The 57,671-nt window shown below is 40.2% G+C and carries 60 protein-coding genes and 1 tRNA gene (2 of these 61 cut by a window edge); 33 read left to right on the top strand and 28 right to left on the bottom strand.

Going from position 1 to position 57,671, the window contains the following annotated elements; translation table 11 throughout:
- Positions 1–326: the 5' end (the start) of a tRNA nucleotidyltransferase/poly(A) polymerase family protein gene (locus tag C6N34_RS01805; protein WP_115538837.1), read on the bottom strand. It extends 946 nt beyond the left edge of the window; the window shows 326 of its 1,272 coding nt (coding positions 1–326); the start codon lies at positions 324–326; the stop codon falls past the left edge of the window.
- Positions 327–431: 105 nt separating this feature from the next.
- On the opposite strand from C6N34_RS01805, the gene C6N34_RS01800 reads away from it, so the two are divergent.
- Both C6N34_RS01800 and tsaB read left to right on the top strand, forming a co-directional pair.
- Positions 432–680 (top strand): Ycf34 family protein, encoded by a 249-nt coding sequence (locus C6N34_RS01800; protein ID WP_057178685.1) that lies wholly within the window; start codon positions 432–434, stop codon positions 678–680.
- Positions 681–729: 49 nt separating this feature from the next.
- Complete coding sequence (tsaB, locus tag C6N34_RS01795) at positions 730–1,383, top strand: tRNA (adenosine(37)-N6)-threonylcarbamoyltransferase complex dimerization subunit type 1 TsaB (protein ID WP_006276753.1); 654 nt, start codon at positions 730–732, stop codon at positions 1,381–1,383.
- Here the strand turns inward: tsaB and purM are convergent.
- On the bottom strand, positions 1,380–2,411 hold the full coding sequence (purM, locus tag C6N34_RS01790) for a phosphoribosylformylglycinamidine cyclo-ligase (RefSeq protein WP_057178683.1): 1,032 nt from the start codon (positions 2,409–2,411) through the stop codon (positions 1,380–1,382). The two genes, tsaB and purM, sit on opposite strands and share 4 nt — an antisense overlap.
- A 62-nt stretch (positions 2,412–2,473) precedes the next feature.
- Positions 2,474–2,680, bottom strand: a complete 207-nt coding sequence (locus C6N34_RS01785) for a hypothetical protein (RefSeq protein WP_057178682.1) — start codon at positions 2,678–2,680, stop codon at positions 2,474–2,476.
- A gap of 100 nt (positions 2,681–2,780) precedes the next feature.
- Here C6N34_RS01785 and pruA point away from each other — a divergent pair, with 100 nt between their 5' ends.
- On the top strand, positions 2,781–5,756 hold the full coding sequence (gene pruA, locus C6N34_RS01780) for an L-glutamate gamma-semialdehyde dehydrogenase (protein WP_006276750.1): 2,976 nt from the start codon (positions 2,781–2,783) through the stop codon (positions 5,754–5,756).
- A gap of 15 nt (positions 5,757–5,771) precedes the next feature.
- On the opposite strand, the gene C6N34_RS01775 is transcribed toward pruA, so the two are convergent.
- Positions 5,772–6,875, bottom strand: coding sequence for a metallophosphoesterase family protein (locus C6N34_RS01775; protein WP_057178680.1), 1,104 nt, complete (start codon positions 6,873–6,875; stop codon positions 5,772–5,774).
- A 94-nt stretch (positions 6,876–6,969) separates the two neighbouring features.
- Here C6N34_RS01775 and trmB point away from each other — a divergent pair, with 94 nt between their 5' ends.
- Positions 6,970–7,590, top strand: coding sequence for a tRNA (guanosine(46)-N7)-methyltransferase TrmB (trmB, locus tag C6N34_RS01770; RefSeq protein WP_115538838.1), 621 nt, complete (start codon positions 6,970–6,972; stop codon positions 7,588–7,590).
- Here the strand turns inward: trmB and C6N34_RS01765 are convergent.
- Entirely contained in the window at positions 7,580–7,930 is a 351-nt protein-coding gene (locus C6N34_RS01765; RefSeq protein ID WP_329606422.1) for a hypothetical protein, read from the bottom strand. The two genes, trmB and C6N34_RS01765, sit on opposite strands and share 11 nt — an antisense overlap.
- 4 nt (positions 7,931–7,934) lie before the next feature.
- Here C6N34_RS01765 and C6N34_RS01760 point away from each other — a divergent pair, with 4 nt between their 5' ends.
- The 4 genes from C6N34_RS01760 to C6N34_RS01745 all read left to right on the top strand — a co-directional run bounded on the left by C6N34_RS01760 (position 7,935) and on the right by C6N34_RS01745 (position 11,085).
- A complete protein-coding gene (locus tag C6N34_RS01760) occupies positions 7,935–8,096 on the top strand; it encodes a hypothetical protein (protein WP_167317739.1) in 162 nt (53 codons plus the stop codon).
- A gap of 253 nt (positions 8,097–8,349) precedes the next feature.
- Positions 8,350–9,144 carry an MlaE family lipid ABC transporter permease subunit gene (locus tag C6N34_RS01755; RefSeq protein ID WP_006276746.1) on the top strand — a complete coding sequence of 265 codons (795 nt, stop codon included), beginning with the start codon at positions 8,350–8,352 and terminating at the stop codon, positions 9,142–9,144.
- Positions 9,145–9,171: 27 nt separating this feature from the next.
- Positions 9,172–9,567 carry a DUF3119 family protein gene (locus C6N34_RS01750; RefSeq protein WP_006276745.1) on the top strand — a complete coding sequence of 132 codons (396 nt, stop codon included), beginning with the start codon at positions 9,172–9,174 and terminating at the stop codon, positions 9,565–9,567.
- A 168-nt stretch (positions 9,568–9,735) separates the two neighbouring features.
- A complete protein-coding gene (locus C6N34_RS01745; protein ID WP_057178677.1) occupies positions 9,736–11,085 on the top strand; it encodes a lipid-A-disaccharide synthase-related protein in 1,350 nt (449 codons plus the stop codon).
- On the opposite strand, the gene C6N34_RS01740 is transcribed toward C6N34_RS01745, so the two are convergent.
- A complete protein-coding gene (locus C6N34_RS01740; RefSeq protein WP_115538840.1) occupies positions 11,068–11,784 on the bottom strand; it encodes a response regulator in 717 nt (238 codons plus the stop codon). The genes C6N34_RS01745 and C6N34_RS01740 overlap by 18 nt on opposite strands.
- A 300-nt stretch (positions 11,785–12,084) precedes the next feature.
- Between C6N34_RS01740 and C6N34_RS01735 the strand changes: the two genes are divergently transcribed.
- The 3 genes from C6N34_RS01735 (at position 12,085) to C6N34_RS01725 (ending at position 17,145) form a co-directional block, all read left to right on the top strand.
- Positions 12,085–13,371, top strand: coding sequence for an ATP-binding response regulator (locus tag C6N34_RS01735; protein WP_057178676.1), 1,287 nt, complete (start codon positions 12,085–12,087; stop codon positions 13,369–13,371).
- Positions 13,372–13,507: 136 nt separating this feature from the next.
- Complete coding sequence (locus C6N34_RS01730) at positions 13,508–14,614, top strand: hybrid sensor histidine kinase/response regulator (RefSeq protein ID WP_115538841.1); 1,107 nt, start codon at positions 13,508–13,510, stop codon at positions 14,612–14,614.
- Positions 14,615–15,804: 1,190 nt separating this feature from the next.
- A complete protein-coding gene (locus C6N34_RS01725) occupies positions 15,805–17,145 on the top strand; it encodes an amino acid permease (RefSeq protein WP_181407043.1) in 1,341 nt (446 codons plus the stop codon).
- Here C6N34_RS01725 and C6N34_RS01720 read toward each other — a convergent pair.
- Genes C6N34_RS01720 through C6N34_RS01705 form a run of 4 tightly spaced genes read right to left on the bottom strand, consistent with a single transcriptional unit; the run spans position 17,117 to position 20,857 of the window.
- The gene (locus C6N34_RS01720) at positions 17,117–17,896 is read right to left on the bottom strand and encodes a cobalt-precorrin-6A reductase (protein WP_006275729.1); all 780 of its coding nucleotides are present in this window, start codon (positions 17,894–17,896) and stop codon (positions 17,117–17,119) included. The genes C6N34_RS01725 and C6N34_RS01720 overlap by 29 nt on opposite strands.
- Before the next feature lie 19 nt (positions 17,897–17,915).
- A complete protein-coding gene (locus C6N34_RS01715; RefSeq protein WP_071241923.1) occupies positions 17,916–18,407 on the bottom strand; it encodes a hypothetical protein in 492 nt (163 codons plus the stop codon).
- 22 nt (positions 18,408–18,429) lie between these two features.
- Positions 18,430–20,478: a pentapeptide repeat-containing protein gene (locus C6N34_RS01710; RefSeq protein WP_115538842.1), complete on the bottom strand. Its 2,049-nt coding sequence runs from the start codon at positions 20,476–20,478 to the stop codon at positions 18,430–18,432.
- A 43-nt stretch (positions 20,479–20,521) separates the two neighbouring features.
- Complete coding sequence (locus tag C6N34_RS01705) at positions 20,522–20,857, bottom strand: hypothetical protein (protein WP_057177707.1); 336 nt, start codon at positions 20,855–20,857, stop codon at positions 20,522–20,524.
- 234 nt (positions 20,858–21,091) lie between these two features.
- On the opposite strand from C6N34_RS01705, the gene C6N34_RS01700 reads away from it, so the two are divergent.
- The 4 genes from C6N34_RS01700 (at position 21,092) to C6N34_RS01685 (ending at position 27,889) form a co-directional block, all read left to right on the top strand.
- Positions 21,092–21,532 (top strand): hypothetical protein, encoded by a 441-nt coding sequence (locus C6N34_RS01700; RefSeq protein ID WP_040007895.1) that lies wholly within the window; start codon positions 21,092–21,094, stop codon positions 21,530–21,532.
- A gap of 97 nt (positions 21,533–21,629) precedes the next feature.
- Positions 21,630–24,191, top strand: coding sequence for a dynamin family protein (locus C6N34_RS01695; protein WP_115538843.1), 2,562 nt, complete (start codon positions 21,630–21,632; stop codon positions 24,189–24,191).
- A 46-nt stretch (positions 24,192–24,237) separates the two neighbouring features.
- The gene (locus C6N34_RS01690; protein ID WP_115538844.1) at positions 24,238–27,231 is read left to right on the top strand and encodes an acetate and sugar kinases/Hsc70/actin family protein; all 2,994 of its coding nucleotides are present in this window, start codon (positions 24,238–24,240) and stop codon (positions 27,229–27,231) included.
- A 61-nt stretch (positions 27,232–27,292) separates the two neighbouring features.
- Complete coding sequence (locus C6N34_RS01685; protein ID WP_100068117.1) at positions 27,293–27,889, top strand: hypothetical protein; 597 nt, start codon at positions 27,293–27,295, stop codon at positions 27,887–27,889.
- A 28-nt stretch (positions 27,890–27,917) separates the two neighbouring features.
- On the opposite strand, the gene C6N34_RS01680 is transcribed toward C6N34_RS01685, so the two are convergent.
- Both C6N34_RS01680 and C6N34_RS01675 read right to left on the bottom strand, forming a co-directional pair.
- Positions 27,918–28,907 carry a PRC-barrel domain-containing protein gene (locus C6N34_RS01680; protein WP_057177711.1) on the bottom strand — a complete coding sequence of 330 codons (990 nt, stop codon included), beginning with the start codon at positions 28,905–28,907 and terminating at the stop codon, positions 27,918–27,920.
- Between the two features lie 141 nt (positions 28,908–29,048).
- A complete protein-coding gene (locus C6N34_RS01675; RefSeq protein ID WP_115538845.1) occupies positions 29,049–30,542 on the bottom strand; it encodes a CIA30 family protein in 1,494 nt (497 codons plus the stop codon).
- Positions 30,543–30,685: 143 nt separating this feature from the next.
- On the opposite strand from C6N34_RS01675, the gene C6N34_RS01670 reads away from it, so the two are divergent.
- On the top strand, positions 30,686–31,177 hold the full coding sequence (locus C6N34_RS01670) for a HugZ family pyridoxamine 5'-phosphate oxidase (RefSeq protein ID WP_115538846.1): 492 nt from the start codon (positions 30,686–30,688) through the stop codon (positions 31,175–31,177).
- A gap of 19 nt (positions 31,178–31,196) precedes the next feature.
- The gene (locus C6N34_RS01665; protein WP_115538847.1) at positions 31,197–32,099 is read left to right on the top strand and encodes an alpha/beta fold hydrolase; all 903 of its coding nucleotides are present in this window, start codon (positions 31,197–31,199) and stop codon (positions 32,097–32,099) included.
- Between the two features lie 45 nt (positions 32,100–32,144).
- Here the strand turns inward: C6N34_RS01665 and C6N34_RS01660 are convergent, their stop codons facing one another.
- A complete protein-coding gene (locus C6N34_RS01660) occupies positions 32,145–32,789 on the bottom strand; it encodes a DUF3386 domain-containing protein (protein ID WP_115538848.1) in 645 nt (214 codons plus the stop codon).
- Positions 32,790–32,885: 96 nt separating this feature from the next.
- On the opposite strand from C6N34_RS01660, the gene C6N34_RS01655 reads away from it, so the two are divergent.
- Positions 32,886–33,536, top strand: coding sequence for a helix-turn-helix transcriptional regulator (locus C6N34_RS01655; protein ID WP_006275715.1), 651 nt, complete (start codon positions 32,886–32,888; stop codon positions 33,534–33,536).
- On the opposite strand, the gene C6N34_RS01650 is transcribed toward C6N34_RS01655, so the two are convergent.
- From C6N34_RS01650 to C6N34_RS01635, 4 genes are all read right to left on the bottom strand, one after another.
- Complete coding sequence (locus tag C6N34_RS01650) at positions 33,528–34,730, bottom strand: LL-diaminopimelate aminotransferase (RefSeq protein ID WP_181407042.1); 1,203 nt, start codon at positions 34,728–34,730, stop codon at positions 33,528–33,530. The two genes, C6N34_RS01655 and C6N34_RS01650, sit on opposite strands and share 9 nt — an antisense overlap.
- A 35-nt stretch (positions 34,731–34,765) precedes the next feature.
- Positions 34,766–35,098 carry a thioredoxin family protein gene (locus C6N34_RS01645; RefSeq protein WP_115538849.1) on the bottom strand — a complete coding sequence of 111 codons (333 nt, stop codon included), beginning with the start codon at positions 35,096–35,098 and terminating at the stop codon, positions 34,766–34,768.
- Between the two features lie 103 nt (positions 35,099–35,201).
- A complete protein-coding gene (locus C6N34_RS01640) occupies positions 35,202–35,990 on the bottom strand; it encodes a PspA/IM30 family protein (RefSeq protein ID WP_057177716.1) in 789 nt (262 codons plus the stop codon).
- A 132-nt stretch (positions 35,991–36,122) separates the two neighbouring features.
- Positions 36,123–37,319 (bottom strand): hypothetical protein, encoded by a 1,197-nt coding sequence (locus tag C6N34_RS01635; RefSeq protein WP_115538850.1) that lies wholly within the window; start codon positions 37,317–37,319, stop codon positions 36,123–36,125.
- Between the two features lie 125 nt (positions 37,320–37,444).
- Here C6N34_RS01635 and C6N34_RS01630 point away from each other — a divergent pair, with 125 nt between their 5' ends.
- The 4 genes from C6N34_RS01630 (at position 37,445) to C6N34_RS01615 (ending at position 41,044) form a co-directional block, all read left to right on the top strand.
- Positions 37,445–38,014 (top strand): DUF721 domain-containing protein, encoded by a 570-nt coding sequence (locus C6N34_RS01630; RefSeq protein ID WP_057177718.1) that lies wholly within the window; start codon positions 37,445–37,447, stop codon positions 38,012–38,014.
- A 174-nt stretch (positions 38,015–38,188) separates the two neighbouring features.
- On the top strand, positions 38,189–38,863 hold the full coding sequence (locus C6N34_RS01625; RefSeq protein WP_115538906.1) for a biliverdin-producing heme oxygenase: 675 nt from the start codon (positions 38,189–38,191) through the stop codon (positions 38,861–38,863).
- A 156-nt stretch (positions 38,864–39,019) separates the two neighbouring features.
- A complete protein-coding gene (gene hemN, locus C6N34_RS01620) occupies positions 39,020–40,402 on the top strand; it encodes an oxygen-independent coproporphyrinogen III oxidase (RefSeq protein WP_115538851.1) in 1,383 nt (460 codons plus the stop codon).
- A 12-nt stretch (positions 40,403–40,414) separates the two neighbouring features.
- Positions 40,415–41,044, top strand: a complete 630-nt coding sequence (locus tag C6N34_RS01615; RefSeq protein WP_057177720.1) for a phosphoribosylanthranilate isomerase — start codon at positions 40,415–40,417, stop codon at positions 41,042–41,044.
- Between the two features lie 10 nt (positions 41,045–41,054).
- Here C6N34_RS01615 and C6N34_RS01610 read toward each other — a convergent pair.
- Positions 41,055–41,135, bottom strand: a tRNA-Leu gene (locus C6N34_RS01610).
- Positions 41,136–41,346: 211 nt separating this feature from the next.
- Between C6N34_RS01610 and accC the strand changes: the two genes are divergently transcribed.
- Positions 41,347–42,693 (top strand): acetyl-CoA carboxylase biotin carboxylase subunit, encoded by a 1,347-nt coding sequence (gene accC, locus C6N34_RS01605; protein ID WP_115538852.1) that lies wholly within the window; start codon positions 41,347–41,349, stop codon positions 42,691–42,693.
- Positions 42,694–42,709: 16 nt separating this feature from the next.
- On the opposite strand, the gene C6N34_RS01600 is transcribed toward accC, so the two are convergent.
- Positions 42,710–43,006: a YggT family protein gene (locus tag C6N34_RS01600; RefSeq protein WP_057177819.1), complete on the bottom strand. Its 297-nt coding sequence runs from the start codon at positions 43,004–43,006 to the stop codon at positions 42,710–42,712.
- Between the two features lie 101 nt (positions 43,007–43,107).
- On the opposite strand from C6N34_RS01600, the gene psbX reads away from it, so the two are divergent.
- From psbX to C6N34_RS01580, 4 genes are all read left to right on the top strand, one after another.
- Positions 43,108–43,227, top strand: a complete 120-nt coding sequence (gene psbX, locus C6N34_RS01595) for a photosystem II reaction center X protein (RefSeq protein WP_006275703.1) — start codon at positions 43,108–43,110, stop codon at positions 43,225–43,227.
- A gap of 69 nt (positions 43,228–43,296) precedes the next feature.
- Positions 43,297–44,187, top strand: a complete 891-nt coding sequence (locus tag C6N34_RS01590; protein WP_057177721.1) for a Ycf66 family protein — start codon at positions 43,297–43,299, stop codon at positions 44,185–44,187.
- 64 nt (positions 44,188–44,251) lie between these two features.
- Positions 44,252–44,764, top strand: a complete 513-nt coding sequence (locus C6N34_RS01585; RefSeq protein ID WP_057177722.1) for a TolB family protein — start codon at positions 44,252–44,254, stop codon at positions 44,762–44,764.
- A 13-nt stretch (positions 44,765–44,777) separates the two neighbouring features.
- Entirely contained in the window at positions 44,778–45,320 is a 543-nt protein-coding gene (locus tag C6N34_RS01580) for a TolB family protein (RefSeq protein ID WP_057177820.1), read from the top strand.
- On the opposite strand, the gene C6N34_RS01575 is transcribed toward C6N34_RS01580, so the two are convergent.
- Positions 45,317–46,330: a succinate dehydrogenase/fumarate reductase iron-sulfur subunit gene (locus tag C6N34_RS01575; protein ID WP_181407064.1), complete on the bottom strand. Its 1,014-nt coding sequence runs from the start codon at positions 46,328–46,330 to the stop codon at positions 45,317–45,319. The genes C6N34_RS01580 and C6N34_RS01575 overlap by 4 nt on opposite strands.
- A gap of 817 nt (positions 46,331–47,147) precedes the next feature.
- Here C6N34_RS01575 and C6N34_RS01570 point away from each other — a divergent pair.
- On the top strand, positions 47,148–47,609 hold the full coding sequence (locus C6N34_RS01570) for an AbrB family transcriptional regulator (protein ID WP_057177724.1): 462 nt from the start codon (positions 47,148–47,150) through the stop codon (positions 47,607–47,609).
- 58 nt (positions 47,610–47,667) lie between these two features.
- Here C6N34_RS01570 and frr read toward each other — a convergent pair whose 3' ends face one another.
- Positions 47,668–48,216 carry a ribosome recycling factor gene (frr, locus tag C6N34_RS01565; RefSeq protein WP_006275696.1) on the bottom strand — a complete coding sequence of 183 codons (549 nt, stop codon included), beginning with the start codon at positions 48,214–48,216 and terminating at the stop codon, positions 47,668–47,670.
- A complete protein-coding gene (gene pyrH, locus C6N34_RS01560; protein WP_006275695.1) occupies positions 48,203–48,931 on the bottom strand; it encodes a UMP kinase in 729 nt (242 codons plus the stop codon). The genes frr and pyrH overlap by 14 nt, the downstream gene beginning before the upstream one ends.
- A gap of 190 nt (positions 48,932–49,121) precedes the next feature.
- On the opposite strand from pyrH, the gene C6N34_RS01555 reads away from it, so the two are divergent.
- Positions 49,122–50,003 carry an alpha/beta fold hydrolase gene (locus C6N34_RS01555; RefSeq protein WP_115538853.1) on the top strand — a complete coding sequence of 294 codons (882 nt, stop codon included), beginning with the start codon at positions 49,122–49,124 and terminating at the stop codon, positions 50,001–50,003.
- 6 nt (positions 50,004–50,009) lie between these two features.
- On the opposite strand, the gene C6N34_RS01550 is transcribed toward C6N34_RS01555, so the two are convergent.
- Positions 50,010–50,210: a hypothetical protein gene (locus tag C6N34_RS01550; RefSeq protein WP_141303925.1), complete on the bottom strand. Its 201-nt coding sequence runs from the start codon at positions 50,208–50,210 to the stop codon at positions 50,010–50,012.
- A 122-nt stretch (positions 50,211–50,332) separates the two neighbouring features.
- On the opposite strand from C6N34_RS01550, the gene C6N34_RS01545 reads away from it, so the two are divergent.
- The 4 genes from C6N34_RS01545 to C6N34_RS01530 are packed head-to-tail and all read left to right on the top strand — an operon-like array spanning position 50,333 to position 53,849.
- Positions 50,333–51,244 (top strand): alpha/beta fold hydrolase, encoded by a 912-nt coding sequence (locus tag C6N34_RS01545; protein WP_235528944.1) that lies wholly within the window; start codon positions 50,333–50,335, stop codon positions 51,242–51,244.
- 39 nt (positions 51,245–51,283) lie between these two features.
- The gene (locus C6N34_RS01540; RefSeq protein WP_057177726.1) at positions 51,284–52,924 is read left to right on the top strand and encodes a B12-binding domain-containing radical SAM protein; all 1,641 of its coding nucleotides are present in this window, start codon (positions 51,284–51,286) and stop codon (positions 52,922–52,924) included.
- Between the two features lie 25 nt (positions 52,925–52,949).
- Positions 52,950–53,396 (top strand): SRPBCC family protein, encoded by a 447-nt coding sequence (locus tag C6N34_RS01535; RefSeq protein ID WP_006275691.1) that lies wholly within the window; start codon positions 52,950–52,952, stop codon positions 53,394–53,396.
- A gap of 6 nt (positions 53,397–53,402) precedes the next feature.
- Positions 53,403–53,849 carry a DUF29 domain-containing protein gene (locus C6N34_RS01530; protein WP_115538854.1) on the top strand — a complete coding sequence of 149 codons (447 nt, stop codon included), beginning with the start codon at positions 53,403–53,405 and terminating at the stop codon, positions 53,847–53,849.
- Positions 53,850–53,872: 23 nt separating this feature from the next.
- On the opposite strand, the gene C6N34_RS01525 is transcribed toward C6N34_RS01530, so the two are convergent.
- The 5 genes from C6N34_RS01525 to C6N34_RS01505 all read right to left on the bottom strand — a co-directional run.
- Positions 53,873–54,475, bottom strand: coding sequence for a hypothetical protein (locus C6N34_RS01525; RefSeq protein WP_057177728.1), 603 nt, complete (start codon positions 54,473–54,475; stop codon positions 53,873–53,875).
- 12 nt (positions 54,476–54,487) lie between these two features.
- Positions 54,488–55,246 (bottom strand): class I SAM-dependent methyltransferase, encoded by a 759-nt coding sequence (locus C6N34_RS01520; RefSeq protein ID WP_115538855.1) that lies wholly within the window; start codon positions 55,244–55,246, stop codon positions 54,488–54,490.
- A 37-nt stretch (positions 55,247–55,283) separates the two neighbouring features.
- A complete protein-coding gene (locus tag C6N34_RS01515) occupies positions 55,284–55,931 on the bottom strand; it encodes a hypothetical protein (RefSeq protein ID WP_057177730.1) in 648 nt (215 codons plus the stop codon).
- A 48-nt stretch (positions 55,932–55,979) separates the two neighbouring features.
- The gene (gene hrcA / locus C6N34_RS01510; RefSeq protein ID WP_006275686.1) at positions 55,980–57,062 is read right to left on the bottom strand and encodes a heat-inducible transcriptional repressor HrcA; all 1,083 of its coding nucleotides are present in this window, start codon (positions 57,060–57,062) and stop codon (positions 55,980–55,982) included.
- Between the two features lie 288 nt (positions 57,063–57,350).
- On the bottom strand, positions 57,351–57,671 hold the 3' portion of the coding sequence (locus C6N34_RS01505) for a rhodanese-like domain-containing protein (RefSeq protein ID WP_115538856.1). Its footprint extends 27 nt past the window's final position; only the last 321 of its 348 coding nucleotides appear in the window; its start codon lies beyond the right edge, outside the window; the stop codon is at positions 57,351–57,353.

The raw sequence follows: 57,671 nt of genomic DNA, 5'->3' as shown, positions 1-57,671 counted from the left end.
ATGGTAAAGTCTCTCCGATGTAAATCAGTCAGTAAACTGTCTCCATCCTGTTGGGCAAAATCTACTGTCCCCTGGGGAAACACCACCCGGGCTATATTTCTCTTCCCATCCAACAACACAAAACCAGCTCCATAATGTTGGGCGATCGCCCGAGCAACTTTTACCGCATTGTCTGGTATGATAAAGTCTAAATCCAAGTAGTCTTGACTTCTACCCAAAATGCCATCCCGCACTGCACCACCTACCATATAAGCTGGTTGAGGTAGCATCCCCAAGCTAAACGGCCAATTTTTGGGATCTAAGCGAGCAGTAATTGAATCATTCATTATTTATCCAAAAAAGTATGAGCGGCAAATTAGTCTATATTGCCATTCCACCTGCTAAAACTATATGATATAGCTACATATCTAACCTTAGGGTAGGAGTTGGTCATGTGTATTTGCGTTAACTGTCACTACGTAGACCGTTGTGTTACCTACAATGCGGTAGAAACTCAACACCAACAACCACACTTAAATGAAAATCCCGATTTTAATGCCCAGGAACCTGCCATAAATGTTAACATTCGTACTAAAGGAGAAATTATTGAAATGGAATGGGATGTGGTAGGTTGTCTAAGTTTTAAACCAGAAATGGGTAAATGGGCATCATTACGTCCGGGTGAATTAGTACCCACTTAATGTTGGTGCATGTTATTCTAATTTTCCACTTTACTGCTAATAGAAGCTCTTGAACAATCACCAAAAATACGCTTTAGGAATACACACTACTACACCGGAATTAGGTTTAGTAATGAGTAACTTTGTGGATGACACGCGCTCTCAGGTATGGAATTTGGGACGTGATGTATCCAGTCATATTCACCAATGTCTAGTGGATTTTATCCTACCCCAAAGCTGGCCAGATCTACGGTTAATTGCAGTAGCTAAAGGACCTGGAGGGTTTACCGGTACTCGCATTGGTATGGTTTTAGCACGTACCCTAGGTCAGCAATTGAACATTCCGGTTTTAGCTATATCCACCTTAGCAGCGGTGGCATGGCACGAAAAGAATCAAAATCCTCATTTACCAGCCACTATAGCTGTAGAAATGCCAGCACAGCAGGGGAAAGTATTTGGAGCGATTTATCAGATTGATGTTGAAAAATCCGAGATAAAAGCTCTATTAGCAGACCAGGTGTTTACTCTAGAAGCATGGAAAGAAACCTTAAATGATTATCCCAATAATTATCCAATTGAACATGAACTAATTAGAGCCACATCAAATTTAGCAGTGACAGTAACCAGTATATTACACCTGGCTTATTTAGATTGGCAACAAGGTAAGAATGGTCATTGGTCTGATTCCCTACCCTACTACGGTCAACATCCTGTGGATAGCTAAGAATCAAAAAGAGCAATTAATTCACCGGATCCCCCCACAACCTCACCAATAGTAAAAGCGGGAATATGCTGAGATTGGAAATGAGTAATTGCTTGTTGTGCTTGTGTGGGAGGTAAAATCAACACAAAACCCAAACCCATGTTAAAAGTATTGTACATAGCTTGTGCACCCACAGATCCAAAATCAGCCAACCATTTAAATACGGGGGGGATTGGCCAACTACCTGGATGAATTTTCACAGATTGATTAGCTCCTAAGCACCTGGGCAAATTTTCTGGTAAACCCCCACCGGTAATGTGGGCCATACCGTGAATTTCCAGACCTTGGTGCAGAGCTGATAAAACAGACTTAACATAAATGCGAGTAGGGGTGAGAAAAGTAGAACCTAAAGTTTTTCCATGGAAAAAATCTGGAGTGTGGTTCCAAGTAAAACCACCATCACTAACAATCTTTCGGATTAAACTCACACCATTACTATGAATACCAGAACTAGCTAGACCTATGGCCAGATCGCCAACTTGCACCTGGGAACCATCTAACATTTTGCTTTTTTCCACAATTCCCACACAGAAACCAGCTAGGTCATATTCACCCACCTGGTAGAAACCTGGCATTTCAGCTGTTTCTCCCCCCAATAGAGCAGCACCAGCTAATTTACAACCTTCAGCTATTCCTGACACCACCTGAGTTAACTGCTCTCCTTCTAGTTTACCAGTAGCGACATAATCTAGAAAAAATAGTGGTTCTGCTCCCGAGGTGAGTACATCATTAACACACATAGCCACCAAATCAATACCCACAGTGTGGTGACAATTGAGGATTTGGGCAATTTTTAGCTTTGTGCCCACACCATCCGTACCAGACACCAATACAGGTTCGTGATAACCTGTGGGTAGTTGGAAACATCCACTAAAACCGCCCAAACCACCCAAAACTTCTGGTCTAAAGGTACTGTGAACTAAATTGCGAATTTGTCCTACAAAAGCTCTACCCGCTTCTACATCCACACCTGCATCCCGATAATCCATGACTGTAATGTTAACCTTCCGTTTTTTTTCTATCCATCATTACCACAAAATCACTAAAATCTCTAGAAAACCTCATCCTCCATTCCTTTCCACCATTCTCCTAAATTCATCATGTCTTGGTGAATGTCTGCTAGTTCTTCTATATAAACTTCCGTAGATATGTCATGCCGTCGCTCCTGTAATTTTTTTAACCTGAGTTGCACTAATAACCACGGTTTGGCAATACTATCGGTTAGTTCTAAATATGTAGCTAGTTGTTGACTGTTCATTGGCGGATTTTTAGATTACAGTATTATATTTAGAATATTAGAATAATTGGCGATCGCGTCTTTTAAATTATAGGTAGTAATTCCAGTAGTATTTTATTTTATGGCATTAAAAACACAAAACAGCAATTACGAAGTTAAAACCCAAGAAATTGCCCAGCAGATTCTCGCTAACACCCAGGAAGGTCGTTCCTTTTTTGCTGCTTTACGGGATCAAATGCGATGGGATGACAAACTGTTGGGGTGGACTATGGGTAATCCTGGGTTGCGGGTGCAATTGTTTCGTTTTATAGACACTTTACCTGCGCTCCATAGCAAAGTGGAAATTGCCTCCCATTTACAGGAGTATTTGGGTGATGATTCAGTGGAATTACCACCAGCATTGAAAAGTTTGTTAAATTTTGCTTATCCGGATTCTATGCCAGGTCAGGTAGCTGCTACCACCGTAGAGACAGCCGTGCAAACTCTGGCACATAAATATATTTCTGGAGAGAATATCCAACAGGTAATTAAAACCGTGGAAAAACTCAGAAAAGAAAAAATGGCTTTCACTATTGATTTACTTGGGGAAGCAGTCATTACAGAAATAGAGGCACAGTCTTATTTAGAAAAATATTTAGAATTGATGCAGCAGTTAGTGGAAGCATCAAAAAAATGGCAACATGTACCTATTATTGACGAAGCTGATGGAGAAATAATTCCCAAAGTACAGGTTTCAGTGAAATTAACTGCTTTTTATTCCCAATTTGATCCTTTAAATGCTGAAGGGAGTGAAGCAAAGGTAAGCGAGCGGATTCGGACTTTGCTACGTCGATCGCGGGAATTGGGAGCAGCAGTACATTTTGATATGGAGCAGTATGGCTATAAAGATATAACTTTGAAAATTCTGAAAAAGCTATTATTAGAAGAGGAATTTCGTCAACGTACGGATATTGGCATAACTATTCAAGCCTATTTACGTGATAGTAAGGAAGATGTCCAAGGGGTAATTGACTGGTTGAAACAACGAGGTTATCCCCTAACCATTAGATTGGTAAAAGGCGCCTATTGGGATCAGGAAACTATTAAGGCTGCCCAAAAACATTGGGATCAACCAGTTTACAATGATAAAGTAGCTACGGATGCTAACTTTGAAGCCATAACTCAGCTTCTTTTAGAGAATCACCAATACGTTTATTCTGCTCTGGGTAGCCACAATGTTAGATCCCAAGCTCGTGCCATAGCCATTGCAGAAAGTCTCAACGTTCCACGACGCTGCTTTGAAATGCAAGTTTTGTATGGCATGGGGGACAAAATTGCTAAAGCGTTAGTAGATAAAGGTTACCGAGTGCGAGTCTATTGTCCCTACGGTGATTTATTACCAGGGATGGCCTATCTAATTCGCAGACTATTGGAGAATACGGCTAATAGTTCTTTTTTAAGGCAAAATCTGGAAAATCGTCCGGTTGCTGAATTGTTAGCTCCTCCCATAGTGGAAGAAACTCCCATTCCAGAAAACCCAACACAAGATGATTTTATAGGTGCTGCGGATATAGATTATGCTGAGGAGCAAAAACGAGAAGATTCCCGATTGGCTTTTGAGCAGGTGCATCAACAATTGGGGAAAACCTATTTACCCCTAATTAATGGAGAATACGTTAATACATCAACTATTATCGATTCCTTAAATCCTTCTGATTTTAGTCAGGTAGTGGGCAAAATTGGCTTGATTAGTGTGGAACAAGCTGAGGAAGCAATGCAAGCTGCTCAAGCTGCTTTTCCCCATTGGCAAAAAACACCTGGGCCACAACGAGCTGATATTTTGCGTCGCGCAGCAAACTTAATGGAAATCAGACGAGCTGAATTGGCAGCCTGGATTGTATTAGAAGTGGGCAAACCTGTTAAAGAAGCTGATGCAGAAGTTTCCGAAGCTATAGATTTTTGTCGTTATTACGCTCAGGAAATGGAACGTCTGGATGGGGGAGTGGTATATGATGTAGCTGGAGAAACCAACCGTTATATTTACCAACCCAAGGGAATTGCTGTGGTCATCTCCCCCTGGAACTTTCCGCTGGCGATCGCCTGTGGTATGACTGTTGCTGCTCTGGTTGCAGGAAATTGTACTCTGCTCAAACCAGCAGAAACCTCTTCTGTGATTACCGCCAAGTTTACACAAATCCTTCTAGAAGCGGGAATCCCCAAAGGTGTTTTTCAATATGTGCCCGGAAAAGGATCTCAAGTGGGCGCCTACCTGGTTAATCATCCCCAAACCCATGTAATTGCTTTTACGGGATCTCAGGAAGTGGGATGTAGAATTTATGCTGAAGCTGCTATTGTTAAACCAGGACAAAAACATCTTAAAAAGGTAATTGCCGAAATGGGAGGTAAGAATGCCATTATTGTAGATGAAAGTGCGGATCTAGACCAAGCAGTGGTAGGAGTGGTTCATTCCGCTTTTGGTTATAGTGGTCAAAAGTGTTCCGCCTGTTCTAGGGTAATTGTATTACAACCTATCTATGAAACGTTTTTAAATAGATTAATTGAAGCAACCAAGTCCTTAAATATTGGTGCAGCAGAGCTACCTAGTACCCAGGTTGGTCCAGTGATTGATAGTCAAGCTAAAAACCGGATTTTAGAATATATAGAGATGGGCAAAAAAGAAGCCAAATTGGTTTTGCAGTTGGAGTCCCCATCTCAAGGGTATTTTGTCGGACCTGTGATTTTTGCTGACGTTCCTCCCCAGGGAGCGATCGCCCAGCAGGAGATATTTGGTCCGGTTTTATCAGTAATTCCTGCGCCAGATTTTGATCAAGCGGTAAAAATTGCCAATTCAACCAACTATGCTTTAACTGGGGGTATTTATTCCCGCACACCTTCCCATATTGAACAAGCAAAGAGGGAACTGGAAGTGGGAAATTTGTATATTAACAGGAATATTACCGGTGCGATTGTAGCTCGTCAACCATTTGGTGGGTTTAAACTTTCTGGTGTGGGTTCCAAAGCAGGTGGTCCTGATTATTTATTACAGTTTTTAGAACCAAGAACCATAACTGAGAACATTCAACGTCAGGGTTTTGCTCCCATAGAAGGAGCAGATTAACGGGTAAAAGGTAATTTACCGATCATTAAGCAAAAGACGACTGTTATTATCAATATAGGTGGGAGCACCACTATGACTAATGGCTCCATATTTTGCAATGTAAGACCGAACTTCTAGGGGAAAGGTGGGATATTCCAAGATTCCATCCCCATCCGCTATGGTGGCCCAAAATTCTCGCAGGTCAGGAGCTAGCTTTTGGGCCTGATTTAAGGGTAAATTCAAGGGGGGTAAGGTGAGTAGTTTGATCACAAAGGGAAAGGAGCGATCGCCCATCCATTGTCTGGATGATTGTTGTAAATCGGGAAATTGGGGTACTGATTGAACTCGATGGGAGAATATTTGTAACCATTCTCTCCCTAGATGGTCTCGTTCATATTCTAATACTCTATAGGGATGGGGATAACTGACAAGGGAACCGGTGGTAATATCATAAACTCCGTTGGACTGGGCTACATCTTGTACATGTAAGTGTCCTGTAAACACTAGTTTAACCCCATGTCTAACCAACAGGTCTACTAGCTCTCGAGCGTTCTCTAACATGTAACGATTAGCCATGGGATGGGTTGCCTGGTTGGGTAAATGCTCAACAACATTATGATGAATCATAACCAAGACTAATTCATCCTTTATCTTGGACAATTCTGACTCTAACCATTGAAATTGTTCCGGGTCTAAAAGTCCTATCTGTTTACCATGGTGGTCAAAGGTGTTAGAGTTTAACCCAATTAGTCTCACACCTGGCAATATTTGACGGTTATAATAGAAATGGTCTGGGTGATCATAGCCAAATTTATGGTAATAATAGGGAAACTCCATAAAACCAATAGACTGGTAATTGGCTAACAATACGGGGACATCATGATTACCAGGGACAACATAGCTAGGAAATGGTAGCTGTGATAGTCTGTTGCTCAACCAGGCGTGATTTTCTGGTTCACCGTGTTGGGTGAGGTCTCCCGGGAGTAAAAGAAAATCCAGATCCAGTTGGGTGAGATGTTCTAGGACAATTTCTAAAGCGGGGATACTTACTTCCACTAGGTGGAACCGATCAGGATGATCCCATATGGTGTGGGGTAGAGCAATGTGCAAATCGCTAACTATGGCAAAGCGAAACTTCATATCTGTTAATTTAAAAAAATGTTAAAACCACTTATCTGTTTAATCTAAAATGTACACTAAATTAGACCTTTTATAGTCTTTGGAGGTGGAAATTTTGCCTTTGATTCGGGTGCGTCAGCACGTTAACCCTCTAGCTAGAAAGTTCCAAACTCCTATTGATCCACCAATATGGGAACAGGTTTTTTCTCAAACAAACCAACCTCTACACTTGGATATTGGAGCTGGACGAGGTAGGTTTTTATTACAAATGGCTCAAAGAGAATTAAACTGGAATTTTTTGGGTTTAGAAATTAGAGAACCTCTGGTGACGGAAGCTAACAGATTAGCTGGTCAATTAGATTGGCAAAATTTACATTATTTATTTTGTAATGTGAATAATTCCCTAGAGCCAATTTTGTCCAGTTTGCCAACGGGAGTTCTACAACGGGTAACTATCCAATTCCCCGATCCTTGGTTTAAATCCCGTCATGCTAAACGTCGTGTGGTACAACCCCAATTGGTGTCACATTTGGCTAATTACTTGGTTGTGGGTGGAGAAGTGTTTATACAGTCTGATCAACATTTTCTAGCTACTCAAATGTGCGATCGCCTGCAAGAACACCCAGCATTTAACGGGGTATGGTTATCGGAAAACCCCCTAGTCCCCACAGAACGGGAAATAGCTACCCAGAATAAGGGTGAACCCATTTACCGCGCTTTGTTTGTTAAGATATAGCTCCTGGTGCTCTGGTTAAAGGTTTTAAATATACTTCCTCATTCTCTAAGGATTCACAAAACACTGTAATTGTTGAAGTTTGAATCAATCCCTCACTGTTTAAACTAAAAACCTGATGACGATAGTAGGCATAAACGTCAAATAACCCGCCAACAAAACCAAAGGTCAGACCAATGATTAACAATCCATGGAGGGGACTACCAGTGCCAAAGGTAGCTAAAAAATGCAGTATGTCATTGGGTATGTCCTGAGTCACTCCATGTAAGATAGGGATGAGTCCAAACAAACATAGACAGGACAATAAAAAACCAACAAATAATATTGGAGCTATAAAACTCAATACTATGGCCAGTAAAACTGAGCGGAGAAAGTTAGTAAAAACCATCATTTCAGGCCATCTCCAAGATTTAAGACGACGACAGACCAAAACCTGCACGTCAATTTCTACAATAGGGGCGATCGCGATGAAAAATACGGATTTGTCAAAAATCTTAAATCTTAATTAAAATACAGATGAAAATTACCATCTAGTGCAGGGTCAGTTTTAGGGAACCCCAAGTGGTAAAACCCTTGATATACATGGGTTTGGTTAATTAATTACATTTAGATATGTTGTATCGGGTTAAAAATTAAGATATGTTAAGATGTAATTAGTGAGAAAATCCTTAACCAAAGTTAATATAGTGATCAAAATGGTCAAGAGAAAAAAGCGAGAAGTTTCGCTATTCTTAGAAGAGTCACCGAGTTAGATAGAAGACATTGAGCCAGACTATATCTAAATCCAGTTTAGGACTATGGGGTCAAAGACTGGTGGAGGCGATTTTTTTAGGGGGACAAGTGACACTGCACTTGCTCAGGGGAAAAATTCATCGTCGTAACACACTAGAGCAACTAGCGGTAGTGGGACCAGATTCCCTATTTATAGCCTTACTAACGGCGATTTTCGTCGGTGCAGTGTTTACAATTCAGGTAGCGCGAGAGTTTATTAACTTTGGTGCTGGGAATTTGGTAGGGGGGGTATTAGCAGTAGCTTTAACCCGAGAATTATCACCTGTACTCACAGCAGTTATTTTAGCGGGTAGAGTAGGTTCTGCATTTGCGGCAGAAATTGGTACTATGCGGGTTACAGAACAAATAGATGCTTTGTTAATGTTAAAGACTGACCCTATTGATTTTTTAGTCATCCCTCGTCTTTTAGCATGTTTATTAATGTTACCAATTTTGACCCTGCTATCTCTGGTTACTGGAATGTGGGGAGGATTGATAATTGCTACCAATCTTTACAATCTTTCGGATACGGTGTTTTTAGACTCAGCGCGTAACTTTTTAGATCTGCGAGATATAACTAGTGCCATGATTAAGGCAGCGTGTTTTGGGATTTTAATCGCCATAATTGGTTGCAGCTGGGGTTTAACCACGACAGGGGGAGCTAAGGGTGTGGGACAATCAACCACCACAGCAGTGGTTACTGCTCTGTTAGTGATTTTCATTAGCAATTTCTTTTTATCATGGTTGATGTTTCAGGGAGCGGGTAATCCATCTATCAGACCTTAATTATTTCACCTACAACTCTCAAAAATTATGACAAATTATCCCTTATCTAGTAGTTTATCTACCACGGAGCTCAAAACTAGTTACAATATTCCTCTGGTATTAGTAATTAGTTCTATTCCCCTATTAGTGCTTCAACCTTTATTGGGTGGTGCGATCGCGCTATTTGGATTATTTCTCATGTTTCAAGCTGTGTCGTTGCGGTTTTTATTTACTGGGAATGACTTTGATATTTACCGAGGTGAGAAGTTAATCAGGAGATTTCCTTATGGGGAGTGGCAAAGTTGGCGAATTTTTTGGGATAGGGTGCCAATTTTGTTCTATTTTAGAGAAATCAAAAGCATCCATTTTTTGCCAATTTTATTTGACCCTAGAACCCTGAAATCCTGTTTAGAAAGATTGCAAGCAGAGGGTAAAATACCCTAGGGAGGCACAATTATTTGTAGGATGGGTTAACCCCATGGGGGTGTTGGGTTTCATACTTCAACCCAACCTACGTTCATCTTATATTTAATTCCACCCACCCACTTATCCACGAATTGTTTTTAAAAACGGTTCTGGTCTAGTTTTAATATATATTATTTTGTCAATTGTATGAAACATTCATCGTTACCCTTAGACCATACCCTGGAAAAAAGCCCCAATTGGCAGTTACTTATTTTAAGTAATGGTCACGGAGAGGATATAATTGCAGGAAGGATTATCGAAGAACTAAAAAAGCTCCCCTCAGCTCCCGATATTTTTGCCTTACCAATAGTAGGAGAAGGTCATACCTATCAAAGTTTAAATATACCCCGTATTGGGGATGTAAAAACCATGCCTTCAGGTGGTTTTATCTATATGGATAGTAGTCAACTGGTACAGGATATCCAAAGTGGTCTAATTCAACTCACCTGGAAGCAAATTCAAGCAGTTCGTATCTGGGTAAAATGTCAAAGAAAATTGGGCAATCACCAAGGAATTCTAGCAGTGGGTGATATCATACCTCTATTATTTGCCGCCATCAGCGGTGCTAATTATGCTTTTGTGGGAACCGCAAAATCAGAATATTATGTGCGGGATAAAATCGGTCTACTCAGGAGAAATTCCCAAAAATCTTGGTGGGAAAACTTCTCCGGTTCCATTTACCACCCCTGGGAAAGATGGTTGATGAGTGGTCGTCGCTGTCGTGCAGTTTTCCCTCGAGATACCCTAACCACGGAAATTTTAAGAAGGTGGCCTATCCCAGCTTTTGATGCAGGAAATCCCATGATGGATGGTTTGGAGCCTTCTTCTAATACACCCCAATTTCTAGATTCCAATCTCCAAAAATCAGAGAGTTATTACCCCCTCATTGTTACTTTACTCCCCGGTTCCCGCACTGGTGAAGCATATAATAATTGGGAAATGATTATGGTGGCTATATCCGGTTTAATGGAGAGTTTACACGGGCAAAAAATTATTTTTCTCAGTGCGATCGCTCCCGGTTTGGACGAGGCAATTTTATCTGAAAGTTTAAAAATTCAAGGTTGGGAAAATCATCACTCATCCCCCATTGCTATTAGGGATCCCCATGCTTTAGTTTTTAAACAAAGAAATGCCTATTTACTATTAACAAAAACATCTTATAATGAATGTCTACACTGGGCACATTTAGCCATTGCTATGGCGGGTACCGCCACAGAGCAATTTGTAGGACTGGGAAAACCTGTAATTGCTTTTCCAGGTAAAGGTCCTCAATATAATCCCAATTTTGCTGAAGCTCAAAGTCGTCTTTTAGGAGTTTCTTTAATATTATTAGATCACCCCAGACAAGTTCCCAAAACCGTTTCAAATCTGTTCCAAAATCCTGACTTTTTCCAGGAAATTGCCACAAATGGATGGGAACGTATGGGGAAACCAGGAGCAGCAAAACGCATTGCTGAATGTTTGGAAGTGAGATTGGGCTCACCCAACCAATCCTGAACGTAGAGCCCGCACAGCAGCTTGGGTTCTATCATCCGCACAGAGCTTATTCAAAATATTGCGAACATGGGTTTTTACCGTTCCCACTGTAATATAGAGTTTCTCTGCTATTTGTCCGTTGCTACAACCATCCACTATTAATTCCAAAATTTCCAACTCCCGTTGGGTCAGGGGAGAGCTTTCTAGCACCTGTTCGTACTCTATGGCTAAACCCTCTATTTTGACCATGTTTGGTTTATCCCCTGCTTCCCCCGGTGACTGGACACGCATCCTCCTTAAAACTACATTCGCGATCGCTGGATCTATCCAAGAATTTCCCGCATAAGTAGCATTTATAGCTTCTGTTAATTTATTAATGCTAGTCTCTTTCATGTAATAGGAGTCTGCTCCCGCTGCAAAAGCAGCTAGAACTGATTCTTCCGTACTATCCATGGTCAAAACCAGTATTTTGGTATTGTTCTGTCCGTTTTCAGTTTGATGGCGCTTAAACTTACGAGTTAATTCTATCCCATCCATATCAGGTAATCCAATATCGACCACAGCCACATCTGGTTTAGTAGTTTCCAAAAGTTTTAGTCCTTGAGTTGCATTTGCTGCTTCGCCGATTACCTTCAACCCTGGGTGGGACTGGATGACAGTCTTTAAACCCATTCTAGTTAAATCATGGTCTTCTATTAAAATAATGCTAATTTCACTCATTGTCGTACCAAATTAACCAAATTATCATAATTATCTTGGAAATTCACCCATTAGGTCAAACTCCTTGTGTCTAATATCCCCAAGGGGATCTTAGATGATATATGTTGTAAATTACATCTATCTTAGGGAAGAGTAAAAATATAACCAGGGATATATGCCAAAAGTTCCGGGATATGAAATGCTGATGCGAATACGAAATAATGTGGGTATAACTTGAGTCTGGGAAACCGGTCATCTGGGCGCGTAAAACTGGTCTAAAAATTAGACAAATATATGTAAACGGGGGGGAAATGGAAACTAATGGAAGAGAGGCTAAAAATTTTGGTTGTGGATGAGGATGACTTAGCACGTAAGCTATTTCGTTTAGTGGTAAACGAAACCAGGTTATCCTTGGAATTATGGGAGGTCAGTGACAGCAAGAATGTTTTTTGTGTCCTAGAAAGTGCTAGATTCGACTGTATTTTTCTTGGTTCTCCTTTGGTGGATGGCACTTTGACCCTAATTGACAAACTACATTTCTCCCAGATTAAAGTCCCCCTGGTGATTCTTACAAGTCCAGGAGAGGAAAAAACCGCTCTCAATTTATTACATAACGGTGCTACAGACTATTTAAATAAATCCAGTCTCACTCCAGAAATTTTATCTATAACACTGCGAAATGCAATTCGCTTGCACCAGTCCGAGACTAAAGCCCAGTTAGCTTATAGTCAGCTTAAAGAAAGCCATGAAAAGTTGATTCGTAGTAACGATGAATTAGAGAGACAACGACAACAAATTCAACTACAGAATTTGAAACTATTAGAAGTATCAAGATTGAAATCACAATTTTTGTCAACCATATCTCATGAGTTGCGAACCCCCATGAATGCTATAATCGGGTTTGCCCAAATTCTACTGCGTCCTAAATTTAGTCAGCTAAGTAGTGTACAGACGGATATGTTAAAACGCATTCTGAATAATGCCAAGGATTTGTCGATGTTACTGAATGAGGTTTTAGACTTTTCTAAGATTGATTCTGGTAGATTAGGATTAAAACCAGAAATTTTCGATCTGTCTAAGATGGTTAATCATACTGTGGGTGAAATCCGCTCTTTAGTGGAAGCCAAGAAGTTATCTTTATCTGTAGAAATAGATTTGGAAAATACTCTTGTATTTAATGATCCTGTACGGGTGCGTCAGATTTTAATTAACTTGCTTTCAAATGCTATTAAGTTTACAGAGCGCGGGTGTGTTTGGGTTAGAGTTACCGAAACCAGTAAAAGTCGCATAGCTATTTCTATTAGGGATACTGGAATTGGTATTTCCAATCAAGATTGTGAACATATTTTTGAAGCATTTAGACAGGTAGACCAAGGTATGAGTCGTAAATATCCAGGGACTGGATTGGGTTTAGCAATTATTGATTCATTAGTGAAAATCATGGGAGGAAAAATAATGTTGGAAAGTCAATTAGCAGTAGGTTCACTATTTACAGTTGAATTACCAAGACAAGTTAGTGTAAATTCACTCAGTGAAGAGAAACTGAGCTATTTGGAGAAAAAAGGTCGCAGTATGTCAGTTCCAGAAAAATGGAGAGCCAGATATTAGTCCTTGTGGGGGAGCGTCAATAAGTAGGGAGGCACAATTATTTGTAGGATGGGTTAACCCATGGTTGATCTTATATTTAATTCCACTCACCCACTTAAACTACCAATTAAACTAAATTTACTCAGGTGGATAGGGTATGTCAGTTAGCAAGAGTGATCAAGTTGCGCGTATTCTTGTAGTCGATGATAGAAGAGATAATTTAATTTTAGTCCAAACCCTATTAGAGAGTGAAGGGTATGCAATTGATTCAGTTTCCGATGGAGCAACAGCTTTACAAAAAACGGTTCAATCCCCTCCAGACCTAATTCTTTTGGACGTAATGATGCCAGAAATGGATGGTTATGAAGTAACTCGCGCAATTCGTAGCTATACTAATATTGATTACATTCCTATTTTACTGATTACAGCTTTTGATGAATCTAGTGTGGTGGAAGGATTAGATGCGGGTGCGGATGATTTTATTCGTAAACCATTTGATACTAATGAGTTATTAGCAAGAGTCCGCTGCTTGCTGAGACTGAAATACAGTATTGATGAACAACAAAAAATGAGTCGACAACGAGAAGATTTTGTCTCCCGACTAACTCACGATTTGCGCACTCCTTTATTAGCAGGAGATCGTATGTTAGACCTGTTTCAAAAGGAGACCTTTGGTCAAATTCCTCCTGAAATGAAACAAGCGATCGCTATGATGATTCGCAGTAATCAGAACTTGCTAGAAATGGTAAATAATCTTTTAGAGGTTTATCGGTTTGATGCTGATAAGAAGTTTTTAAATTTGCAAGCATGTGATCTGCAAGAAATAGCTCAGGAAGTAGTTAATGAATTGATTCCATTGGCTATGGAAAAAAACCTAACTCTGAAATTAGAAACCGGTTTAGAAAAACCAAATGTGGTTCTGGGGGATAGGCTAGAATTACGTCGGGTTCTCAACAATTTAATTGGCAATGCCATCAAATTTACTGATCAGGGAACTGTGGAGGTAAGCATTTTTGAAAAATCCCGCCACAAAGATATGGCACAGGTTATTATTCAGATATCGGACACTGGATATGGTATAGCACCGGAAGATCAAACTATTATTTTTGAAAGATTTCGTCAGGGTAAAAATAAAAGGTCTGGTAGTGGTTTAGGATTGCATTTATCCCAACGCATTGTTGAAGCACATGGGGGTAAGATAGAGCTATGTTCACAATTGGGTAAAGGTAGTACGTTCACTATCAAATTACCAAAGGTAGTATAACATTACAACTACCAAAGGTAGTATGGGGAGGCGCAATTATTTGTAGGGGGGAACGAGACCCATGGGGGTGTTGGGTTTCATGCTTCAACCCAACCTACGTTCATTACAACTATCAAGGGTAGTATGGGGGGGCGCAATTATTTGTGGGGGGGAACGAGACCCATGGGGGTGTTGGGTTTCATGCTTCAACCCAACCTACGTTCATTACAACTATCAAGGGTAGTATGGGGAGGCGCAATTATTTGTGGGGGGGAACGAGACCCATGGGGGTGTTGGGTTTCATGCTTCAACCCAACCTACGTTCATTACAACTATCAAGGGTAGTATGGGGAGGCGCAATTATTTGTGGGGGGGAACGAGACCCATGGGGGTGTTGGGTTTCATGCTTCAACCCAACCTACGTTCATTACAACTATCAAGGGTAGTATGGGGGGGCGCAATTATTTGTGGGGGGGAACGAGACCCATGGGGGTGTTGGGTTTCATGCTTCAACCCAACCTACGTTCATTACAACTATCAAGGGTAGTATGGGGAGGCGCAATTATTTGTGGGGGGGAACGAGACCCATGGGGTGTTGGGTTTCATGCTTCAACCCAACCTACGTTCATTACAACTATCAAGGGTAGTATGGGGGCGCAATTATTTGTGGGGGAACGAGACCCATGGGGGTGTTGGGTTTCATGCTTCAACCCAACCTACGTTCATTACAACTATCAAGGGTAGTATGGGGAGGCGCAATTATTTGTGGGGGGGAACGAGACCCATGGGGGTGTTGGGTTTCATGCTTCAACCCAACCTACGTTCATTACAACTATCAAGGGTAGTATGGGGGCGCAATTATTTGTGGGGGGGAACGAGACCCATGGGGGTGTTGGGTTTCATGCTTCAACCCAACCTACGTTCATTACAACTATCAAGGGTAGTATGGGGGGGCGCAATTATTTGTGGGGGGGAACGAGACCCATGGGGGTGTTGGGTTTCATGCTTCAACCCAACCTACGTTCATTACAACTATCAAGGGTAGTATGGGGGGGCGCAATTATTTGTGGGGGGGAACGAGACCCATGGGGGTGTTGGGTTTCATGCTTCAACCCAACCTACGTTCATCTTATATTTAATTCCACTCGCCTACTTATAACATTACAATGATAGTAAAATAAGTTTTTGAAAACTTGCCATTAGCGTGTGATATGCCAGAAAAAAATTTCCCAGACCAAAGCACCCGATTGTTTTCTCACCTCAAATTTGATGGAGAGCGATTAAATCATCAACCGGGTAGCCTTTTAGGTAGCACAGCTTTAATCACTGGAACTACCATTGGTGCTGGTATTCTTGCCCTACCTGCAGTTACCCTACCTTCAGGTGTATTACCTTCTAATGTTGCCATTTGTCTGGTTTGGCTCTACACCCTATTATCGGGGTTACTAATTGCAGAAATTACTGTAAATGTGATGAGTATGGAGGGAATTGCTCACATTGGTTTTTTGGCAATTGTGGAAAAAAAATTGGGTAATTTAGGAGCAAGAATAGCAGGTGCTGCTTATTTAATTGAGCATTATGCTATTTTGGTGGCATATATTAGTCGAGGGGGAGATATCCTCATATCTACTTTTGCCAAAATATGCAATTTAGATCAGGATTTACCCCATTGGTTAGGTACAACAACTTTTACTATATTATTTGGAGGGATGTTGTATTGGGGGAAAGAGAAATTTGTGGAAAAATTAAATAATGTGTTGGTAGGAATTGTGATTGTTTCCTTTATGGGAATATTATTTTTGGGGGTTGGTCATATAAAAACTTCTCTATTCTTGTTCCAAAATTGGACCGCTGTGGGTGGTGCTATTTCAGTTATTTGTGTGACTCTTTTTTATCAGAATATTGTTCCTGTGGTAGTGACTCAATTGGAAGGAGATATCCCCAAAATTAGAAAATCTATTATCATTGGTTCTGGTATTCCTCTAATTTTATTTCTTTGCTGGAATACTGTTATTTTGGGCAGTGTGAATTTTGAATTTTGGCAAATAAATCAACCTAACGGATCTATTTTCGATCCCTTACAAGTTTTACAAGCAGGGGGAGCAGGAGAAGTTTTGGCGATCATATTAACTGTGTTCTCGGAATTTGCTATTGTCACATCCTTTATTGGTTTTGTCTATGGATTGATTGATTTCTTTCAGGATCTTTACCGTCTCAATCAGATGAAAATTTCCCGGTTACCTATTTTCTCTCTGGTGCTGCTTCCACCCCTGGGTTTGGGCACAATCAACCCCTACATCTTTTTTATAGCTATAGAATATAGTGGGATCCTCACTGTTTCAATTTTGGGTGCTATTATTCCCGCAATTGTTAGTTGGCAACAACGACAAAAACTACCAAATTCTATTTACCAGTCCCTGATTCCCGGTGGGAAAATCACATTGGCTATGATGATCATCATAGCAGTAACTCTAATGACAAAACAAGTTATAGAAATTATTTCTCTAATACAAATAAATATCCCTACCTTATTTTATCTATTAGCCAATTGATCACACCTTCCACATCTGTTACCTGTTCTCCAGGTGGTAGGGGTGGACGCTTTACCATCACCACTGGTATACCCATCTCCCTTGCTGCTATAATTTTTGGGTAGGTGGCGCTCCCCCCACTGTTTTTACTGACGATCGCATCTATATTATATCGGGTGCAAATCTCTCTTTCGTCTCTCAAATCAAAGGGTCCTCTATTGAATAATATCTCTCCACGCGGAATCTTACTATCTACCTCTGGAGGATCAATCATTCGCATTAAAAACCATATTTCCTCTAGATGAGCAAAAGCTCCTATTTCTTGTCTACCTATGGTTAAAAAAACTCTTTTGATTGGGTTGATTTGGTTTTTAAAAACTTGGTGACTCACTCTCTGCTTATCTAAAATGACCGCAGCTTCCCTATTGTTCTCTACTTCAATCCAATTATCCCCCGGTTCTTTTTCCCAACCTGGACGATGAAATAATAATCGGGGAATCCCTACCTCTCTAGCTGCTGTGTCCGCATTCCAAGATATCCTATCCGCAAACGGATGACTCCCATCAATTACAATATCAATTTTCTGTTCCCGTAAATATTCTACTAACCCAGGTACACCCCCAAAACCGCCAATGCGCACGTTAGGGGGCATAACCGGATTCTTGGTTCGACCCGCCCACGATGCGATCGCCTGTATTTCCGGAATTTGATTTATTTTGTTAGTGATTTCTATGGCATCACCGGTACCACCAAGAATTAAAACGCGTATCATAAATATAGGTAAAGGTTAGTTAAAATCTCAAACCAACACCACCTTGTACTGAAACAGCTGTGGAACTACTATTACGGTAAGCGTCAAAGGCAATAATGGCGTTACCAAAAATTACTGCACTGCTATTGGGTATGGCATAGTCAATACCGGGTTGGAGGGCAAAACTGATTTTATTACCAACGGGGGAAGGGGTGTCACCACTGGTCAAAACCACACCTGCTCCTAAGTAAATATCAGTTTGCCAATTAATGGGAACGTCGTAGGAAACGGTGGGCACTACTGCTGTACCTTTACCAATTAGAGCTTGGGTGCGGAAGGAAACTGGAGCTTCTAATAACTTATATCGAAAGGCTAAGATTCCACCAACTTGACCGTTTTGGGTGTCCACCGTTGGTCCTACACCCACATAACTACCATAAGCTACTTGCGCTAGTGCGGGTTTTTGATTCATCAATAAGCTAAAAACCAACCCAATACCTAAAAGAGAAACTAAGCGTTGAGTACATTTCATAACAGTTTAACACTCCTTATAGTTATGGACAACGAGGATGAATTCCTCTATTGGTGCAAATGAAGGCTAATTGTTGAACATCTAAGTTTTTAGCATTGCTAAAATCTACACCCTGAACAATAGCTGCTTGGGAACCAAGATCTGAGGTTTCTACAAATCTATCTTTAGGATCCTGTTTACCAGGAAATAAGATCGCTCCCTGAAAATCCGTACCTTCCAAATTTGCCCCTCTTAAATCAGCACGACTAATATCAGCACTGCGTAGGTTTGTGTTAGTCATGTTAGCATAACGCAAAATAGCACCAGAAAGATTGGCAGCACTAAAATTAGCACTGTTTAAGTTGGCATGATTTAAATAAGATTCGGAGAGGTCTGCACCTTGCCAATTAGTTTTAGTTAAGTTGGCATGGGAAAGTTGGGATCCTATAGCAGAAACCCGAGCCAATTGAGCAGCATATAAATCGGCTTCTTGTAGCTGTGCACCGCTAATATCTGCTCCGGTGAGAACGGCATCTTGCAAGGTCGCTTGTTGTAGATCTGAACCTACAAGTTGGGCACTGCTAAGGTTGGCATCTATCAACTTGCTACTTGCTAGATTTGCTCTGTTTAACACCGAACGACTTAGATTTACACGACTCATTAAAACTCGACTGAGATTGGCGTTGGATAGATTGGATCTTTTTAGTTGGGCTTTACTCAAGTCGGCTATAATATCATCGTAGGTGTCCCAACGACCATCTTCTCCCACACTGCGAAAACGACTGCCTTTAAAACTAGATTGGTTAAGACTGGCAGATTTAAGTATCAACCCGGATAAATCTACATTTTCTAGCACTAATTGAAATTGAGAATTTTCTTCGGCATTTTGCGGACCTAATTGAATCCCTGTTAAGTCTAAGTCGTGAGTTTTGCCACTATAAATGGCTAATATTTTGTTGATGGTCTGTTGGTTGATGTTTAACAGTTGTTCCCCCACACTACCAGAAATAGCACCGGATTTGATTTCTTTGCCAATGAACTGGTTGACCCGTTTTAGTTCCGGTATGGATGTGATTCCTATATTGGATAATGCTTGTTGGATAGTATTCAATATGCTGGAATCGGTTTCTTTAGTCAGTAAATCTACTAGATACTTGATTGACTGGAGATCGTTAACTCCACCCATGGCAAGAATTGCTCGTTGGCGTTCCTCAATGCTAGTACCAGACTGGGGGTTAATTTGTTTGCTCAGTTCTAGGAAGTTTTGATTGTTTACCAGCTGGGTTTGTCTTTGATTGGCTTGGTTTTGAATATATATTTGTGTACCCACCAGGGTTGATAATAGGGCTATCATACCCGTTGCACCGGCTACAATCAAAGTCAGATTGGGGGGAAAGTTAAAGGTAAAATTGGTGATGGGGTGAGATGGGGAACTTTCTCTTAGTTGTTTACCAGGGATTGCTATATTAATATCTATGGTGTATGTATCAGCTAACTGATCATGGATGGCACGAGGGTGTTTGCGAGAATTAATACCTATACTTTCTGCTATTACCATTACTAGAACTAAAAATGTAAATAGTTCCAGGTTAGGAAAGGCAAAACTATAACGCCACAACACATAAGCTATACTCGCTGGAATACCCCAACGCCCTATTCCCTCACGAATGATAATGGCTTTAACACCGGGGGGTTTTCCTTCTTTGTTAACTACCTTGATTCCTAACTTCTTTTTGACAAGGGTGCTACCTGTTGTGGCTAATAAGTATAATTGCCAACCTGCAAGAGTAATAGGTGTTAACAACCCCATACTCCATAAAAAATTGGTGGGACTGGCTACATTGCGAATGCCATAATTAACTGGTAGGGCCAATGGCTGTGCGATCGCTCTTTCTATTCCTGCTAAAACTGGATTTAAAGGTGTTCTTTGTAAATCGGTTTGGGAATTAATATAAGCCCCAACACTAAAGGGAATCACTCCACTAGCTGTCACTAAGGTTATTTCTGCTAACCAAGCGAGCAAACGTCTTGCTGGTAGGGCTAGGGATTTGGTTTTTTGTGGTTGAGGAGACGGACTAGATTGATTATCCATTGACGAATTCGTATATAGTTGAACTATACTTGAAGTAAATAGGTTAAGGCTTATTGAATAAGTTTTTGTTAAGTAAAAACCTGTAACCAAGATATACTAACACCCCCAACACCACCAGACTGATAATGGAAATTAACAGTCTAAATACTGTTTGTAAGGTTAGAAAACATAATATGATGGTAATGGCAGCAACAGCGACCTTTTTCATACTAGATAAACTTTGAAACCAAGTTTGATATTGATTCCAATAGCTATTTACCTGATTAATAATGTTTTGACGCAGTTGTGTACCCTGTGGTCGATCAGAGTAAAATGAATTAATTTCCGATTTTAACTCTTGGATGCGACGTTTCCATTCTTCTTGTGGTTGAGAACTCATGATGTTTTATCATCGCCCCTGTAAATTTACATGTACATATAAATCTACAATTGAATAGGGGAGAAGGTCAACAAAATCTCACTCCATAGTCAGGATTTTCCATTTGTCCCGTGTTATATCAGGATAGTTCAATTAATAATGTACCTAAAACGGTAAAACCGGGAACAAAACTTGAGTAGTTTGGTCAAATTAATCAAAATTTCTATCCAAGTGTTTACGGATGCACAGGTGAAAATGAAAACACTAAAATTACTAACCTTTCTTACAGTTAACCTCCTCATAGGTTTGCCATGGAACCAGGGTGTGATAGCACAACAGGGAGTTATCGAGATTAAACAGGAACTTTCTCCGGATCCACTAGTTATTAGTGGTAATTCCCTAGCAAGAGTTAAAAGGGACTGTGGCCTTATTCCTAGCCAACCCAATCAAATTATTGTGGTCAAAGAACCCATACCCTATCTGAGACTGACACTAGAAGGGGAAGAAAAAGCCACATTACTAGTTGATGGTCCGGGTGGACGTTTCTGTATGTTACCAGACGGAAATCAACCAGAAATGACTGGATTTTGGTCTCCTGGAGAGTACAAGGTATATGTGGGAAATCTATCCAAAGGAAAATATGTCTATAGGGTTCATCTTTCTCGGTTCAAGAACTCGCCAAACCCTCAACCTTAACTGAAAGTTGGAAAAGACCTCCCAAACTTCAGTAAGATGGATAAAATGGGAGGAATCGCGAATTCAATAGAGTTTCACTCAGATTAAAAAGACTAATATGGAACTAGACAAATTAACCAGGTTTCAAGACTACGCTGAATTTATCCTTCGTAAAATTGACTCTGTACCTCTCCATCTGTCTGAGCAGGAAGATTGGATTCCCTCCCGTTTAGATGAATGTTTACTGCAGTTACGAGGTGCTGCTGAAAAAACAGTGGAAATGGCTAACTCTCCTGTGAAAATTGGTGTCATGGGCGAGTTTAGCAGTGGCAAAAGTTTGTTGTTGGGTAGTTTAATTGGTTATGCGGATGCTCTACCAGTTAGTGAAAATCCTACGACGGGAAATGTCACTGCTATTCATATTCAACTACAGGAGAATTTTAGTACTACTCAAGTAACTAGTTATAGTGTTGAGTATTTATCTCATGAGGGTGTGAACGAATGTTTACATTTTATGTTATCGGAAGCCAATCGCCGTGCGGTTGCTGCTGGGTTACCACCTTTACAGGTTGGTAAAATTAAAACTGGTAAGGATATTTCTTCCTGGTGTGAAGAAGCTTGGCAAAGCTCTAATAATTTGGAACTGCGCTATTTATTACGAGAGTTAGTATTATTTTTACGTTCTTATCAAGCTTATGGTGAATCTCTATGTGATAAAACCTATACTATTGATGCCAAAACTGCCAAAAATGGTCTACAGTTAGTTGAATTGCCTATGGCAATTCAAACGTTACGATTTGAGGATTTACCTCCAGCTCATATTAGATTGCCCAAAGCGCCACAAATTTTGCCATCCCAATTATTACAAAATAGTTTTCCCTTGATTCGGAGAGTGGATATTCAGGTGAAAATATCTAGGGAAATTTGGGATTTGACCGGAGCAGAAGAATTTGTTCTGTTGGATTTTCCTGGGTTGGGTGCAGCCAATTCCGGTGCTAGAGATACTTTTCTTTCTTTACGAGAATTAGCTCAGGTACAAACTATTTTGGTGCTATTAAATGGCAAATCCCCAGGGAGCGATCGCGCCAATAAGATATTTACGATGATGCAGCAACAGCGTCCAGGTCAAGATTTAAAGGATTTAATTTTGGTAGGGGTAGGACGTTTCGATCAATTACCTTTAGAGAATGAAGGGGGGGAAAGGATTTTAGACAGTCTAATTGCTGAAGAATACCATGATAAAGCTTTAGAAACTGAAGTAGTTTTAGAAAATTTAAAAATTTTGGAAACTATTATTGATAGTGGGAGAGCTTTTACCAGTGAAGATGACAGAATTGTTCTATTATCGCCATTGTTGGGGTTAGCGGAATTATCCAAACGTTCAACTAAGGTGAAAGCTGGTTCAGATGAATTTTTGGCAAATATAGATTATCCCGATTATCTGGAACGACCAAAAAAATTACAAGAAAAATGGGGGAGGTTAAGCCAGAAATTATTAAGCCAGGATTCCCGCAGTATTTTGGGTAGACAATTGGATTATTTTGCTCGGGATGGAGGTGTGAGCAAGTTAAGGGAATTGATTCAAAATCATGTGAATACCCATGGGTTAAAACAGTTATATGAAGATACTCGCAGAGGGGCGGATCTTATTCGTCAACAACAGGAACAATTGAAAGATATTGTGGCTGAAATTCAGGCCCAGGGCGTACCTGCTGCTGATAGTCAAGCCCTAGTTGATTTGCGATTGGCTATTGAGAGTTTGGATAAAGTCTACCGTAATTTTCGTAGGGATTTGGGTAAGGAACCTCTAAAAGATAGACGTGGTTTAGTAGTTAGTAGTCTTATCAAAGATGAATTAACTTATCAAATTCTCAGCTGGAATCAGTGGACTTTATTTTTTAATAAATTGCAAGGTGGTAGAATTGCCTTGGTAGAATCTAAAGGTGCGGCGGGGAAATTATTTGATCGTGCAGATCGTGGAACCAAGGTTAATAATACATTGCCCACGAAAAGTGATGATTTCTATCCCGTTTTTGCCCAAACTATTAAAGATATGGAAAAATTTGCTAGAGATTGTATTAGGCAATCTGTAATAGATTTATTGGTCAAATTAACTAATACCATCAATTTGGAGTCAGAAAAATTAGCGCTCAATCCCGAACTGGAAGAATTGATGGAAGATAAGTTTGGAGCAGAAGCAGCAGACCTATTCTATAGACTGTTGTTAGCATCAAAACCAAATCAATGGAAGGAGGCAATTATTGAGGAAATAGAGAATCAAGATAAACCCATAATACCGGAAAATATATTTCCCCTAGCCAAACAGGATGAGAAGCATGATACAGGACAAGTATTTGATTGGTCTGTGGAAAGAAGTCAATATTTGTCTAGCAGTACAAATCACCAAGTTTTTATTTTACGATTAAGAGATGAAATTATTACTAGTGCTAGTTTACATTTGATTCAATATGTGAGCGAAGTAAACCGACAGATAAATTTAGAATTGGAGGGAATCTTAGATCAAATCATCCCCAGTTTGCAAAACTTATTGAAAAAAGAAGAACTACTTAGATATATTGCTGCTGGAGACACAACCTTAGAATTGACCATACCTACCTGGTTGGAAATTCTTAGTGATATTGCATCTATTGACCAGCAACATATCTATGAGTACACTTAAAGTAGTTTTACCTGTAGTGACAATAAAAACCAATAACAAATAAACTATGAACAATTTTGAACTAGACACTTACCTTAACCGATTAAGTCAGAAACTAAGTGAAAAACTAAATGAAGACTCTAACAAGAGATTTCCAGGCTGGTTGGCAGTAGATTTTGGCACTTCTAACTCTACAGTAACGATGTTTGACCCTATTGAAGTACCAATTGCAGAAACCCTACCCAGAGAACAAGAAGTAAGACTGCGTCAGCGGTTAGGGGAATGGTTAAACTCACCTCCCCATTTAGCTCTACCAGATATTGGTGGGAACGAATGGGAAAAATTCCTGGTCAATCTGGGTAGGAATTTGGAAATTCCACCAGAAACAATAGGGGAAATTTTTGAAAACGACCATAAAGACAAATTTCTAGAAGCTCTTCGTCAAATTGAACTATGTTTGGGAAACAGTGAAAGATTTCGTCGCGCTGTCAGTAAAAAACTCTATCAAATATATCATGAGGTTTTTCGCGTTCCTACCCTAGAGTCGCAAAATTTGATTCCAGTGGTTTTGGATTTTAATAGAAGACAAACAGAAATTCCTAGTGAAATAGAAATCTGTAAAATACAACCATTGAAATTGCAAATGGGTAGAGCTGCAAGAGATAACCGCAAAAAGGCGATCGCCCAGGGTACAATTAATTCACTTAAAGATATTATTAGTAGATTTCATCATTCACCAAAAAGATATTTTGGGCAAAATCGGACTTTTCCTGTGGTGATAAATGAGGGAGAAAAAAATGATCTAGAAAATAATAACATTGAAGTTCACCAATTAATTCAAGCAGCGTGGGGACACCTAATTGAATTAACTGAAGACTATCGTCAACGTGCAGGTAGAAGATTTTCTCAAGGGGACTTTTTGACAGCGGTGGTCACCTATCCCACAGTTGCTCCTCCGGTGGTGCGAAAGGAGATTAAAGCACTAGTAGAGGAATTAGGGTTAGATGATGTGCAAACGGCCTATGACGAAGCTGTTTCCGTAGCCATATTCTTTTTATGGCGAGAATTTGGTGGTAATTTGAATATTGGTATTGAATCATTTAAAACCCGTTGTCGTCAGGAAAAAAATAACTGGTCCCAAAATGTTCTGGTATTGGACATTGGTGGGGGTACGACCGACCTAGCATTAATCAAACTCACCCTAGAAGATAAAACTCCTGTTTTTGCCAATAGTGAGGATAGAGGTTTGGGAGGACGTTATTATAAACTGACACCAAAATTATTGGGTTCTTCAGGACATTTACAATTAGGTGGGGAATTAATCACCTTACGAGTTTTTCGATTGTTAAAAATTGCCCTGGCTGATTTTTTATTAACAGCGGTTACCGATGGCGATATAACCAGTGATAAGCTAGAGGACTTAATTAATTCAGAACTCAACGAGCGCTTTTTACAAGAGAGCAAATTTAAAAGTGGCAGTTTATTAAAATGTGTGGACAAAGAGAATCCAGAAGGGGATGTTGCTTTCAAAGACGCTTTAGACACCGCTGAAAAAGTCTTACCAACTCGATGGCAACAAGCTCCTCAACGTCTCCAAACCTTCTATACTCTGTGGGAATATGCAGAATCCGCCAAATTAAAATTAGGGGAGAAAGGAGCTGAAGATAGTTTATTAACCTTTACCCTCAATGAGCAAGAAATTAGCGAGTTGCTTTTACAAAGTGGTGTGAAATTTCAACTGGTTGGTGCTGATTCTATTTACCTAACTATAAACGCCCAACAATTTCAACGTTGTGCTATTTCTAGTATTAGAGAAGCCATAGGAATCGCCAAAGGACTGATGGAAAGTCGTTTAAATGGAGATGAAAAGGTAGATTGGTTAATTCTCTCAGGTAAAACTTGTAATCTGGATTTGGTGAAAACCCAAATTTACCAAGAATTTAGCAAATCTCCCTACTTTATCTGGAATCCCGAACGGATTACTTTTGTCCTAGAATTTACTAAATTAGCAACTTCTGCTGGTGCTTGTTACGCGGAAAAATTAAGAAGGTTAAGATTTGATCCGGAAGCTTCTAAAAGTTTACTGCGCAAGGGAGCAAATCAGCTGGAAATAGATGTGAAAAATCTATTTTATTATTTACCCTGCAACTTCAAGCGCAAAACCCAAACTCAGGAATTATTATCTATTTTTAATGCTGGACAAGAACTCTATCAACTTATCCCTTGGGAAAGTGTCGCTAAAGTAAGAACAACTTGGCAAGGTATTCAATTAACTAATATCATCTATCGTCAAGATTACCAAGATGGGGAATTACGTCTTTGGGGTAGTTTTGATGGTAAAACTCTCATGGAAAATTTGAGGATGGAAGAAGCTGAATTTCTCAAAAAAATTCAAGTCCAATTTGAAATTGACCAAACTCTCCAATTTACTGTTTTACTCTGTCAAGGTAGTCCCCATTATTTAATAGATGTGCCAGGAATTGATATCAATTCTGTCATTGACTCCCATTCAACTGGTTCTGATATATTTGTTGATGGAAAATTAAAATGGAATATTGCCCTTATAGGCGATTATGACAATTTAAAAGATGGTGATATTGCTATCAATGTCCTAGAATCTGCTACAGTGGATCAACCGGATGCCTATCATTTAGTCTTTGCAGTTGACAACAGTCAAAATCAGATATTAGAAACGTTTCATTACTTACAAGATGGAAGCAAAGAAACTGGAAAGGGATTAATTAGTAGTCCTTTACCACCATTTCCCCAAAATGGTCAACATAATTTCTATATCTGTCAAACCGATAGTTTGACCAAAACTAAAAAATGGATCCGTATTGGATCCCTTAGCAAACCAGAAATCTCTACGGATTACCCTTGTCAATACTATGTCACCCTAGATAGTAAGGGAATATTAAGAATGCACCCAGGAGCAGTTCCCTATTGGATATCCCATAGTCTGGAATCTTTACAACAACCAGGATGTGTTTACTATAGTGAATTGGAATTACAACCCAATGAAATCGATAGGGAACGAGACCCATTTTGTGGTGTGCATTAAAACTATAACATTGACTTCTCCACATCAACAAAAGATTCAGTAGAGTATAGACATAATAACCATGATGAATTCCAAATTTCCAATCAAGCATATTAGTCCATTATGTACCGTGTTTGTACTGCTCACCGGTACTAACCTTATCACAGTCACCCCAGCACTAGGAATCTACCAGCACCAGATAATAGCAAAACAGCCAATTCAGGGCAAAAAATCCCAGGTTAATCCGGTTTTTCAACCAATTCTATCTAAATTAAAGAAAACCACCCAAATCAATATTCTATTACCAACCCATATTCCCATTGGGAAAAATGAGCCCCCACTTTACTCAATTGTGGAAACGGTAACCAAAAACAAATACCAAATCCTACTAGGATTCACTCCCGATTGTAGTGGGGGAACAGCTTGTCGTTTTGGTGCTATTAGTGCAGAGCTAGTTAGTAGTAATACCCCCAAACCTGTAGGAAAAGAAGTAAACCTAAACAATAACAAAAAAGCTTATTTTGAAGATTTTAAATGTGGTGCTAACTGCTCCGATGCTAACCTGACATGGAGAGAAAAAGGAGTGCAGTACACTATTGGATTAAAAGCGGGCAGTTTAAGCGATTTAGTAAAAATGGCAAACTCTGTAGTTTCAGCGAACAAGAGAATCCGTCCATAAGGACGGAGCTTGTCTCCCATTCTTTTGGTCAGCTTTCTTCCTCGTATTCCACCTGTTTTTCCTTAACCTTCTTGGGAATGTTCACCGGTTTAGGTACATCTAACCAAGCATCACCTTCTAAGTCCTCATCATCCTCATACTGTTGACCATAGGTTTTACTGTAAGGTTGGGATGTGGGTTTTGGACTAGCTGGTGTTTGATAGGCGTCTTTGTCAGTTGTTTCGCTCCAATTATCTTCTTCCTCCTCGTATTGTATAGACTCGTAGGCACGGGCTTGCATAACCTCGCGCTGAGGTCTGATTTCCTCTTCTACATAGTCTGGACTCCACTCTTCTTGTTCTCGCGCTATCGGTTGGGGAGTGCGAATCTTAGGTTTAGGTGGTTCCAACGGTACTCCACTAGGTAATTGGTTAGCAGGAGAAACAGCTCGCGGTGCAGAATAACCATATTCCTCCTCCGAGTCTCTTTCCCAGGGTGCTTTACCAATACCTAAACGTTCTAAAACTCCCACGCTCAACTGGTTAACTCTTTCTTCCGCACCCTCAAATACAATCAGTCTATTGGGCCCGGTGCTGACTACTTCATCTATAGAAATTTCGTAGGTACTTAACAGTTGTTCTGGAATTTGGGGTAATCCCAGGGAAGCGATAACTATAGAGGATATTTTACCACTTTCACCATTGAACTTAAAGCTTCTTACCCTACCTAATACTTCTCCAGTTTCTGTAATCACTTCCCAGTTAATCAAGTTACTGAGAGCTTCTACGTCAATCTCCTCAATGACATCTTCATTATCAACCAAAATCACATCACCGATCTGGTTGATACTACTGAGATACATTTGGCGAGGTAGACTAGAAATAGAAATCAGGCTATCTCGTAATCCAAAGGCCACAACCTCTCTTTGGTCAATGTCTACCCACACCTGACTCACGATACCTAACCTTTTGCCGTTATCGCGGGTGATGACTTGGGTATTTAATATATCGGAACGTCTAATTGTCTGTTCGGAGGTCATTCTATAAGTCGTCCTGATCTCGAATCCGGTTTATATATAAACCATTTTTAACAAAAAATCAACACAATAGACAGCTTTGGTCGCTGTAATTATTGAGCGATCGCCCTATACTGAGTCCCATCAACCACAAATAGCATATTATTAGCGACTAGTCTTGTCCGGTTGTAATTGGGAGAACAACTGTCTCCAGTTGAGAGAGACAACATTATTTTCGCCCTGTTTTACCTCAAAGGTAATATTTTTGGCTTGTGGTTGTTGTAATGATTGAAGGCAAATTTCTGCCACATCATCTCGACTAATTTTACCGCGAATATTATCACCCTGGTCTACTATTAATTCTTTTCCTCCCCTGTCTTCTGTTAAAGCACAGGGTCTAATAATTGTATAAGGTATTTGGCTGTCTCTTAAACTATCTTCTCCTTTTAACTTCCAGGTTAAAATTCCTCCTAATTGGTCATTTAATCTCACTGCGGGTGGCTCTTCTTCTAAATTAATTCCCGGTCTCCCTGGACGGGTTACACCTGCAGAACTAACCAATACGAATTGGGATACACCTTCACCACCATAGGCCTGAATGGATTCTAATTCTAGGGTAAATGCACCGGGGGTAAATTTAGGATTTAACCCACCATCATATTCAAACTTACTTAACATTAATTGCACGGAACAAATTTTACTTTCATCGATTTTGGGACAGTCTTTTACGGTTTTGGCCCTAAAAACCGGCACTAAATTGACAAAGGGAATGTTAACATCTATCCATGTATTTGCTATGGTATCGAAGGAGTAGCTATAACCTATGCCATCCCAGGTTGTTTCTGTTCTTAAAAGTATTTTATAACGTTGTCCATCACCTTTAACTCTTAATCTGATCCCCGTAAAACCGGATAGGTTAATTGCAGGGGAAAAGTTTTTAGTTCTTACGGAAGCAAAACCTCCCGAATTTGCCGTGGAAACATTGCCATTAAAGACTGCACTTTTCTCTAATATGTAAAAATTACTGGAACTAACTCCACCCATGACCACATCATCTAAGGCGCCCCAAATATTTTTGATATCTGATGATGGTTGAGTAAAATCAAAGATGATTTTTTCTCCGGTGGTTGGTAAATATCTTTTGGCAGCTAATATTAAATTTTTCACCCCTTTATATTCTACATTTTCTGGTGTGTCTCCTACTATTTCTGGTTGATAGAATTTCACCCCCTGATTATATTTTGCCCTATCTGGTGTGTCTCCCTCCACCGGTTGTACTCGCACTGCTGTACAGCAAACTACACCTTGAATATTACTCATAACTAAATCATTGAGACTTTCTGGTTTTGTAATATTTCCCACCACCAGATCTGCTTCATTGCCCAAAATTTCCCTTGCTTTCTCTATATCTCTGACCAAACAGCGTACCCTATAACCTTGGGTTAATAATTTTTTTACCACCCTTTTACCTACACCACCTGTTGCACCCGCTACCAAAATTACACCCATTTGTATTCTCCCTGTTGGTTGATCTTGTTGGTTTGTAGGACGATTTTGTAGAATGTTTTGTATCCAGTTCAGGAGGGGAAATACCTCAAAATAAGTAAGGGTTTTAAGGAATCTACACAAATCCCATTGATTAGATTTTTTGTCATTCATAATGATTAACAACTCTATTATCTGTATTATATACTTTATACCGTATCATACTACATGATCTTTCCGATGGCAACTTTAGATTACTCTTGCAGGAATCGGGCAATTTCTTCTCCCATATAAATAGTATAGATAGGACTACATCTATGAGCGATTGGGCAAAAATTCAATCTGACTATGAGGACTTTCATCAGCAATTTTCTAGCATCATAATTGCTACGGTTAGTGACCAGGGGATTCCTAATGCTAGCTATGCTCCCTTTGTTATGGATGAATTAAAAAACATTTACATATATGTAAGTGGTTTATCCATTCATACTATTAATATTGAGTCTCGTCCAGATGTGAGTGTTTTATTTATTGAGGATGAGGGTGAAAGTACTAATATTTTCGCCCGTCGGCGTTTAAATTTTGATTGTAGAGCCAGTTTACTGGAAAGAGAATCGAGCAAATGGCAAGAAATAGTCGATCAATTTCAGGCAAGATTTGGCACAATTATAGAGGTTTTGAAAGGATTGGCTGATTTTCGAGTTTTTCAGCTGACTCCAACGAGAGGAAGATTTGTAATTGGCTTTGGTGCAGCTTACCATATTCATGGTGAGAACCTGCATCAACTTGTACCTATTGGTCGATACTAATTTTGGGAGATAACGGTCTATGTTAGAATTCCATCCGTGTGGCTTTGGTAAAAAACAAGTTGACACCTCTTTGGGTAGTATGGTCTACTATACCCAGACCAGTGAACCCTGGGATATTGGGGGAATTGACAAATTACCACCCTTACTATTTTTGCACAACTTTGGCGGTGGTGCTTCTGCTTTTGAATGGTCTAAGGTTTATCCAGCTTTTGCCCATAAATATCGCATTTTGGCACCAGATTTAATTGGTTGGGGAGATTCCGATCATCCTGTCAGAGACTATCAAATAGTTGATTATTTGACCACCATTAGGGAGTTTATTCACCAGACTTGTGCGGATACTGTAACAGTAGTTGCTTCGTCTTTAACAGCAGCTTTGATGATTCGCATTGCCATTTCCGAACCACAAACCTTTGAGCAGTTATTTTTAGTTTGTCCTGCGGGTTTTAATGATTTTGGTCAAGGTGCGAGTAGGAGATTACCGCTTCCAGTGATTAACTTACCCTTTGTTGACAGTTTGATTTATGGGTTGGGCGCAGAAAATGAACTAGCTGTAACCAATTTTCTACAGAACTTCCTATTTGTCAAATCACAAAGATTGTCACAAGAGATAGTGCAGGCCTATTTAACTTCTGCACAAAAGAGAGATGGTAAATATTCAGCCTTGTCATTCTTGAAGGGGAATCTTTATTTTGATCTGAGTTTATATATTCCTCAATTACAAGTGCCTACCATATTTTTTTGGGGTGAACAGGCCCAGTTTACTAATGTTAGTTTAGGGAGGAGATTAGCCAGTTTAAATAAAATGGCAATTAAAGATTTTCAGCAGGTGCTTGATACAGGCATTTTACCCCATTTAGAAACCCCCGGAGTTTTTATTGGTTTATTATCTAAATATTTAGATTCTCAAAGGGTAGGATAGGGGTGGGCCGCAATTTACCACGGCCACAAGCTCATAAATTCCCGTCTAACCCAGTAACTCCAGATTAGCGAAAACAAATTCTTGAATTGACATACCTGCTGGGGTTTCTGTGCGGATTTCTCGACGGTTGAGAATGTAATAATTGCCTACTTTTTCATATTCATCCGTGAACTCACTACGACCACCTTTTTGCTCTCCAGTCTTGGGATCGTGATACACAGAATCATAAGTATGAGATAGATATCCCGCTTCCATTTCGTGAATACTGAAAGTGTTAATAGTCACAACAACTCCATGAATATGACGGTGAACAAGAGTAACTACATCATTGCGAACTTTATATTTATCACCAGCTGATTTTCCGCCAACAATAATTTCTACCGCACCACTGGAATCCTTCCCACCATAGGTAAAGGTATTTTCTCCATGTGTTTGGGCAAACGTGCGCCTTACGCGATGGACAGCAATTTCCCAAGTTTGACTGTCAATTGCCTTTTTGGCAGCTTCATCTTCTACTTGGGTAACTTCCCATTTGAAATTGGCATCAATACGAATTTTGCCAGTGAATTCCTGACCCTCATATTTATAAGTGATATCTGCTGTGTAACCGGGGAAATTTTCATCCCAGGTATAACGATTTTGATATGCAGCCCGGAAAAGTTCTTGGGCAGAGATTTGAGTGACTGTCATGATGCTTGTCCTCTGGCTGATAATAGCTTTTTGTGATTTATAATATTAGAATATAGTTAATCTTTAGGTTCGCATAGTCCCCAACTGGGTACTTTTATGGCTAAAACACTCCACTCTATTTTTGAAGCAATAGCCCATGTTGAAACTGAGCAGGAATTACAACAAGCTCTTATGGAAACTATCAGCTTACATTTTGGTGTGCACCATTGGGGTATTTCCTTTAGAGAACACCAGTTCTTGACGGGAATGGAAATTCCAGAAATTCCTGCGGTTTGTTTGGAGGCCAATCCTGTAGGAAGTTATGTTGTAGAACGTCATGCACCTACCCATGAACTGTTAGTCTTGGCTCCAGAAGACTGGAAAAATTTTTGTACTCGCCATGAACACGTGATGACAGGCCCCATAGTTTGTGATGGTAGACTGGTGGGAACTCTTAATTTTGCCCGAGATCCTGGTAGTCCTCCCTTTAACAATAATGATTTGGCTGATTTAAGTGCTTTATGTATCCATTTATCAGCAAAAATCGCCACTCTCCAAGCTAAGTGGAATATGGTTAAACCCATTACTGAATGTCCTCTAACTGCTAGGGAGTTAGAAATTGCCAAATTAGTTGCTCAGGGGTTAACAAATGGGGAAATTGCCAGCCAACTTTGGATTAGTCAAAACACGGTTAAGCAGTCACTTAAAAGAATGTTTAAAAAGTTGGGTGTTTCTGCTCGTGCTGAAATGGTGGCGAAACTACATTAAAAAGTTGGCAATCTTCTCTACTGCATTCTCCAATATATCCATTTCTTGCACTAATGCAAAACGTACATATCCTTCCCCACCTCGACCAAACCCTACCCCAGGAGCAACAGCTACCCCTGTTGCTTGTACTAATTCCGTACAAAATTTAATTGAATTGTTACTCCATCTGTTAGGTAGTTTTGCCCAAATATACATGGTGGCTTTTGGAATCTCTACTTCCCAGCCCTTATTATGTAGACTTTTGATAAATCCATCTCGCCTTTGCCGAAAAATGTCAACCGTTTTTTTAACACTTTCTTGGTCACCAGTTAAGGCGGCGATCGCTCCATTTAAAATGCCTAAATATTGATTGAAATCTATACTCGACTTTATTTGCTTTAAAGCTTGAATTAATTGAGCATTTCCAATGGCATAACCAATGCGGAAACCACCCATACTATAGGATTTAGATAAGGTAAAGAATTCTATACTGATGGTTTTCTCTGGATCTGCTTGGAAAATTGAAGGAGCTAAAGATTGGGAATCATTTGTTTCTCCCTGGGTAAAGACTAAATCCACATAGGGAAAATCATGTACTAGGACAATATTATGCTGTTGACAAAATTCCACAGCCTCCTTAAAAAAGGATAAAGGGGCGATCGCACCTGTGGGATTGTGAGGATAACTTAGAACCATCATTTTAGACTGACTGACAATTGCTGGGGGAATATCAGTTAGTACGGGTAAAAAGTTATTTGTTGGCGTTAATGGTATGGGATAGATTTGCCCACTAGCTAAATACACTCCACCCGCGTGGGAAGGATAACCCGGATCCAACAATAGGGCAAAATCTCCAGGATTAAGAATTGCTAGGGGTAAATGCGCAGTTCCTTCCTGGGAGCCAATTAATGGTAAAACCTCTGTTTCTGGGTCTATGGGAATACCAAACTTCTGTTCATACCACTCAGCTGCTACTTGACGGAATCTTTGAGTACCTTTAAACAGTAAATAACCGTGAGTTCCAGGATCATGCAGGGACTGGGCGATCGCCTGGATCACATGATTTTCTGCTGGTAAATCAGAAGATCCTAGGGATAAATCAATTAACTTTTGTCCCGCAGCTATAGCTAAAGACTTAGCTGTATCCATATCCGAAAATACATTAGACTGTAAAGGTTGTAAACGTTGTGCAAATCGGATTTTATTTTTGGACATGGCAATAACCGAACTAACAAAAAACAACGGAGCGGTTAATTATCTAAATTCTTATTCAACCAACCAAGAAGTTTTTCCTTCCCGATCACCCCCTCCGTAGAAGCTTTTAATTTTTTAGATGCAATCAGTCTCAATGCAGGTACACCTTCTACCTGATAGGTTTTGACGCTATCCGGATTTGGATCCACCTCCATCTTGACAATTTTCAGGCGATCGCTATATTTTTCCGCAGCTAGATTCATCAATCCAGTCATCAATTTACAAGGACCACACCAGGGAGCCCAAAAGTAGACTAATACTGGCTGATCAGCAGCTAGAACCTCCGATGCAAATTCAGCATCAGTGATAGTTATTACACCCTTACTCATAAAGTTCTCCATGCCATTATTTACAAGTTAACCTACGGACCAGTTTACTCTAAACTGGTCATTACTACCCGAAAAGTCAGATGGGGAAAGTCAATTATGTCAATTATAATTTATCCAGTTGTTTTCTCAGCTCTTCCAATTCAGCATCTACGGGTTCAGCGGATTTGCTTTGATCCTTTTGGGAACTACTGCTAGATTCAGCAGGAGGTAATTCTCCTTTAGGTGTAGGAGCTGGTGATAGTATACTGGCTTTCAAAGCTGCCAATTCATCATCAATATCACTACTACCTTCCAGACGAGCAAATTGACTATCTAAATCCGCACCCACTAATTCTGCTGTAGACTGGGCACGAGCCTCTTGCATGAGAACTTTCTCTTCCATTCGCTCAAAAGCAGCCATAGCACTATTACTATTCATATTAGTAACCATCGAGCCAATCTGTTCTTGAGCTTTAGCGGCAGTAATCCGCGCCCTGAGCATGTCCTTTTTGTTTTTGTACTCAGCAATTTTGCTTTCCAATTGGATCAGGTTTTTTTTAAGAGTGTCTACCTGATTAGTCTGCTGGTCTAAACTAGTTTTGAGAGCTATAGAGGTTTCATTAGCACTTTTCTTCCTTTCTAAAGCCTGACGTGCCAGGTTCTCATCTCCTTTTTGTACAGCCAACTGGGCATTGCGCTGCCACTTATTCACTTCACTAACAGCATCATTATATTGCTTTTCCGTGCGTTTTTGGGCAGCAATAGCTTGTGCCACCCCTTGACGAAGTTCCACCAGGTCTTCCTGCATTTCCAAGACGGCCTGTTCCAGCATTTTTTCTGGATCTTCCGCTTTATTGACTAAATCATTCAGATTGGCACTAACTACTCTTTTTAACCTATCAAATAATCCCATAATTTTTTCCTGCTTGTGTGTTTTTTATTTGGAAGACAATAGCTTGATCAACAAGTTTACAAAGCTGCTTTATTGAGGTCAAGAGCTTGTGTAAAAACGAATATCAACGTAACTCCAGTAAGGGAGAAAAGATTAATTTCGTAAGCGAGCCTTAATTCCCCTAGCCTCTAGTTGCTGTAACCTTTGTTTTGCTTCCTCTGGAGTTAGGAATGCGCCCAGATAGATGTACTTTTGATTAGGTGACAAATAAGCATCGGGGACAACCTCCTTAGCTGCACTCAAGATAGTATCACTCTCATTATCGGTTATCAGATAATAATAGGGATTATTGACCGCTTGTGCTGCTGCATTAGAACCCTCTCCTAGCTGTAAGTTTTGCCTGGGGACTTCCTGTTTGATTCGTCGTTTAATTCTTCCCTCACCAATACTAGCAAATTGGGTATTGGATCGGGGGGTGGATGGATTACTAGATGAAACTCCTAAGCCAGATCGAGAGGATGTATTTTGGCGGGTAGAATTTCTAATAGACCTAGATTGGAGAGAAACAGGAAGATTAGTGGATTTTGGAGGGGTTTTCACGCCAGAAACCTGGTTGACTGGGGAATCAGGTTGGCTCGGGGATGGTAATTGACCATTGTTTGCACTTTTTCTCTGGGACACCCTAGGAAGTTGAGGAACAGAAGTAAGTGATTGTGAACCAATTGAAGACTGATTGTTCACTGCAGGACTGTTTGTATTCTCAGAGGTGTTAGAGCTGGAAATCTCTGGATTAGTGTTAAATGGGTTAAACTTACTTAAACTCAATTTAGAAAGACTACGTAAATTAAATAGCACATAACCGAAACCTAAGCTGGTCAAGAGCATGAGAAAAATAGAAAAAACACCCAAGGGTGAGAGCAACCCACCCTTAGTGCGATTAGACTTCTTTTTATTGTTTTTATTGAAATTCTTTTTGTTTAACTTTTTTGGTGGAGCTTGGAAGGCTGATTCTTCCTCCAAAGATGGGGAATCGAAAATTTCTTGTTCTGGTGGAAAGCTTGTGGTTGTGTCCGTATAACTCCCACCTTGAGAATAAACTAGGGTGGAGTCTGGGGAAAAACGATTTGATAAAGGATCACCCTCTTCCCCGGATGGGACTTTTAACTCTACACTATTGGAGGTGATATATTTATCATCAACCGGTCGAGCACTATAACGGGTGCGTCTGTATCTAACCAATTCCTCATCTAGTCGCACCTCCAAGTTTTTGAGTGCTGTGGCCAGGATGGGATTAAGCCTGGAAGTCTTGGGGAATGGGTTATGAGAATTGATTCTGGTATTCTGACTCATTCGACACCACACCTTGAAATTTAGATTATGAAATTTACACTGGGATTTGTACCGTATAGTCAACTGTATCAGTAAAACGGGCAAAAAAATCGTCAAAAATCATAAAGCAAGATCTTTAATTCTAGATGTCGTTAAAATCCGTTAATCAAATTCTAGGGATTCTCCAAATAGAGTCCAGGTGTCAAGAAGAACCTTTGCTCAAGTTACTTAATTTTTGGCCGGAGGTTGTTGGTGTGAAAGTCTCTCGGGAAACTCGTCCCCTGTCCATACGGCGTCATGTTTTGTGGGTAGCAACTTCCAGTGCTGCTTGGTCACAAAATTTAACTTTTGGACGCTATGCCATCCTATTGAAGTTAAATCAGCGGTTAAGCCAATTGCAAATTCCTGCTTTAACAGATATTCGATTCTCAACTGCACAATGGAATGAAATAGCACAAAACCAAACACAAGAAACTGTCTGTGGACAAGAACATCCCAGCTATTTAGCACAGAGCAATAATATTAATTATACTAGTCAAATTGCTCAACCAGTGGTTTCAGTTAAAATGGTTTTTGAAAACTGGTTCAGGACTAAACAAGTCCAGGATAGTCATTTACCTTTGTGTCCCCAATGTCAGTGTCCATCCCCACCAGGGGAACTGGAACGCTGGACTATTTGTTCTCCCTGTGCTGCTAAGGTGATGGAGCGACTGTAGTTAAACTACAAAATGAGGAAATGCTATGGAATAAACTCTAAAGAAATATGAATATCTTTAAACTAATCAAGAAGTTTCATAGTTAAATATTTTATGATGACTATTAAAGATGTGCTTCCAACCAAGCAAGACCATTCATCTCTCTTAGTGCACAAAAATTGGAGGGAAAAACTAATGGGCAATAACTTAGCGGTAAAACTTCGCTCCGGTACTCAAAAAGCTCATACGGATGCAGAAAACGTGGGTTTTATGAAGTGTTTCGTCAAGGGGATTGTAGACAAAGAATGTTTGGGAAAATTTTTGGGCAATCTGTATTTTGTCTACGGTGAACTAGAAGCTGCAATTGCTAAACATCAACAACATCCTGTAATTAAGGTAATGTATTTTCCCCAACTAAATCGTCTTCCATCCTTAGAAAAAGATATGTTATTTTATTATGGTGATCTCTGGCCTAGTTACCTAAAACCATCCTTAGCTACTCAAAAATATGTTGCTCGTCTGCAACAACTTTCTACCCATCAACCTGCTCTACTATTAGGTCATGCCTATACCCGTTATATGGGTGATCTTTCCGGTGGACAAATGTTGCAGAAAATTGCTCAGTCAGCTTTACAACTCTCTGGTTATGAGGGAACTGAGTTTTATAATTTCGAGCAAATTCCCGATAAACAGGTTTTTAAAAACCAGTATCGCCAAGCATTAGATCTTGTACCGGTGGATGAGACAACTGCTGATCAAATTGTCGCTGAAGCTAATTATGCTTTCTATCTCAATATGGAGATAGTGAAAGAGTTGGAACCTATATTAATGACCAAGTTGGGTCAAGCTAACTATAATCAGCTAGTTTGATCTAAGTAGGGAGGCACAATTATTTGTAGGATGGGTTGGCGTTGGGTTTCGTTCCTCAACCCAACCTAAGTTCATGTTTAATTCCACTCACCCAATTAGCAACCCTTAACTTATGCGTAAATCCTTCTCCCACGCAAGAATAATTCAGAGGTTTTTATGGTTTTCGTTTTACCAGGTGTCAAATTTGATTTGGACTTGATTCAAAAATATGACACTCGCGCTCCTAGATACACTAGTTATCCACCCGCTACAGAATTATCTGAAACATTTACAACTCAAGACTGGGAAATGGCTATTTCTCATTCTAATCACCGTCATACCCCCCTGTCTTTATATTTCCACATTCCTTTCTGTCAAACTCCTTGCTATTTTTGCGGTTGTAATACGGTCATCTCTCATAACAAGAAGATTGCTGAACCTTATGTGAATAATTTAGCTCAGGAAATAAAAAACACTTCTCGTCTTATTGATACAAGTCGCCCTGTTCTTCAAATTCACTGGGGTGGAGGTACTCCCAATTATCTGGAAATACGTCAAGTCGAATTTCTATGGGAAACTATTAATCGCTATTTCTCTGTTGATGCAAATGCGGAAGTTTCTATTGAAATTAACCCCCGTTATATCAATAGAGACTATATTAACTCTCTGCGAAGTATTGGCTTTAATCGCATTAGCTTTGGTATCCAAGACTTTGACCCCCAAGTACAACTAGCAGTTAACCGAATTCAACCAGAAAAAATGCTGTTTGATGCTATGGACTGGATTAAACAAGCCAATTTTTCTAGTGTGAATGTGGATTTAATTTATGGTTTACCTTACCAAAATTTACAAGGTTTCCAAGAAACCCTCACCAAAACCATTGCTCTTGACCCAGACAGAATTGTTGTCTTTAATTTTGCCTATGTCCCCTGGATGAAACCAGTGCAAAAAAAAATTGACCCTACTACTCTACCCACCGCTCAAGAAAAACTAGACATCATGAAAATGACTATTGAGCAGTTGACTAGTCACCAATATCTGTTTATTGGTATGGACCATTTTGCTAAGCATAATGATGAATTGGCGATCGCTCAGGTTAATGGTACTTTAAAACGAAACTTCCAAGGTTATACCACCCATGCAGAAACTGAACTGTTTGGTTTTGGCATCACTGCTATCAGTATGCTAGATAATGCATATTCTCAAAACTATAAGGATTTGAAGCATTACTATCAATCTGTGGAAATGGGCGCAGTTCCCATCAGTAAGGGAATTCAATTAACTCCAGATGATATGATCAGACGGGATGTAATTATGTCTATTATGTCTCATTTCTGTCTACGCAAGTTGGAGATTGAAGCTAAATATCACATCAATTTTGATCAGTATTTCCATGAGGAACTCCTAGAATTAGGACGTCTAGAAAGGGATGGACTGGTAAATTTATTCGCTGATGAAATACAAGTCACGGATATTGGTAGATTGTTAGTGAGAAATATTGCTTGTCACTTTGACGCTTATAGTAAAATGAAGGAGTCTAAATTCTCCCGCACTATATAATTTACTATTTCAATGCGAATTAAAATTTGCGGTATCACTCAACCACAACAATCTTTGGCAATTACCCAACTGGGTGCAACTGCTTTAGGTTTTATTTGTGTACCTAGTTCACCCCGCTATGTCAGTATAGAACAGATTAACCTAGCTACTTCCCATATACCTGACCATATTGATAAAATTGGTGTGTTCGCAAACAGTACCATTTTTGAAATTACCAAAGTGGTCAGTTCATCAAGTTTAACCGGTGTACAATTACATGGGGACGAAACACCACTGTTCTGTGAGGAACTACGTCAAGTCCTGCCTAACATAGAACTAATTAAAGCCTTTAGGGTAAGGAGCTGGGAACAGCTAGAAACCACCCTCAACTACACCAGTGGTGTGGACACATTTCTATTGGATGCTTATCATCCCCAACAGTTGGGAGGAACAGGCAAAACTTTGGATTGGCAAGTCCTACAATCCTTCCGCCCCGCCCTTCCCTGGTTTTTGGCGGGAGGATTGACTCCAGATAATGTTCTTACCGCCCTTACTCAAATCCACCCAGATGGTATTGACCTCTCTAGTGGAGTAGAGCGATCGCCTGGGGACAAAGATCTAGACAAGGTGGCTCTTTTATTTTCTCGAATCAATCAACTTTAACAGGGCATTATGCGGATGGCGAGACTCGAACTCGCAAGGCAATGCCACACGCACCTCAAGCGTGCGCGTATACCAATTCCGCCACATCCGCACGATTGCCTAGAAACAAACTATAGCATAGTAAATTGACAATGGCAAATGTTTTTTGAAAAGTTTTGTAAACAAGTTCTGGCAAAGATTTTCTGGGATTTTCTTCTTCCCCGTGATCATAAAAATCATGGGAATTAATATAATATAACAGCGTCAATTCAAGCAGATGGGAGAAAATGTGAATCCACTGGTAGTAATATGGTAACTAAAAAATGAAGTTTGACAAGATTTTAATTGCCAATCGGGGGGAAATAGCCCTTCGTATTCTCCGGGCCTGTGAAGAAATGGGAATTTCCACAGTTGCTATTCACTCTACCGTTGACCGTAATGCTCTACACGTTCAATTGGCTGATGAAGCGGTTTGTATTGGTGAACCAGCTAGTGCTAAAAGTTACTTAAATATTCCCAACATTATTGCAGCAGCCTTAACCAGGGGTGCAACTGCTATTCACCCAGGTTATGGTTTTCTCGCAGAAAATGCCAGATTCGCGGAGATTTGTGCAGACCACCAAATTGCATTTATTGGCCCTACACCAGAAGCAATTCGCTTAATGGGGGATAAATCCACAGCCAAGGAAACCATGCAAAAGGCTGGAGTTCCCACAGTTCCCGGTAGTGATGGACTGGTGGAAACTGAAACCCAAGGACTGGCGATCGCTCACCAGATAGGTTACCCTGTGATGATCAAGGCCACTGCTGGAGGTGGTGGAAGGGGTATGCGTCTTGTGCGTAGTGAAGATGAGTTTATTAAGCTGTTCCATGCAGCTCAAGGAGAAGCTGGCGCCGCTTTTGGTAATGCTGGTGTCTATATAGAAAAATTTATCGAACGTCCCCGACACATCGAATTTCAAATCCTGGCGGATAACTATGGTAATGTCATCCATTTAGGAGAAAGGGACTGTTCTATTCAGCGTCGTAACCAAAAGTTATTAGAAGAAGCTCCTAGTCCTGCTCTAGATGAAGATCTACGTGAAAAAATGGGACATGCAGCTGTAAAAGCAGCACAGTTTATCAACTACACAGGTGCTGGAACCATTGAATTTCTCTTAGATAAGTCAGATCATTTCTACTTTATGGAAATGAACACCCGGATTCAAGTAGAACACCCAGTGACTGAAATGGTCACCGGTGTGGATCTTCTGGTGGAGCAAATTCGTATTGCTCAAGGTGAAAGACTCAAATTTGACCAGGATAAGGTCACCCTCCAAGGCCATGCTATCGAATGTCGCATCAATGCTGAAGACCCAGATCATGACTTTCGTCCATCACCTGGTAAAATCAGTGGTTACTTACCACCAGGAGGACCAGGGGTAAGAATTGATTCTCATGTTTACACAGATTACCAAATCCCTCCCTACTACGATTCCCTGATTGGTAAATTAATCGTCTGGGGACCTGATCGCCATACAGCTATTAATCGTATGAAACGGGCCCTAAGGGAATGTGCAATTACCGGATTACCTACAACCATTGGATTTCATCAAAGGATTATGGAACATCCACAGTTTTTACAAGGTCAGGTTTACACCAGTTTCATACAGGATATGAAACTTCCCTAGTTGTTGTTGATAGTAACTACCCATTTAATCGTGCCGCCATGGTCAGTAATCCTTGCTGACCTAGTAAAAACTCCCTTACCAAGCTGAAGATACCTACCCAAATAATGGGAGTGATATCCACACCACCAAGAGGTGGTACAATTCTTCTGAGTAGGATCAAAAAAGGTTCGGTTGGCCAGGCAATTAGACTAAACGGTAACTGTTTAAGACTCACCTGGGGATACCAAGTCAAAATGATCCGGAAAATAAATAAAAAGGTCATGACACCCAGAAGGGGTCCAACAGTCCAGGAGATCAGGTCAACACCACTCATAACACTAGTCATGACTATTAGTTAAATCCAATAGTACCACAATTGAGTTCATTCTTTGCTAAAATCAGGATGAATTGTGTAAAAAAATCAGGTTAAGAATTATGACACCCTCTTTAGCAAATTTCCTTTGGAGTCTACTTTGGGGTACTGCTATTGTAGTTATCCCTGCTACCGTAGGTTTGATTTTTATCAGCCAAAAAGATAAGGTCCAACGCAATTAGACAATGTAGACAGGTTAACTAATGACTGATGAACCCTCATCAGTCATTGATATCACAAGGAAAAGAGCAATGATAAATTTTGGGATCAATGGGACTGGTCTTCTAGCTCAGGTAAATTTCGGGGCTAATTCAGCTAGTGTGCTGGGAATTTTTCTAGCAGTAGCTGGAGCAGCACTGTATTTCCTACGTACTGTGCGTCCCGAACTTTCACGGGATCAGGATATATTTTTCGCCGCTGTTGGACTATTGTGCGGGTTTATTCTTATCTTTCAAGGGTGGCGACTTGACCCGATTTTGCAATTTGGCCAGTTGCTGTTGGTTGGCTCTACAGTATTTTTTGCAGTTGAAAGTATTAGGTTAAGGAGTATTGCTACTCAACAAGCTAAACGTAATACGCCCATTGTAGATGATGAGCGGGAAGTTAGTAAAAAATATTCTTATTCTCAACGTCGTAATTATCAAGCAGAAGTAGATGAAGATCTAGATCCACTACCATACTACGAAGAGGAAGAAGTGGAACCCCCCCAACGTCCTAGAATTCGCGGTAGTCGGGATGATCGTCCCAGTCAAGAGAACTACGAAGACACTCCCCAAAGGACACCACGTCGTAGTGGTCGGGAACAACCAGATTCACGAACTAAAAAAGGCCGCACTGGTTATGGAAGCTCCTCAAACCGTCCTAATAGTTATGAGTCTGATGAAAATTGGGGCGCTCCTCCTAGACCAGTTGATGACTGGGAATCTCCCCGTTCAGAAACCAGAAAACCGTCTCGTCCTCGTAAACCTCAATCTCCAGAATTTCCTCAGAATGAACCCCCCACCAGACCAAGAAGGCGTCGTCCCCCCGTGGAGTCTTTTATGTCTGATGAGCCCATTAATGCTGATTATGTACCCTATAATCCCATAGAAACACCAACCCGAAAACCAGATAATTCTGATGATTTGGATGATATTAGTTAATTACGCGTAATTTGAATCTGCTGTGCATCTAATTCGGTTCTTTTTTCCCCCTCCTCACTTTTTCATGCAAGTCCTAATTTTGGCACTGGCTATTTTACTGGTCTCTTGTGGCACTGGTGAAGTGAGGATGGATATTTTTTCGGTCAATACCCGCTATACAGAACAGGATCCTGCTTTGAGTGGTGATGGAAAGTTTCTAGCTTTTGTTTCTAATCGTAGTGGTAGTCAGCAGTTATTGGTCTATGATTTGCAAAATCAAGGCTTTGCTCCCATTTCTGGTTTAAACCGACGAGAAACTATTGTGGAAAATCCTAGTCTTAGCTACACTGGTCGTTATATTTGCTATTTAACAAGCGATCGCGCTAAACCAGTGATAGCTCTTTATGACCGGGTTACAAAACGGTCACAAGTGTTAACTCCCACATACGGGGGTTGGATTAAAAATCCGGATATTAGTCCTGATGGGCGTTATATTGTCTTCCAATCTGCTGGTCGTGGACAATGGGATATTGAAGTTTTAGATCGTGGACCAACTGTGGAGTTAGATATTCCTAATGGTAGGGCGGTGGGAAATTAGTCTGAAGGGTGGTATGTTATATAATTTACATAAGTTATCTAGGTCATCTGCCATTTTACTCTTGAGCTTGGTTTTGATCTCAGGTTTGTTAGCTGGATGTTTTGGTTACCCGCGAATATTAAGTTATCCTTTTGACTCTGGTGGTCGTGGTTTAAACAGTTTAGCTTCTGAGTTTAACCCACAGATTAGTGGTAGATATATTGTGTTTGTTACTGACCGTGGGGGTAGCCAAGATGTGTATTTATTTGACACAATTACTAGGAGTCTAGTAGATTTACCTGGACTGAATACCTTTGACACCATGGCTGACCATCCTGCGGTAAGTCAGGATGGTCGTTATGTTGTTTTTGCTGCTAGTCGTCAAGGAAAATCTGGCATTTTTCTTTATGATAGAGAAACACGCCAATCTCGTAACTTAACCACCAATTTAGTAGCTCAATTCCGCAATCCCACCATTAGTGCTGATGGCAATAGAATTGCATTTGAGTTCACCAATGATGGACAATGGGATATTTTGGTTTGTGACCGATTTGGTCAAAAATTAAATATATCCTAATGTGATTTTGATTCCTCCTTTTGGATGGACTCTATAAGAGATCTTACTTCCTGGGTACCTGCTGATGGCTCAAAGGAAAGAGGAAACTTGCCTCGGACTAACATTCTTAAACCCAGGGGAGCTAGAGAAAGTAGTCCTTTGAGATCGCGAAAATAATTGCCAACCACTTGTACTCCAAACTGACGCTCATCTATCCATCCTCCCTGTTTAACTAAATCTACCAGTACCTTACGGTGGCGAATAGAACGACTTTCATTAGCTTGTTTACGTTCTAAAATCTTTTGTTTGATTTTGTTGATTTGTGCTAAAGGTTCTACTCCCATGGGACATACAGAATCACAATAGAAACAGCGAGTGCAACCCCACACACCTTGAGTTGTATGATTATATTCTTCCAAGCGATTTTCTTGATTGTCATCACGGGAATCTGCTACCATACGATAGGCTTTAGCTAAAGCATGGGGACCAACAAAATCTGGGTTGACCTGACGAGCATTACACTCGGAATAACATGCACCACACATAATACAATTTCCCGTCTGGTCTAAAAGCGATCGCTCCTGGGGGGTTTGAAGAAATTCCCTTTCTGGGATTTGTCGTGCTGCTGTACTAATATATGGTGTAACCGCCTCCAGATTATCCCAAAAACTGGTCATATCCACCACCAAATCCTTAATTACAGGCATATTTCCCAGGGGGGCGACGGTAATTGAATTAATGGTATGATGATCCACCGGGTAAACAGAAGCAGAAATATTTGTTAACCTAGCCAGTTCGCTGCCAACATTTTCTTTGCAAGCTAAAGCGGAACGTCCATTAATCACCATAGCACAGCTACCACAAATAGTATTACGACAGTTTTTGCGGAATGCCAAAGTTCCATCTTGTTCCCACTTAATACGATTAAGACAATCCAAGATTGTATTTCCGGGATCCACCTGTAGATTATAGGATTGAACCACGGGAGTAGAATTGGGTTGCTGACGAATAATCTGCAAAATAACTTCCATATATAAGGCTCCTGTTTTATTTTTAAAAAACCTGGCTGCTCCATCTAACCCAGATTGCCAGATAATAATCAATAGACTCATCCTTATTATATAAATATAGATCCAGGAGCATAAACCTCAGAAAAAATGCCCGCGACTTTTGCGATGACTTGATAAATGACCCCTCTGGGGGAGATGTCTAATGGATAGATAATAAATTGTAAATTGTTTTTTCAATTAAAGAAATATTTTGCTACTATTGATTCATGATAGTATTTGATATGAAACTGCACCAAGAGCAGGACTAACAGTCGTACAAGTGCGGTTGATAGTGCTTTGTTGATAAACAGACTGGGAGAATTTTCTAAATTTTCCAGGTCAGATCAACGGGTGTATGTGCTTTAGAGAATACTGGGTTCTAGCTCAAGATGGGGAGTGGGTACCAACCTACAACTCAACAGCAAGAACTAAAAGTGAAAACCCTGCGACTTATCGTATCTACCACTTTTTAGGAGTGGAACTAGCCCAATTTGCAAAGGTGCCTTAAAATTACACCACTGGCATTACATCACTTTGGGAGCGCCCAAAAATTAAGGTCAGTTTTTGCTGATGGTGAATAATGGTTGAAAGTGTTGTAGAATCACCTCATAAATGTCCCTGGATAAACCTCTCACAGAGCGAATAACCCAAATGAAGGTGACAGGGCTGATAATATAAGCAGGTAATTCACAGTTAAACTGCAAGTTTTAAGTAGCTATGAACATTGGCTGCAAGCTAAATGTAAAACTAGACTACTTTACATGATCTGTTTGCATAGATTAAGGGAATTTTGAGCATAATGACTGAAACCGCAAGTGCCCCATTAACAGGAAAAGCATTGCTGTCTAGGGTAAAAGAACTTTCCAATTTACCCCGCCGAGAAAGAGCAAAGCAATGTGGGTATTACACCGTAACTAAAAATAATCAGGTGCGTGTTAACCTCACGGATTTTTATGATGCTTTGTTATCTGCTAGAGGTATTCCCCTCAGTCCAGAATCAACGAAAGATGGAAGAGGAAGAGAACCAACCTATCGTGTAAGTGTCCATCAAAACCGTCAAATTGTCATTGGTGCTACTTACACCAAGGCCATGGGTTTAAAACCCGGAGATGAATTTGAAATTCGTCTGGGTTATAAACATATTCACCTGATTCAACTAAGTGAAAGTGATAAAAAACTACTATCTTCCGAGACTGATGGTGATGATGACAGTTTAGAAACTGATGATGATGACGATTTAGACAGCGATGAAGAGGAATAAATTCCAATAGGAGTGGGGGTTATGGGGTTTTTAGAGATCTCATGACCCCCCACCCCATCTACACTGTAGTAATATCTTTCTCCTTTTCTGCAAGCAATTCATCAATTTTCGCAGTATATTTGCTGGTGATCTTTTGCAATTTGTCCTGCTGATCCCGGGATTCGTCTTCTGAAACCTCCCCCGCTTTTTCCTGCTTGCGGATTGAGTCTAGAGCATCACGTCGAATATTGCGAATTCCTACCCGACCTTCTTCAGCATACTTGGCAGCTAGTTTAACTAATTCTTTACGCCGGTCAGATGTTAAAGGTGGTATGTTTAGGCGAATCACAGAACCATCATTACTAGGAGTTAGACCTACATCAGACAAGGAGATAGCCTTTTCCACTATATTCAGACTGGTTCTGTCATAGGGTTGGATGAGAATAGTTGTTGCATCCGGTGTAGTAATGTTGGCCAGGGATTTCAGGGAAGTAGGGGATCCATAATAGTCGACTTGTACTTTATCTAGCAAACTAGCATTGGCACGACCGGTGCGAATGCTGTTGAAAGCTCTTTGCGTAGCTTCAACGGTCTTATTCATTGTACTTTCAGCTTCAGCTAATTTCACAAGAACCTCCCACAAGAGTACCAATAGATTCTCCCATGACTGCGCGACGGATATTTCCCCGTACCGTTAAGTCAAAGACGAGAATTGGAATATTATTTTCTTTACATAGGGCAATTGCGGTACTATCCATCACTCGCAAATCCTCCGCCAAAACGTGACCATAGGTGAGGGTTTTATAGCGTTTGGCGTCGGAATGAACTTTAGGGTCTGCGTTGTAGATACCGTCTACCTTAGTAGCCTTAAAAATCACATTTGCTTCGATTTCCGCTGCTCTTAAAGCAGCAGTGGTGTCCGTGGTAAAGAAAGGATTTCCTGAACCCGCACCAAAAATTACCACTCGTCCTTTTTCTAAATGACGGATGGCACGACGACGAATATATGGTTCAGCCACCTCTTGCATGGCGATCGCAGTTTGTACTCTTGTTTGTACTCCTATCCTCTCTAGGGAGTCCTGTAGAGTCATGGCATTCATTACTGTGGCAATCATTCCTATATAATCAGCAGTTGCCCTGTCCATACCTGCTGATGCTGCTTTAACGCCCCTAAAAATGTTGCCACCACCAACCACGATAGCGACTTGAACACCAGTGGCCACGACCTCTGCTAATTCTTGAGCTATTCCCTTGACTACTTCTGGATCAATGCCATAGCCCAAGTTGCCCATTAAGGCCTCACCGCTCAGTTTCAGTAAAACCCGTTGGTAATTCGTTCCCATGAAGTTACGCTTTATGAAATAAGTTGCAATTGCCTCCAATTTAAGATAGCAGTAGAGTGGCAATCTGTGTCTAGTCCTAAATTGATTTTTGTAACTTATTGTTATTTTTACATTTATAGTTTATGATTTGTAATTTGTAACATTATTTAAACCCATTTTTTTGCCTTGGCAGTTTTTGAGCTGACAACTTATGAATTCTACCACATTCACATCTACAAAAACTTGGTTTTGGCAAGGACTACCTATATCCTATCAAATGCAAGGGACTAAAGGACCAGCGGTAATTTTAGTACATGGATTTGGTGCTTCTTGGGGACACTGGCGCAAAAACATACCTGTCCTTGCGGAAACTTGTCAGGTGTACGCCATTGATTTAATTGGTTTTGGAGCTTCTGCTAAACCCCAACCCAATGAAAAAATCACTTACACCCTAGAAACTTGGGGAAAGCAAATAGTTGACTTTTGTCAACAAGTAGTAGGCAAGCCCGCATTTTTAGTTGGTAACTCTATTGGTTGTATTGTAGCAATGCAGGCAGCTATTAGCAGTCCGGATATAGCTTTATCAATTGCTTTACTAAATTGCTCCCTGAGATTATTACATGACCGCAAACGGCAAAATTTACCCTGGATTAGGCGGGTAGGAACCCCCCTGTTACAAAAATTCCTATCTATTAAATCCATTGGCAACTTCTTTTTTAGTCAACTAGCTCAACCCAAAACCATCAAAAGAATTCTTTTGCAAGCTTATAATGTTAAAGAAGCAGTTACGGATGAATTGGTAGATATTTTGATGAAACCAGCAAGAGACCCTGGTGCTGCTGATGTATTCTTAGCCTTCACCAACTATTCCAGCGGACCCTTACCGGAGGACTTGTTACCGATATTACCTTGTCAGGCAATCATTTTATGGGGAACGGCTGACCCCTGGGAACCAATCGATCTAGGTAGGGAGTTAGCCAATTTTCCCCAGGTGCAAAAATTTATTCCTCTGGAAGGAGTGGGACATTGTCCCCAGGATGAAGCTCCTGAATTGGTAAATTCTCTTTTACAAGAGTGGATCCATAGTTACTGAATTTGACTAGTCGCAGCATCTGTCATCATATCCACAGTTATTATTACAGGAAGAATTGTAATAATATACTCTGTGGTCATGACGATGCCACGGACGGTAATGACCATGGTAGGGGAATTTTTTCCAATGTCCACCCCCAGAAATTAGTTGTTGTTCTTCCACAGACAACTCTGGTAGGATATGGGATAGGGTATTTGGTTTTAACATGACATACTCCAGTGTTAATGATAAACCAGACTTAATGATTAAAAGGTGTTACATACCTATAGTTTCTTTATAAGAAAGTCAGCGCCCAAATTCATAATGCCAAAGTTACAATCTGATAACTAATGACTACCTCTTGGGACAGAATGATTTTTTTGCCGTCAGCTATTGAACAACTCTCGGAACCAACTTCTGTAGCTTTAGCTCAAAGTATCCAAATTGAGGAGATGATTACTCCTTTAAGTCCCCAACCAATTAGGACTAGCTATGTCGTCCAGGGTAGTGGGAACACCCCCATATTATTAATTCATGGTTTTGATAGTTCGGTTTTGGAGTTCCGCCGACTTTTGCCCTTGTTAGCTCCTACCCATCCAACTTGGGCGGTAGATTTGCTGGGGTTTGGTTTTACCGAAAGACAACGGGATATTGGGTATAGTCCTGCTGCGATTAAAACCCATCTGTATCATTTTTGGAAAACCCTTATTGGTCAACCTGTGATTCTGCTAGGAGCTTCTATGGGGGGCGCAGCAGCTATTGATTTTGCTCTTACCTATCCTGAATTGGTACAAAAGCTAATCTTAATTGATAGTGCTGGTTTAAAAGGGGGTTCGGCTTTAAGTAAATTAATGTTCCCCCAACTATACTCATTAGCAGCAGAGTTTTTGCGTAATTCCCAAGTGCGCGATCGCATTTGCCGTTCTGCTTACAAAAATCCCAATTTAATTAATGATGACACCTTATGTTGTCGTGACCTGCACATAGAAATGGCAAATTGGAAGGAATCATTAATTACCTTTACCCAAAGTGGTGGTTATCAAGCCTTTAAATTAGAGGAGTTAGGGAAAATTGGGCAACCAACCCTAATTTTATGGGGAGACAGTGATAGAATACTAGGGACGAAGGATGGGGATAAATTTAGACAAGCAATTCCCCAAAGTCAATTAATTTGGATTCCCGACTGTGGTCACATTCCTCATGTAGAAAAGCCAGAAATTACGGCACAGCACATTTTAGATTTTACTGGTAAAATATTGTGATATAATGGTAAGACCAGTAGAACAAACTATTGCACATCTGTGACACCATCCGTATTTGAGTCCGAACGTCTGTTATTTACCCCAGCTCAACCCAGCACTAATCCTATCCCTGTGATTTTTGCCTTCCCCAATGAATACACTGTGGGTATCACTAGTCTTGGTTATCAGGTGGTATGGGCAACTTTAGCAATGCGCAATGATCTACAAGTAAGTCGCTTATTTACCGATGTGCAAGAACCTCTCCCTAGACAAGCGGAAATTATTGGTTTTTCCATGTCCTGGGAATTGGATTATGTGAACATCTTGCAGATTTTAGAGTCTTTACAAATTCCTGTACGTGCAAGTAATCGGGGTTTGGAATATCCGCTGGTTTTTGGTGGTGGTCCGGTTTTAACTGCTAATCCCGAACCCTTTGCTGATTTTTTTGATGTGGTGCTATTGGGTGATGGAGAGACTTTATTAGAGAGTTTTATTGATTGTTATAAGCAAGTTAGACAAGCTCCTAAAAGTGTTCAACTTAGAACCTTAGCTCAAGTACCGGGAATCTATATTCCCAGTTTATATGATGTTGAATATTGGGGTGAAGATGGGGAAATCAAGGCTATTTACCCTCTGGAGGTTGATATTCCTCCCCTTGTTCACAAGCAGACCTATAGAGGAAATAATCTTTCGGTTTCCACAGTGGTGACACAAAAAGCAGCATGGGAAAATATTTTCATGGTGGAGGTGGTGCGCAGTTGTCCGGAAATGTGTCGGTTTTGTTTAGCCAGTTATTTAACTTTGCCCTTTAGAACCGCCAGTTTGGAAGGTTCTTTAATTCCTGCTATTGAACAGGGTTTAAAAATTACTAATCGTCTAGGTTTACTGGGTGCATCTGTAACTCAACATCCAGAATTTTCTGACCTTTTGGATTATATTAGTCAACCTAAATATGATGATGTGCGATTGAGTGTTGCTTCTGTAAGAACCAATACGGTTACCCAAAAATTAGCTCATACTTTAGCCACAAGAGATTGCCATTCTTTGACCATTGCTGTAGAGAGTGGTTCAGAAAAACTCCGCCAGATTATTAATAAAAAATTAGATAATAAAGAAATTATTCAAGCTGCTATTAATGCTAAAGCTGGGGGTTTATCAGGGTTAAAATTATATGGCATGGTGGGTATTCCCGGGGAGGAACCTGAAGATTTAGATGCTACGGTGACTATGATGAGAGATATAAAAAAGGCTACCCCCGGATTACGATTAACTCTAGGATGTAGCACCTTTGTTCCTAAGTCCCATACTCCGTTCCAATGGTTTGGAGTTAACAAGAGTGCGGAAAAGAGGTTACAGTTCTTACAAAAACAACTAAAACCCCAAGGTATAGATTTTCGTCCCGAAAGTTATAATTGGTCTGTGATTCAGTCTTTGTTGTCTAGGGGAGACCGTCGTCTTTCTTATTTGTTAGAACTAACCCGTAATTTTGGTGACTCTTTAGGAAGTTATAAACGAGCATTTAAGGAATTAAAAGGTAAAATTCCCGATTTAGACTTTTACGTTCATAGTCACTGGTCACCCCAGCAAATCCTCCCTTGGAATCACCTACAAGGACCATTACCACCATCTACCCTAATTAAACATTTAGAAATAGCAACTAGTCATTTTCGTTCTCTTTCCCCACTTAAAGTCAACAGGTAGAAAAAATTCAATTTAGGTTTTATTCATGTTACACTTTTCTCATTCTTCAATTATTAATGCACCAGTCCAAGTAGTTTGGGAATTCCATGAGAGACAGGATGTTTTGAAGCTCCTTACTCCTCCTTGGCAACCTGTGCAAGTGTTGCGTCGGGAGGGGGGACTCAATAAAGGTGCTATCACAGAATTTAGATTGTTTGTGGGGGTACTACCCCTGACCTGGTTAGCGCGTCATACTGAATGTGAGAAATATCGACTGTTTACTGACGAACAGGTGTCAGGACCTTTTGATTCATGGGTACATCGTCATGAGTTTATGGAAGAAAATGGTCAAACAAGATTAACTGATAATATTAAATATTCTCTCCCCGGTGCTGAAAGACTAGAATTAATAGGTGGGTGGGTGGTTCAAGTGCAATTGGAAGCAATGTTTCGCTACCGTCATTTTATTACTAAACGGGAATGTGAGGTGTAAATAATCATGTATAGCAGTTCTGAAAATTTACACTTGCTTTATGATATAGATGAGAATTTATGGTTGGAAAAAACAATTGTTTTGCTCAAAGAAAAACGGTTTTATGACTTGGATTTACAGCATTTGGTTGAGGAGCTAGAAGCATTGAGTAAAAGAGATAAAAATGCTGTAGCTAGTCTTTTGGAGCAGATTATTAGGCATCTTTTATTATTGCAATATTGGCACGAGGAGTCTGAAATTAATAGAAATCATTGGCAAACAGAAATTGTCGGTTTCCGGAACCAACTTGAGAGATTATTAACAACTAACTTGCACAATTATCTTTATACTGAACTAGAAAAGATATACCAAGGTGCTTTCAGATATGTGCGACAGAAAACTAGATTTGAGGTTAGTTTCCCTCAAGATTGTCCTTACAGTTTAGAACAGCTTTTGAATCAAAGTTATTTTTAAAAACACAGGTATGCTGTTTATTATTAACAGTTTTTGATCATCCAAACCAAAAAACCTAAAATCACCTCCACTGGAGGTAAAGGATAGTCTGTTAAATCAATAGTAACAACGGAACCTTCCAGTTGTAAAAATCGCCATTGTGTACCGCTGCTAATACAACCATATACTGTGGAAACTTGTCGGTTACATGCTTGATTAAATCTCTGTGCAGCTACCATTTCCGCTATACATTGCCCAATTCCAACCTTTAAATCCGCCTTCTTTGCTTCTATAATTACCATAGCAGGTGCTTCGATAGCTAACTGCTCCGCTGATTTACTAATGAGAAAATCACAAAATCCAGTTAGTCCTATTCCAGGATCAACGCTAAATTCCTCCCCAGAAAAAATGCTGATCTGGCGATCAAATATACGCCTCAGCTCTAACAACACCGGGTTAATAATTACCTCAGAACGAGCTTTTTCCGTATCAACTGCGATCGCCCATGGGATATCTTCTAAAATTGCTAGCAATTTTTGACTAGGTACAATTGGGTCAATATCTGGGGGAAAAAACCGGACGCCTTCAGTAACTGTAAGGTCAAACTGTTCTTTGACTTTACTAAATGTGAACTGACTGTATGGCATAGTTCCTAGTCTCTAGCGATAAAAACACAATAGCTCTGTAGTATCTAAATTGTCACAATAAACCGGTGTGAAGTTGCTAAAACCCAGTTTTTGAGAGATGGTTTGAAACCAAGACTGAGTTTCAGGAAAATCACTGGATGAAATATGATTTTCTACCATTGTATACTCTTGGGGGTCAATTAAAGACCAGTCCCTTTTCACATTCCCTAAATAACGTTGTATATAACTTTCCCGATCTTCCTTTTCTCGACGGATGATGTCAATAAGGATGAAAACTCCATGGGGATTTAACAGGGTTCTGATATTATTAATTATCCGTTCTTTTTCCTCCGGTTGCAAATGGTGAAGAGCGAAGGATATGAGAACAACATCAAATTTGTGGGTTCCATCTTGGACTAAATCATTGGTGAATTGCCAACAGTCTGCTGACACAAGTTTTCTCTCGCATCCAATTAGGGCAATGTTTTGTTCAGCATCCACCAACGCAGCTGTGGATACGTCTACACCTGTATATTCAGTAATTTGGGTGTTTAATAAAGCTCCACTAGTGAAACTGGCATCCCCACACCCTAAATCTAGCATAGTAAAGGGTTTTGACCATTCAGCTAATAATTTGTGTAGCACATCATATATTTCCTGATGTCCCATGTAATTATTGTTTAATACCTTTTGATAAACTTCCCACTGTCTATTGAAAAACTCTTTAGCTGAGAAGCTTTCATCTTGACTAGGTTGTGGTTTCTTAATATCTGTTTTTTCGTTGATCTGCATATATTTTATCTATTTTATCAACTGTTGACCTCCGGTATTATTGGGAGGTTGATTCTTTTATGGGTGGTCTAACACACAAATAAACCAAAGGACCAAAAAGGGGAATCAAGGCAAATAACCACCATAATCGATGATTGTGCCAACCCCGTCGCGTCATGTCATCTCCCAATAGTATGGGAAATAATAGACTCAGTAGCAAAAAATCCAGGGTCATTACATGAATAAATCTATTGGTTTGCCATTGATGAACAAAATCAAACCCATCCCCTCTCCACCCATATCCTACCAAAACCAGTGCTGCTAAAGTTAATAAAATTCCTGTCCATCGAGAGTCGAAATTTTTTAAAAACCAGTTTTTATCCCCCGTAAATTCTGGGTTTTCTGCTCTTAAAGCTAAATAGGGCAAAATGGCAAAAGCACCAACGCCAAAGGATGCAAACGCAAATGGCCAAGCCACTATTTTTTGTCCCCTTCCATCAAAAAACAAGACTGCACTATACACCAAAGGCCAAATTCCCATTAAATAAAATAGGGCGATAATCACAGGATTAATACCTTGCCAATTTCCTATACACAGGTTTTTGATTAGCTCTACAGTTAAGGGAAAGTTATCAGGGGGAGCAAGGAAAAAGGCGTAGCTGACAAACCCTAGCCATATTGCCAATAACATGATTCTTCTGAACATTTTGTCACGCCTCTACACACCAATTAAAACCATAACATCAATAGCAAATCAATAGTAGTTAAATGCTTCCGAAAGATATGCTGCTGCTGCTGCTACCACTGCAATGGCATTTTCATAGTCTAACCTAGTTGGTCCCAAAACTCCTACCCTTCCAACAGGTACTGTACCCCTACGATAACTAGAAAAAATTAGGGAGCAGGTTCTCATAGGTTCTAAGGGATTTTCTGTGCCAATGCGCACTGTTACCTTGGGTTGACCAGTTTCTTCTATCTCCGGTTCGTCACATATTAATTTCCATAGTTGTTCTTGTTCTTCTTCTAGGAGATGCATTATTGTTTGTACTTGCTGCACCTGGGAAAATTCCGGTTGTCTTAATACCTCTCCCACACCCCGCACCATAATTTGGCTATTTGGTGGATTGGATGCACGCTTGAGTAATTCTGTCAAGGACTTTTTCAACAGTTCTCCATAACTTTGAAATTCCCGATCTAATTCACTCCAATTCATATTGGCTAGATCTGATAAGGTATAGTTACGCAAGCTGGTATTTAAAAAGTTAGAAAGTATTTGTAGTTCTCTGTCAATCGTTTCTGCTTCCAGTTGATTTACACCCGATTCTGGGAACAAGTCCACCACTTTGGAATGGGTTTCATATCCATCAGTGACCACAATCACCATGACTTTTCCCGTTTCCACTTGTAAAAGTTGTAAGTGTCTGATTTGGGTAGTGTTAGCTTGTGGCATGGTAATTAGGGTAATACAGCCACTTAAAGTCGCTAAAATCTGTGCCGCACCCTGTAATAAGGCTTCTAAACTCCAATCATCCCAAGGTAGTCGCTGCTGTAAGGTGGATTCCACTTCCTTGACTAAAGCTGCTGACGGTTTCATCAGCTGATTCACATATATACGATAACCTGAATCCGAGGGAATCCTACCCGCAGAAGTATGGGGTTGGTACAATAAACCCGATTTCTCTAAAACGCCCATCACACTACGAATAGTGGCAGAACTAATACCAAGGTCAAACTCTTCAATTAAAGCTTTTGAACCAACTGGCTCCGCCGTGGCAATGTAATGTCTTACCGTTGCCCATAGTATATGTTGTTGTCGATTTGTCAGCTGGACTTGCATAAAGTATATTTTGGTGAAGGCGTATTTTAAGGGGTGCAAAAGTTTGTCTCGCGACACGGACAAGGGAAAAATAAAGGGAAATTAAAAATCTATTACTTTAACAAACCTAAAGTCTAACAAGTTGCAGTACCTGTCTATATTTGTATTACTTATACTGGATCACCCATATCCAACCATTCTACAATCTTCCCATAAATTTTCTACAAAAGTTTGTGCTTGCTGATACAAAAAGCTACCTTTTAATGGGTAGCAAGATGATGAAGCACTTCCTATCTGTAAACACAGTGTTTAATATCGAGGTATGGAGTTATCGACCAAGAGAGAATAGGCATCTATCCCACCTACAATATTACTAACGTCTCTAAATCCCTGAGATAAAAGCCATTGGCACATTTGAGCAGATCTTGAACCATGGTGGCATAATACCAGGGTTTCCTTAGAAGTATCAAAACGGGTGGAAATTTCTCCTTGCCATTGATTATATTCACTCAGGGGGAGATTGACAAAACCAGAAATTTGTGCTATGGCAATCTCTTGTGGTTCTCGCACGTCTAGTAACTGTAAATTTGAACCATCCTGGATTAAACGTTGTTGTAGTTCTTGAACTCG

It is taken from the genome of Cylindrospermopsis raciborskii Cr2010, assembly GCF_003367075.2.
Lineage (GTDB): Bacteria > Cyanobacteriota > Cyanobacteriia > Cyanobacteriales > Nostocaceae > Raphidiopsis > Raphidiopsis raciborskii.
This window is presented reverse-complemented; position numbering and strand designations above follow the sequence as displayed.

Coding starts and splice junctions, on each gene's coding strand:
- C6N34_RS01800 (WP_057178685.1), top strand. CDS start 432: ATGTGTATTTGCGTTAACTGTCACTACGTAGACCGTTGTGTTACCTAC.
- purM (WP_057178683.1), bottom strand. CDS start 2,411: ATGGATTATCGGGATGCAGGTGTGGATGTAGAAGCGGGTAGAGCTTTT.
- C6N34_RS01785 (WP_057178682.1), bottom strand. CDS start 2,680: ATGAACAGTCAACAACTAGCTACATATTTAGAACTAACCGATAGTATT.
- pruA (WP_006276750.1), top strand. CDS start 2,781: ATGGCATTAAAAACACAAAACAGCAATTACGAAGTTAAAACCCAAGAA.
- C6N34_RS01775 (WP_057178680.1), bottom strand. CDS start 6,875: ATGAAGTTTCGCTTTGCCATAGTTAGCGATTTGCACATTGCTCTACCC.
- C6N34_RS01760 (WP_167317739.1), top strand. CDS start 7,935: ATGGCCAGTAAAACTGAGCGGAGAAAGTTAGTAAAAACCATCATTTCA.
- C6N34_RS01750 (WP_006276745.1), top strand. CDS start 9,172: ATGACAAATTATCCCTTATCTAGTAGTTTATCTACCACGGAGCTCAAA.
- C6N34_RS01745 (WP_057178677.1), top strand. CDS start 9,736: ATGAAACATTCATCGTTACCCTTAGACCATACCCTGGAAAAAAGCCCC.
- C6N34_RS01740 (WP_115538840.1), bottom strand. CDS start 11,784: ATGAGTGAAATTAGCATTATTTTAATAGAAGACCATGATTTAACTAGA.
- C6N34_RS01735 (WP_057178676.1), top strand. CDS start 12,085: ATGGAAGAGAGGCTAAAAATTTTGGTTGTGGATGAGGATGACTTAGCA.
- C6N34_RS01730 (WP_115538841.1), top strand. CDS start 13,508: ATGTCAGTTAGCAAGAGTGATCAAGTTGCGCGTATTCTTGTAGTCGAT.
- C6N34_RS01725 (WP_181407043.1), top strand. CDS start 15,805: ATGCCAGAAAAAAATTTCCCAGACCAAAGCACCCGATTGTTTTCTCAC.
- C6N34_RS01720 (WP_006275729.1), bottom strand. CDS start 17,896: ATGATACGCGTTTTAATTCTTGGTGGTACCGGTGATGCCATAGAAATC.
- C6N34_RS01715 (WP_071241923.1), bottom strand. CDS start 18,407: ATGAAATGTACTCAACGCTTAGTTTCTCTTTTAGGTATTGGGTTGGTT.
- C6N34_RS01710 (WP_115538842.1), bottom strand. CDS start 20,478: ATGGATAATCAATCTAGTCCGTCTCCTCAACCACAAAAAACCAAATCC.
- C6N34_RS01705 (WP_057177707.1), bottom strand. CDS start 20,857: ATGAGTTCTCAACCACAAGAAGAATGGAAACGTCGCATCCAAGAGTTA.
- C6N34_RS01700 (WP_040007895.1), top strand. CDS start 21,092: ATGAAAACACTAAAATTACTAACCTTTCTTACAGTTAACCTCCTCATA.
- C6N34_RS01695 (WP_115538843.1), top strand. CDS start 21,630: ATGGAACTAGACAAATTAACCAGGTTTCAAGACTACGCTGAATTTATC.
- C6N34_RS01690 (WP_115538844.1), top strand. CDS start 24,238: ATGAACAATTTTGAACTAGACACTTACCTTAACCGATTAAGTCAGAAA.
- C6N34_RS01685 (WP_100068117.1), top strand. CDS start 27,293: ATGATGAATTCCAAATTTCCAATCAAGCATATTAGTCCATTATGTACC.
- C6N34_RS01680 (WP_057177711.1), bottom strand. CDS start 28,907: ATGACCTCCGAACAGACAATTAGACGTTCCGATATATTAAATACCCAA.
- C6N34_RS01675 (WP_115538845.1), bottom strand. CDS start 30,542: ATGAATGACAAAAAATCTAATCAATGGGATTTGTGTAGATTCCTTAAA.
- C6N34_RS01670 (WP_115538846.1), top strand. CDS start 30,686: ATGAGCGATTGGGCAAAAATTCAATCTGACTATGAGGACTTTCATCAG.
- C6N34_RS01665 (WP_115538847.1), top strand. CDS start 31,197: ATGTTAGAATTCCATCCGTGTGGCTTTGGTAAAAAACAAGTTGACACC.
- C6N34_RS01660 (WP_115538848.1), bottom strand. CDS start 32,789: ATGACAGTCACTCAAATCTCTGCCCAAGAACTTTTCCGGGCTGCATAT.
- C6N34_RS01655 (WP_006275715.1), top strand. CDS start 32,886: ATGGCTAAAACACTCCACTCTATTTTTGAAGCAATAGCCCATGTTGAA.
- C6N34_RS01650 (WP_181407042.1), bottom strand. CDS start 34,730: ATGTCCAAAAATAAAATCCGATTTGCACAACGTTTACAACCTTTACAG.
- C6N34_RS01645 (WP_115538849.1), bottom strand. CDS start 35,098: ATGAGTAAGGGTGTAATAACTATCACTGATGCTGAATTTGCATCGGAG.
- C6N34_RS01640 (WP_057177716.1), bottom strand. CDS start 35,990: ATGGGATTATTTGATAGGTTAAAAAGAGTAGTTAGTGCCAATCTGAAT.
- C6N34_RS01635 (WP_115538850.1), bottom strand. CDS start 37,319: ATGAGTCAGAATACCAGAATCAATTCTCATAACCCATTCCCCAAGACT.
- C6N34_RS01630 (WP_057177718.1), top strand. CDS start 37,445: ATGTCGTTAAAATCCGTTAATCAAATTCTAGGGATTCTCCAAATAGAG.
- C6N34_RS01625 (WP_115538906.1), top strand. CDS start 38,189: ATGGGCAATAACTTAGCGGTAAAACTTCGCTCCGGTACTCAAAAAGCT.
- hemN (WP_115538851.1), top strand. CDS start 39,020: ATGGTTTTCGTTTTACCAGGTGTCAAATTTGATTTGGACTTGATTCAA.
- C6N34_RS01615 (WP_057177720.1), top strand. CDS start 40,415: ATGCGAATTAAAATTTGCGGTATCACTCAACCACAACAATCTTTGGCA.
- accC (WP_115538852.1), top strand. CDS start 41,347: ATGAAGTTTGACAAGATTTTAATTGCCAATCGGGGGGAAATAGCCCTT.
- C6N34_RS01600 (WP_057177819.1), bottom strand. CDS start 43,006: ATGAGTGGTGTTGACCTGATCTCCTGGACTGTTGGACCCCTTCTGGGT.
- psbX (WP_006275703.1), top strand. CDS start 43,108: ATGACACCCTCTTTAGCAAATTTCCTTTGGAGTCTACTTTGGGGTACT.
- C6N34_RS01590 (WP_057177721.1), top strand. CDS start 43,297: ATGATAAATTTTGGGATCAATGGGACTGGTCTTCTAGCTCAGGTAAAT.
- C6N34_RS01585 (WP_057177722.1), top strand. CDS start 44,252: ATGCAAGTCCTAATTTTGGCACTGGCTATTTTACTGGTCTCTTGTGGC.
- C6N34_RS01580 (WP_057177820.1), top strand. CDS start 44,778: ATGTTATATAATTTACATAAGTTATCTAGGTCATCTGCCATTTTACTC.
- C6N34_RS01575 (WP_181407064.1), bottom strand. CDS start 46,330: ATGGAAGTTATTTTGCAGATTATTCGTCAGCAACCCAATTCTACTCCC.
- C6N34_RS01570 (WP_057177724.1), top strand. CDS start 47,148: ATGACTGAAACCGCAAGTGCCCCATTAACAGGAAAAGCATTGCTGTCT.
- pyrH (WP_006275695.1), bottom strand. CDS start 48,931: ATGGGAACGAATTACCAACGGGTTTTACTGAAACTGAGCGGTGAGGCC.
- C6N34_RS01555 (WP_115538853.1), top strand. CDS start 49,122: ATGAATTCTACCACATTCACATCTACAAAAACTTGGTTTTGGCAAGGA.
- C6N34_RS01550 (WP_141303925.1), bottom strand. CDS start 50,210: ATGTTAAAACCAAATACCCTATCCCATATCCTACCAGAGTTGTCTGTG.
- C6N34_RS01545 (WP_235528944.1), top strand. CDS start 50,333: ATGACTACCTCTTGGGACAGAATGATTTTTTTGCCGTCAGCTATTGAA.
- C6N34_RS01535 (WP_006275691.1), top strand. CDS start 52,950: ATGTTACACTTTTCTCATTCTTCAATTATTAATGCACCAGTCCAAGTA.
- C6N34_RS01530 (WP_115538854.1), top strand. CDS start 53,403: ATGTATAGCAGTTCTGAAAATTTACACTTGCTTTATGATATAGATGAG.
- C6N34_RS01525 (WP_057177728.1), bottom strand. CDS start 54,475: ATGCCATACAGTCAGTTCACATTTAGTAAAGTCAAAGAACAGTTTGAC.
- C6N34_RS01520 (WP_115538855.1), bottom strand. CDS start 55,246: ATGCAGATCAACGAAAAAACAGATATTAAGAAACCACAACCTAGTCAA.
- C6N34_RS01515 (WP_057177730.1), bottom strand. CDS start 55,931: ATGTTCAGAAGAATCATGTTATTGGCAATATGGCTAGGGTTTGTCAGC.
- hrcA (WP_006275686.1), bottom strand. CDS start 57,062: ATGCAAGTCCAGCTGACAAATCGACAACAACATATACTATGGGCAACG.